At 59.0% G+C, this 57,671-nt stretch carries 45 protein-coding genes; 14 read left to right on the top strand and 31 right to left on the bottom strand.

The genetic code is table 11. The features are described from left to right. Positions 1-156 precede the first annotated feature (156 nt). The 11 genes from HMPREF2927_RS01855 to glf form a co-directional block, all read right to left on the bottom strand. Positions 157-717, bottom strand: a complete 561-nt coding sequence (locus HMPREF2927_RS01855) for a pilus assembly protein TadG-related protein (RefSeq protein WP_083311141.1) — start codon at positions 715-717, stop codon at positions 157-159. Next, entirely contained in the window at positions 680-1,186 is a 507-nt protein-coding gene (locus HMPREF2927_RS01850) for a pilus assembly protein TadE (protein WP_168165219.1), read from the bottom strand. Before HMPREF2927_RS01850 ends, HMPREF2927_RS01855 begins: the two co-directional genes overlap by 38 nt. Further along, on the bottom strand, positions 1,152-1,607 hold the full coding sequence (locus tag HMPREF2927_RS01845) for a TadE family protein (protein ID WP_070685015.1): 456 nt from the start codon (positions 1,605-1,607) through the stop codon (positions 1,152-1,154). Before HMPREF2927_RS01845 ends, HMPREF2927_RS01850 begins: the two co-directional genes overlap by 35 nt. Continuing rightward, complete coding sequence (locus HMPREF2927_RS01840; RefSeq protein WP_005505403.1) at positions 1,607-1,834, bottom strand: hypothetical protein; 228 nt, start codon at positions 1,832-1,834, stop codon at positions 1,607-1,609. The genes HMPREF2927_RS01845 and HMPREF2927_RS01840 overlap by 1 nt, the downstream gene beginning before the upstream one ends. 108 nt (positions 1,835-1,942) lie before the next feature. Beyond that, entirely contained in the window at positions 1,943-2,875 is a 933-nt protein-coding gene (locus HMPREF2927_RS01835; RefSeq protein ID WP_049345773.1) for a type II secretion system F family protein, read from the bottom strand. Further along, positions 2,872-3,726, bottom strand: a complete 855-nt coding sequence (locus tag HMPREF2927_RS01830) for a type II secretion system F family protein (RefSeq protein ID WP_005505400.1) — start codon at positions 3,724-3,726, stop codon at positions 2,872-2,874. The genes HMPREF2927_RS01835 and HMPREF2927_RS01830 overlap by 4 nt, the downstream gene beginning before the upstream one ends. Then, complete coding sequence (locus tag HMPREF2927_RS01825; protein ID WP_070685013.1) at positions 3,726-4,988, bottom strand: TadA family conjugal transfer-associated ATPase; 1,263 nt, start codon at positions 4,986-4,988, stop codon at positions 3,726-3,728. The genes HMPREF2927_RS01830 and HMPREF2927_RS01825 overlap by 1 nt, the downstream gene beginning before the upstream one ends. Before the next feature lie 455 nt (positions 4,989-5,443). Then, positions 5,444-6,217, bottom strand: a complete 774-nt coding sequence (locus HMPREF2927_RS01820; RefSeq protein ID WP_070685011.1) for an ABC transporter ATP-binding protein — start codon at positions 6,215-6,217, stop codon at positions 5,444-5,446. Positions 6,218-6,221: 4 nt separating this feature from the next. Then, positions 6,222-7,103: an ABC transporter permease gene (locus HMPREF2927_RS01815; protein ID WP_070685009.1), complete on the bottom strand. Its 882-nt coding sequence runs from the start codon at positions 7,101-7,103 to the stop codon at positions 6,222-6,224. Further along, positions 7,100-9,106: a glycosyltransferase gene (locus tag HMPREF2927_RS01810; RefSeq protein WP_070685007.1), complete on the bottom strand. Its 2,007-nt coding sequence runs from the start codon at positions 9,104-9,106 to the stop codon at positions 7,100-7,102. The genes HMPREF2927_RS01815 and HMPREF2927_RS01810 overlap by 4 nt, the downstream gene beginning before the upstream one ends. 2 nt (positions 9,107-9,108) lie before the next feature. Beyond that, positions 9,109-10,296 carry a UDP-galactopyranose mutase gene (gene glf, locus HMPREF2927_RS01805; RefSeq protein WP_005508581.1) on the bottom strand — a complete coding sequence of 396 codons (1,188 nt, stop codon included), beginning with the start codon at positions 10,294-10,296 and terminating at the stop codon, positions 9,109-9,111. Positions 10,297-10,941: 645 nt separating this feature from the next. Between glf and HMPREF2927_RS01800 the strand changes: the two genes are divergently transcribed. Next, complete coding sequence (locus HMPREF2927_RS01800) at positions 10,942-15,453, top strand: FtsK/SpoIIIE domain-containing protein (RefSeq protein WP_246827321.1); 4,512 nt, start codon at positions 10,942-10,944, stop codon at positions 15,451-15,453. An 82-nt stretch (positions 15,454-15,535) separates the two neighbouring features. On the opposite strand, the gene HMPREF2927_RS01795 is transcribed toward HMPREF2927_RS01800, so the two are convergent. Then, entirely contained in the window at positions 15,536-15,976 is a 441-nt protein-coding gene (locus HMPREF2927_RS01795) for an alpha-N-acetylglucosamine transferase (protein ID WP_070685004.1), read from the bottom strand. 481 nt (positions 15,977-16,457) lie between these two features. Here HMPREF2927_RS01795 and HMPREF2927_RS01790 point away from each other — a divergent pair, with 481 nt between their 5' ends. Further along, a complete protein-coding gene (locus tag HMPREF2927_RS01790) occupies positions 16,458-16,706 on the top strand; it encodes a WhiB family transcriptional regulator (protein WP_005505386.1) in 249 nt (82 codons plus the stop codon). A gap of 155 nt (positions 16,707-16,861) precedes the next feature. On the opposite strand, the gene HMPREF2927_RS01785 is transcribed toward HMPREF2927_RS01790, so the two are convergent. From HMPREF2927_RS01785 to HMPREF2927_RS01775, 3 genes are all read right to left on the bottom strand, one after another. Beyond that, positions 16,862-18,436 (bottom strand): sensor histidine kinase, encoded by a 1,575-nt coding sequence (locus HMPREF2927_RS01785; protein ID WP_070685002.1) that lies wholly within the window; start codon positions 18,434-18,436, stop codon positions 16,862-16,864. Between the two features lie 343 nt (positions 18,437-18,779). Continuing rightward, entirely contained in the window at positions 18,780-20,465 is a 1,686-nt protein-coding gene (locus HMPREF2927_RS01780; protein WP_070685000.1) for a CpaE/TadZ family protein, read from the bottom strand. Further along, complete coding sequence (locus HMPREF2927_RS01775; protein ID WP_070684998.1) at positions 20,462-21,154, bottom strand: SAF domain-containing protein; 693 nt, start codon at positions 21,152-21,154, stop codon at positions 20,462-20,464. The genes HMPREF2927_RS01780 and HMPREF2927_RS01775 overlap by 4 nt, the downstream gene beginning before the upstream one ends. A gap of 361 nt (positions 21,155-21,515) precedes the next feature. On the opposite strand from HMPREF2927_RS01775, the gene HMPREF2927_RS01770 reads away from it, so the two are divergent. Continuing rightward, entirely contained in the window at positions 21,516-21,749 is a 234-nt protein-coding gene (locus HMPREF2927_RS01770; protein WP_005505378.1) for a helix-turn-helix domain-containing protein, read from the top strand. A gap of 192 nt (positions 21,750-21,941) precedes the next feature. Here HMPREF2927_RS01770 and HMPREF2927_RS01765 read toward each other — a convergent pair whose 3' ends face one another. After that, positions 21,942-22,625, bottom strand: coding sequence for a histidine kinase (locus tag HMPREF2927_RS01765; RefSeq protein ID WP_070684996.1), 684 nt, complete (start codon positions 22,623-22,625; stop codon positions 21,942-21,944). Between the two features lie 209 nt (positions 22,626-22,834). On the opposite strand from HMPREF2927_RS01765, the gene HMPREF2927_RS01760 reads away from it, so the two are divergent. Beyond that, positions 22,835-23,878 carry a LysM peptidoglycan-binding domain-containing protein gene (locus HMPREF2927_RS01760; RefSeq protein ID WP_083311143.1) on the top strand — a complete coding sequence of 348 codons (1,044 nt, stop codon included), beginning with the start codon at positions 22,835-22,837 and terminating at the stop codon, positions 23,876-23,878. A 102-nt stretch (positions 23,879-23,980) separates the two neighbouring features. Further along, positions 23,981-24,694, top strand: a complete 714-nt coding sequence (locus HMPREF2927_RS01755; RefSeq protein WP_070684992.1) for an Rv3235 family protein — start codon at positions 23,981-23,983, stop codon at positions 24,692-24,694. Positions 24,695-24,800: 106 nt separating this feature from the next. Here the strand turns inward: HMPREF2927_RS01755 and secA are convergent, their stop codons facing one another. The 10 genes from secA to HMPREF2927_RS01705 all read right to left on the bottom strand — a co-directional run bounded on the left by secA (position 24,801) and on the right by HMPREF2927_RS01705 (position 38,668). After that, positions 24,801-27,416, bottom strand: a complete 2,616-nt coding sequence (gene secA / locus HMPREF2927_RS01750) for a preprotein translocase subunit SecA (RefSeq protein WP_070684990.1) — start codon at positions 27,414-27,416, stop codon at positions 24,801-24,803. Positions 27,417-27,805: 389 nt separating this feature from the next. After that, positions 27,806-28,447 (bottom strand): ribosome hibernation-promoting factor, HPF/YfiA family, encoded by a 642-nt coding sequence (hpf, locus tag HMPREF2927_RS01745; RefSeq protein WP_230457231.1) that lies wholly within the window; start codon positions 28,445-28,447, stop codon positions 27,806-27,808. Between the two features lie 209 nt (positions 28,448-28,656). Further along, the gene (locus HMPREF2927_RS01740) at positions 28,657-29,625 is read right to left on the bottom strand and encodes a ComF family protein (protein ID WP_233992314.1); all 969 of its coding nucleotides are present in this window, start codon (positions 29,623-29,625) and stop codon (positions 28,657-28,659) included. 36 nt (positions 29,626-29,661) lie between these two features. Next, positions 29,662-31,368: an LpqB family beta-propeller domain-containing protein gene (locus HMPREF2927_RS01735; RefSeq protein ID WP_070684988.1), complete on the bottom strand. Its 1,707-nt coding sequence runs from the start codon at positions 31,366-31,368 to the stop codon at positions 29,662-29,664. Between the two features lie 234 nt (positions 31,369-31,602). Then, positions 31,603-33,354 (bottom strand): MtrAB system histidine kinase MtrB, encoded by a 1,752-nt coding sequence (mtrB, locus tag HMPREF2927_RS01730; RefSeq protein WP_070684986.1) that lies wholly within the window; start codon positions 33,352-33,354, stop codon positions 31,603-31,605. Positions 33,355-33,388: 34 nt separating this feature from the next. Beyond that, positions 33,389-34,090: an MtrAB system response regulator MtrA gene (mtrA, locus tag HMPREF2927_RS01725; RefSeq protein WP_080974466.1), complete on the bottom strand. Its 702-nt coding sequence runs from the start codon at positions 34,088-34,090 to the stop codon at positions 33,389-33,391. A gap of 54 nt (positions 34,091-34,144) precedes the next feature. Further along, positions 34,145-35,452 (bottom strand): uroporphyrinogen decarboxylase/cobalamine-independent methonine synthase family protein, encoded by a 1,308-nt coding sequence (locus HMPREF2927_RS01720; RefSeq protein WP_070684984.1) that lies wholly within the window; start codon positions 35,450-35,452, stop codon positions 34,145-34,147. 67 nt (positions 35,453-35,519) lie between these two features. Continuing rightward, positions 35,520-35,918, bottom strand: a complete 399-nt coding sequence (locus HMPREF2927_RS01715; RefSeq protein ID WP_005505356.1) for a chorismate mutase — start codon at positions 35,916-35,918, stop codon at positions 35,520-35,522. Between the two features lie 88 nt (positions 35,919-36,006). Continuing rightward, positions 36,007-37,230, bottom strand: a complete 1,224-nt coding sequence (gene mnmA, locus HMPREF2927_RS01710; RefSeq protein WP_070684982.1) for a tRNA 2-thiouridine(34) synthase MnmA — start codon at positions 37,228-37,230, stop codon at positions 36,007-36,009. A 190-nt stretch (positions 37,231-37,420) separates the two neighbouring features. Beyond that, complete coding sequence (locus HMPREF2927_RS01705; protein ID WP_070684980.1) at positions 37,421-38,668, bottom strand: cysteine desulfurase family protein; 1,248 nt, start codon at positions 38,666-38,668, stop codon at positions 37,421-37,423. 180 nt (positions 38,669-38,848) lie between these two features. On the opposite strand from HMPREF2927_RS01705, the gene HMPREF2927_RS01700 reads away from it, so the two are divergent. Both HMPREF2927_RS01700 and HMPREF2927_RS01695 read left to right on the top strand, forming a co-directional pair. Further along, positions 38,849-39,316, top strand: a complete 468-nt coding sequence (locus HMPREF2927_RS01700) for a tRNA (cytidine(34)-2'-O)-methyltransferase (protein WP_044145784.1) — start codon at positions 38,849-38,851, stop codon at positions 39,314-39,316. A 1-nt stretch (position 39,317) separates the two neighbouring features. Next, positions 39,318-39,965, top strand: a complete 648-nt coding sequence (locus HMPREF2927_RS01695; protein WP_070684978.1) for a uracil-DNA glycosylase family protein — start codon at positions 39,318-39,320, stop codon at positions 39,963-39,965. Between the two features lie 207 nt (positions 39,966-40,172). On the opposite strand, the gene HMPREF2927_RS01690 is transcribed toward HMPREF2927_RS01695, so the two are convergent. Next, entirely contained in the window at positions 40,173-41,501 is a 1,329-nt protein-coding gene (locus HMPREF2927_RS01690) for a S1C family serine protease (protein WP_070684977.1), read from the bottom strand. Positions 41,502-41,862: 361 nt separating this feature from the next. On the opposite strand from HMPREF2927_RS01690, the gene HMPREF2927_RS09090 reads away from it, so the two are divergent. From HMPREF2927_RS09090 to HMPREF2927_RS01675, 4 genes are all read left to right on the top strand, one after another. After that, positions 41,863-42,030 carry a hypothetical protein gene (locus HMPREF2927_RS09090; protein WP_168160863.1) on the top strand — a complete coding sequence of 56 codons (168 nt, stop codon included), beginning with the start codon at positions 41,863-41,865 and terminating at the stop codon, positions 42,028-42,030. 304 nt (positions 42,031-42,334) lie between these two features. Then, positions 42,335-44,734, top strand: coding sequence for a non-ribosomal peptide synthetase subunit (locus HMPREF2927_RS01685; protein ID WP_070684975.1), 2,400 nt, complete (start codon positions 42,335-42,337; stop codon positions 44,732-44,734). Between the two features lie 253 nt (positions 44,735-44,987). Then, positions 44,988-47,054 (top strand): TPM domain-containing protein, encoded by a 2,067-nt coding sequence (locus tag HMPREF2927_RS01680; RefSeq protein ID WP_070684973.1) that lies wholly within the window; start codon positions 44,988-44,990, stop codon positions 47,052-47,054. A 262-nt stretch (positions 47,055-47,316) separates the two neighbouring features. Then, entirely contained in the window at positions 47,317-48,081 is a 765-nt protein-coding gene (locus HMPREF2927_RS01675; protein WP_070684971.1) for a PspA/IM30 family protein, read from the top strand. Positions 48,082-48,201: 120 nt separating this feature from the next. Here HMPREF2927_RS01675 and HMPREF2927_RS01670 read toward each other — a convergent pair whose 3' ends face one another. Together HMPREF2927_RS01670 and HMPREF2927_RS01665 are read right to left on the bottom strand one after the other, a co-directional pair. Next, on the bottom strand, positions 48,202-50,658 hold the full coding sequence (locus HMPREF2927_RS01670) for an S-layer homology domain-containing protein (RefSeq protein WP_070684970.1): 2,457 nt from the start codon (positions 50,656-50,658) through the stop codon (positions 48,202-48,204). 1,472 nt (positions 50,659-52,130) lie between these two features. After that, positions 52,131-52,643 (bottom strand): site-specific integrase, encoded by a 513-nt coding sequence (locus HMPREF2927_RS01665; RefSeq protein ID WP_369825424.1) that lies wholly within the window; start codon positions 52,641-52,643, stop codon positions 52,131-52,133. Between the two features lie 9 nt (positions 52,644-52,652). Between HMPREF2927_RS01665 and HMPREF2927_RS01660 the strand changes: the two genes are divergently transcribed. From HMPREF2927_RS01660 to HMPREF2927_RS01635, 3 genes are all read left to right on the top strand, one after another. Beyond that, positions 52,653-53,096 carry a hypothetical protein gene (locus tag HMPREF2927_RS01660; protein ID WP_070684968.1) on the top strand — a complete coding sequence of 148 codons (444 nt, stop codon included), beginning with the start codon at positions 52,653-52,655 and terminating at the stop codon, positions 53,094-53,096. 629 nt (positions 53,097-53,725) lie between these two features. Beyond that, positions 53,726-54,328: an ABC transporter ATP-binding protein gene (locus HMPREF2927_RS01645; protein ID WP_239663304.1), complete on the top strand. Its 603-nt coding sequence runs from the start codon at positions 53,726-53,728 to the stop codon at positions 54,326-54,328. 726 nt (positions 54,329-55,054) lie between these two features. Continuing rightward, a complete protein-coding gene (locus tag HMPREF2927_RS01635; RefSeq protein ID WP_005505326.1) occupies positions 55,055-55,678 on the top strand; it encodes a hypothetical protein in 624 nt (207 codons plus the stop codon). 575 nt (positions 55,679-56,253) lie between these two features. On the opposite strand, the gene HMPREF2927_RS01630 is transcribed toward HMPREF2927_RS01635, so the two are convergent. Next, on the bottom strand, positions 56,254-56,847 hold the full coding sequence (locus tag HMPREF2927_RS01630; protein WP_005505324.1) for a protoglobin domain-containing protein: 594 nt from the start codon (positions 56,845-56,847) through the stop codon (positions 56,254-56,256). A 98-nt stretch (positions 56,848-56,945) separates the two neighbouring features. Continuing rightward, positions 56,946-57,671: IS256 family transposase (locus HMPREF2927_RS01625; RefSeq protein ID WP_141754864.1), on the bottom strand; the 726-nt coding region annotated here is incomplete at its 5' end.

Raw genomic sequence — 57,671 nt, 5'->3', positions numbered from 1 at the left:
AAGACCTAAAAAGGGCATAAAACGAGGGCGCATCCGCTAGCCGTTACACTACCTTGCGGATGCACCCTCGCAGTCTAGGGGGCTCATAACACGCCAATAAGCGAGTGAGCCGATAAGCCCGTGCGCCGATACGTCCGTGCGCCGTTGATGGACGCACTAATCGGTGGACGGGCCCTGGCTCGTCTTCAAACGCGACGAACCGTGAGCGGTCACCTCAATACCATCAGGCACCAGAATCGACAGCAGCGGCGGACGAATACGAGCCGACAGATACACGTGCACACTGTGATCAGAATCCACGGACACGTTCTCCAGGCGCACCGCATGAAAATCCTGCCCCGGCTGAACCTCAGCCAGGTACGCACTCGCATACTCCCATGCCGCCGATCCACTCGCCTCATCCGGAGTGCGCATCGTGCGGGTAATCGAGTTCGCCTGAGCGTCCGCCACATCCTGCAGATGCTGTGTCTGCAGATACGCACCGGTAATCGCCACCGTCACCGAACCGATGAGCAGAAGCAACGCCAGCATGCCCACAATCAGCAGGGCATTGCTGCCCTCTTCCGGGTCTGAGGCAATCGGGTCAGCGGCGAGGCGGCCTGAGGCAATCGGGTCAGCGGCGAGCGCCCGGCTCTGCACACGGGCTCGAATCTTCATGTTGGCACGAGCCAGCAAACCATTAGGAATCAGCATGACCAGACCCCCAACTCGTCGCATGAGAACTCACCGGAATCACGCCGCCACCCATAAACGAAGGCAGAAGCGGCAGACGCGCCTGAACCGTCACCGTGGCGTAGGCCTTCGTACCCGAGACGCACTCCCCCGACGCACAACTCAACGACACGCTCACATCGGAGGGCTCAACCCCATAGTCAGCGGCAGCATGCACCGCCAGACGCTGAGCTAAATCCGGGCCAACCGACGAATCCTGCGGTTGCTCCTGCACGTACAGCACCACCTGGGCGCTCGCCGCATGAGCTGCCATCACCGAAGACTGCAAGCTAAAAATCGTCAGAATGCAGTAGAGCACCGGGATGAGCAGAGTAATACCTAAGCCCAGGAACTCCACAATGGCGCTACCTTCTTCAGGATTATGCCGATTAGAGCGGCTCTTCAGGCGTTCCTTCACCCGTTGCCGAAGCGAAAAGTCGCTAATCACCGGAACGATGCTCCGCATAAATCGCATGCCCCTTCACCTCAATAGAATCCGGAAAACCCCACGGGCCCAGCACCGGTAACGGAGACTTCACCGTCACCTCCAAAGTGCGCACACCCGTAGAATCACTACTCTGACGGTACGAAATATTCTCAGCATACGAAGACGGAAGAACCCCCGCAATCATCTGACGGGTACGCTCCATGCCCTCCTGCGGAGTGCGGTCACGCATCGTACCGTAACGTGCCCCAGCCGCCGCAGCATCCACCAACATGGTTCGTGCATACAGGGCGAAAGAAACCTGCAGAATCGCCATGGTCAGCAACACCAACAGCGCACCGACCATGACGAATTCCGTGCTGGCGTCACCGCGCTCGCTCTCCTCCACGGAATATTCCGCAGAGGATAGCTCAGCGGCAGTCAGCTCAGAAGCGATGCGGGGCTTACGCATTACTGGTGAACCAGAGCAATCGCGTCGTTGAACATCTTGGTCAGAGCGGGCTGAGCAATCGCCAAGATAGCGGCAACCAGCACGGCGCTCATCATGGTGATCATGACCCAGCCGGGCACGTCGCCGCGCTCGGGGTCATCCTGCTTGTTCTTCAGGCGCAGAGCCAGCACGGATGCGATAGCCAGGGCAATCAGCACGGTGAGGGTGGTGCGGAAACGACGGAACATGATTTTCTCCTTCTATCAAAGGGTGTAGTGTGTGGTTGGTGCGGCGCACCGGGCAATCAGCCCAGCCCACCGCGGTGCGACCGGTACGGTGTGTACCCGCCGCAAAATCTAAAAGTTCAAACGCATGAGCGATAAGCCCGGGAAGACCGCAAAAATCACCGTCAGCGGCAGGATGAAGAACACCACCGGGGCGAGCATCGCAATCTCCTTCTTACCGGCTGTTTCCATCAGCTCACGCTTAGCGTTATCGCGCACATCCTGAGCCTGCGCACGCAACACATCAGCCAGAGGGGTACCGCGCTCAATCGCAACAGCAATACCCTCAACGAAGCGGCTCAACGCCGGAACGCGAGTACGCTCCGCGAACTCCTGCAGCGCGCTCAGCAGCGAAACACCGGTGCGGGTCTGCGCCAAAATCTCAGAAAACTCACGAGCCAACTCACCGCGAGAGGTCAAACAGATACGCTCCAAAGCCGCCAGCGCCGACTCGCCCGCCGTCACCGACAGAGCCATCATCTCCGCCAGCGCCGGGAACTCAGCAACCAGCTGCTTCTCACGCTTAGTCACCGCCTCGCCCAGCCACCAGTCACGCGCCAGGAAGCCGCTCAAACCGCTCACCAGCACCAGCACAAGAGCCACCAGGATGGAGAAACGCTCCTGCACCACGCCAATGACGGTCAAGGCGCTCATGACGGTCACACCGGCAAGAGCCCACAGCAGCTGCTCAGCACGAAACGCGCTCACACTCTGCGAAGAGCCGGCACGACGCAGACGCTCCTGCACCGAACTATCGCTCAGCGACGAGCCGCTCAATGACGAGGACAGCGAACGCAGAAGCGGCGCGCAGAACGCCGAAATCGCCTCCAGCAGGCTCGGCTCACGGCGCTCCTGCTCCTTCAACAGTGACTCACGCAGAGTCTCACCGCGCAGCTGCGACGCCACACGATCAGAAAACGAAATACTGCGAGTATTCAGTACCGACGAAAGAATCAGACCCACGCCGGTCGCCAACAGCAGACCAAAAATCAGAGGCAGGTTCACCCGAAAACCCTCCGTTCACGCGGCAACTCACCAATACGCAGCATCAGGCGGTACGCCGCCAAAGAGATAGCGGCACCGGCAATCATCAGCATCGCACCGGCAAAGGAGTTATAAACCATGCGCGCGGCAGGCTGAGTCGCCATCAAGCACAACACAAACCAGGGCGCCACACAGGAGAGACGAGCCGCATTCACAGTCCACGACTGGCGAGCCAGAAGCTCCGAACGGGTACGCGCATTCTCACGCAGAAAATCACTCAGCGTGCCCAGCAGCTTACCCAGGTCCGAACCACCCACCTCGCGGGCAATCTTCAACGCCTCAATAATGGTGTCCGCCACCGGGTCAGAGAGGTACTCCTTCAAACGGTTCAGCGACGGCACAAACTCACCCGACGCGCGGTAATCACGCGAGAAATGGGCGAAGGCATCACGCAGCTCTTCCGGGCCGCGGTACGAGAGCTGAATCAGCGCCTCCGGCAGGGACAGACCCGCTCGAATCGCCGAACGCAGGTGGTCCACCGCATCCGGCCACAACTGCCAAATACGGGCATCTGCCGCACGGGCACGATGATTCACAATCACGCGAGGCGCCGCAAAACCACCAATCAGGCCCAGCAGACCCAGCGGCAAAAGCTGAGTAAGCATCAGCAGCAGAACCGACGCGCTCACACCGCTGGCGACGCTCACCCACATGAACGTGCGAGGAGTCAGCGAATGCATACCCGCCTTACGCAACGCCACAACCAGCGCCGGATCGTTACTCGGCTTCGGCGGCTTGCCGTTATCAGGAAAGCAGGAAAGGTAAATCAGGCAGACGCCCAACCCCAAAATCAGGCTCAGAAACAGAGGCATTACTGCCCCGCCTTCGCCGCAGCCAGCACCTGCTCAGGGCGGTGACCGGCACGAACCCAACGGTCCGGGTTCGGCAGCTCCAACGCCACACACATCATCTGACCGTCACGGCGCACAAACAGCGGGGACATCTCAATCACGCCGTCCTCAACGCGGCCGCCCAGCATGCTGATCTCTTCGACCTGGCGCTGACCGCGCGAATCGCGGCCGCAATGCACCACAATGTCAAAGCAGGACGCCACGGTCGGCACCACGAACGCCGAGGAAATATTCTCGCCCGCCAGCAGCGGCAGGGTACAAATCTTGGTCACCGCGTCACGCGCCGAGTTCGCGTGAATCGTGCACATACCCGGCAGACCCGCGTTGAGCGCAATGAGCATATCCAGGGACTCCGCCTCACGCACCTCACCAATGAGGATGCGGTCCGGACGCATACGCAGAGCCTCCTTGACCAGGCGGCGTAGCTCAATCGCACCGGTGCCCTCAAGGTTCGGCTGGCGGCACTGCAGACCCACCACATCGCGTAGCGGAACCGCGAGCTCAAAGATTTCTTCGCACGTAATCACGCGCTCACGCGGCGGAATGGATGCCGACAGGCAGTTCAGCATCGTGGTCTTACCCGCCTGGGTTGCGCCCGAAACGAGGATGTTCATGCCGCTCTCCACCGCCGCGTGTAGCAGGGACGCCGCGCCGGCACTCAGCGAGTTCATGCGCACCAGGTCGGGCAGGCGGCGGGCACGCACCACGAACTTACGAATATTGATGCTCGTGTGCCTGCGAGTAATATCGGGAATTACCGCGTGCAAGCGGGAGCCATCCGGCAGGGATGCATCAACAAACGGGGAGGAAAGGTCCACACGACGGCCCGAAGGCTTGAGCATGCGCTCCAGCAAGCTATTGATCGCCTCGGCGCTCAGGTGCAGACCGGTCAATTCACTTTCGCCGTTACGGGCGATAAAGATTTCGTCAGGAGAGTTGATCCAGATTTCTTCAACGCTCTCATCATCGAGGAACGGCTGAATCACGCCAAAGCCGCAGATTTCATCGTGCAGGCGCTGAATCACGGATTCGCGGTCGCCCAAATCCGGCAGGGAAATGCGGGTGCGTCGCTGTTCGTAATCGGTCAGGTGCTCGTCAATGAGCCCACGCACCGTATGCTGGTCCTCGTGCGGGTCCAGGCTGCGGTGGCGCATTGCCTCACGGATATTCTCCTCGAGCAGAGTTAGATGCTCCGCCCGGGTATCCAGTACGGTGTTCTCCATTGAAATGATCCGATGCTGTGTGTGGTGTGGTTGTGTGGAATACGGTGAAGCATTGATACATCAATGCCACCATCACCCTACCCTCAGCGCATCAAATTTATCAAAATGTAATAAAACGCCCCTTAATATTTACGAGTATAGTATTTGAGCATTTTTGATGCATAGAATTGCACATATTGTTACCCAACGTGCACTAAAATTTCAAAACACCTAGTCAGCTGTGACTTGCAGAATAGTTGCAGGTACACCCCTCGAACCGCTCACCGTCAATCACTGCCATATTGCACTCGGTGCACACGTAACATTTCGTCTTAAAAGCCGTTGCCTCCCCTGCTAAAACGCAAGAACCCTACCCAGCAGCAGCACCTTCCCGGGCACAACTTTCGGGCACAGTAAAGGGGCGTGAACTCCCCCATCGGGAATACACGCCCCCATCACCAGCAATTATCTAGCGGTTAGCCGCCGCCACGAATCACCTTCACGGCTTCCTTAATCGGACCGTCAAAACGCAGGTTACCGTGCTCCAGCACCACGCCGCGGTCACAAATCTTAGACACCAAATCCAGGTCATGGCTCACCACGGCAAGAGTCTTACCAGCAGAGCACAGCTCCTGAATCTTCGCAATACACTTCTTCTGGAACGGCTCATCGCCCACCGCAAGAATCTCATCCACCAGGAAGATATCCGGGTTCGTATGAACCGCAACCGAGAACGCCAGACGCAGGTACATACCCGAAGAGTAGAACTTCACCTCGGTATCGATAAAGTCGTGAATCTCAGCGAAATCCACAATCGAATCGAAGGAAGCCTCAATCTCATCCTTGGTCATACCCAAGATTGCGCCGTTGAGGTACACGTTATCGCGGCCGGTCAGATCCGGGTGGAAACCAGCGCCCACCTCAATCAGACCCGCAATGTTGCCGCGGATGAGAACCTCACCCTCATCGGCGCGCATCACGCCAGAAATCATCTTCAGCAGCGTAGACTTACCCGAGCCGTTCAGACCCAGAAGAGCCACACGCTCACCCTGACGAATGTCCAGGCTCACGCCGTTGAGCGCATTGAACTTCTCCGAAAGATCACCCTTGCGGCCCTTAATCAGCCACACAAAAGCTTCCTTCATCGAACGGGTGTGGCGCAGAACGAAGCGCTTCACCAAATTCTCCACGTGAATCACCACGGGAGCGTCCGGGCTCACCGGCGGGAACTCAAGCTTCTTAATATCCACAGAATCAGAGCTCCTGGGCGAAGTTGCCCTCAAACTTACGGAAGAGCAAATCACCAATCAAAACGGTCAGCAGAGAAATACCAAGGGCAATCGGAGTCCAGAAGCTGAAGAGATGCGGAACCACCTGCGAAGCAGGAAGCGCCAAATCCTCAGGACGGAGCGTCGGATGCCAGAAACCGTAGTGGAACAGTTCCACGGCAACCGTCAACGGGTTAAGCATGAACACGTTGAACACCCAGGGGTACAGGGTGTCACGCACCATGGTCCAGGAGTACAGCACCGGCGAGAACCAGGTAGCCACCATCAGCAGCATGTCCACAATGTTCTCCGAATCGCGGAAGAACACGTTCGCCACACCGAAAATCAGACCCAGACCATAGGACAGCAGCATCACGATGAGCATGCCCGCCAGAATCGATCCAAACGCCAGGAAAGTCGGGGACCAACCCACCAAGAAGCAGGCCAGCAGCATCACAGCAATCTGAGGCACAAAATGCACCAGAGCCACCCACACCGTCGACAGCGAGAATAGCTCACGCGGCAGGTAAATCTTACGAATCAGCGCGCTGTTAACCACCATGGCGCGAGCACCATTACCAAAACCCTCCGAGAAGAAGTTAATGGCAATCATGCCCGAGAACAGGTACACCGCATAGTTGTGCATACCGCGTTCCAAGCCAAGGAACATACCCATGGCAATGTAGAACACCAGGAACTGCACACCCGGCTTAATGTACGACCACAAAATGCCCAGCACCGAGCCGCGGTAGCGGACCTGGATTTCCTTATCGACCAGCAGTCGAAGCAGGTAGCGGTTCTTCACCGCATCCAGGATGCCGCGCCCACGGCCGGGCGCCTTCAGGGGAACAGACTTCAGATCGTTCATCGGGTCAGCTCAGAATCCGTATGCTCGGCGAAGGTCTTAGCCCACACATCGTAGGAGGCAACCTCAGCAGCCTTCGAACGGTACTGCTCACGCAGCTTATCCCAGCCGGTCACCAGCTGAACGTGCAGCTTAGCAGCCTGAGCCAGCTTCGACTTGAGCTGCTCGGGGTCGCGGCGGTACCAGAACAGGCCGGTACCCTCAGCATTAGTCGCCAGAGCCGAATCGAACTTCGACAGGGTCCACCAGTTAGTCTCGCCGTAGTTCAGCTGAATCTGCGGGTGAGCCTTCGCCTCTTCGCTCACCGGCTTGAACAGCTGACGAGCAACAGTCTTCGCGGTCCAGGAAGCAAGCTTCTTGTAACCGGGGGACGCGAAGGAACGGCGACCACGGAACGGAGGCTTCTTCGTCTGGATAGCCGGGAAATCATCCACGTTCGGCTTCACCTGAGACTCCGGGTACTCCTTAGCCATCGCACGAATCACCGGCAGACGCTGCGAGAGCGAGGGGTGCAGGTGATCGGGGCCGGAGAGCAGGTCCTCCAGCGCCATCAGGCGGCCAGCCTCGGTGTAGTACTGCATGGACAGGGTGTGCTTGACGTCCAAGAACAGGGACTCCAGCAGCACGCGGCCACCCTTATCGAAGGGCGAGTGTAGCAGCGCCGTAATGAGGCGGTTGCGCTCGTGGTAGTACGCCTGCCAGCCGACGGAGTCATCCTTATCGGTCCAGGACACGTGCCACACGCCCGCACCGGGGAAGGACACAGTAGAGAAGCCCGCAGCCTTAGCGCGCAGACCGTACTCAGCGTCATCCCACTTCAGGAACAGGGGCAGAGACAGACCGATTTCCTTGATGACGGTGGTCGGGATAAGGCACATCCACCAGCCGTTATAGTCCACGTCCACGCGGCGGTGCAGCCACGGGGTGTTACGCAGGTTGTAGTGGCCCAGGTTGTGGCCCATCGCCATGTCATTGTGCGGCTTAGCGTAGAAGTTACGCCACGGGTCAACAACCTCACCGAACGCGTGCAGGACCGAACGGTCGAACATGTCGAACATGTGCGCACCCACGATGGTGGGTTCCTTGCAGTAGTTCGCGAAGATCACCATACGCAGGATCGACTCAGGCTCAACGATAACGTCGTCATCAAGCAACAGCACGTAATCGGAACCGTTGTTAACAGCCTCAAACATGCCGCGCGAGAAGCCACCGGAACCACCCAGGTTGCCCTGGTTGATAATGCGGAACTTACCGGAGAGGGGCTTGACGACCTCTTCGAAGTCCTCGTGGTCCTGCACCTTCTGGGTGCCCTGATCCACAATCAGGAACTCGTGCACAGCATCGAAAATCTCGGGGCTCTCACCCAGAGCACGAATGTTGTTGATGCAGTACTCTACCTTGTTCATGGTGGTAATCTGCACAGTCGCCTGACCAACCTTCACGTCTGCGCGGGGCTCAATGTCGCCCAGCCAGTTCGCCTCAACCAGCTCAAGGTCGGTGGTGCCAGCCAGGTCGAACCAGTACCAGCCGCCGTCACCGAACGGTGCCAGAGGCAGCGTGAATGTGTTGGTTTCCTCGCCGGAGAGCAGCTTCGCATCCACGCGCTGAATCACGCCACGGCCGTTGGACTTGTACACAATGACCATGCCCTCGCCGCGAGTCTGAACGCTCAGCACGACCTTCTGCAGGTCAGTCCAGCGGCGCCAGTACGAAGCGGGGAACGCATTGAAGTACGTGCCGAAAGACAGGCTCTGACCCGCGTTCACGGTGATGGAGCGACGGCTGTTCAGGCTGTTCGCGGCATCACGGTTCGCGCTGGAGCTCGACACAGACAGACCGGAGGTGTTCATCGCCTCCGCAATAGAGGTGGAAGCGTCACCGTCAATACGGGTGGGCAGCTGAACGCCGGTTGCGACACTCGCGTCCACGTACAGGGGCACGACGTCAGTCTCAACCGCGCTCGGGAAAATAACCCGCTGCAGGTTCTTCAAAGTCTTATCAGCCATGGTTATGCGTCAACACCACCGGACTCGATCTTCGCACCGTTAGCGAAGTGCGGGCGGATCTTGTTGTCAAACATGGACAGTGCAGCGCCGATAGCCATGTGCATATCCAGGTACTTGTAGGTACCCAGGCGGCCGCCGAACAGCACATTGTTCTCGCCCTTAGCCAGGTCGCGGTACGCCAGCAGCTTCTCACGGTCCACGGAGGTGTTGACCGGGTAGTACGGCTCGTCACCCTTGTTCGCGAAGCGAGAGTACTCGCGCATGATGACGGTTGCATCCTTAGTGTAGTCACGCTCGGGGTGGAAGTGACGGAACTCGTGGATGCGGGTGAAGGGAACATCAGCATCGGGGTAGTTCATCACGGAGCAACCCTGGAAGTCCTCAATCGGCAGGACTTCTTCTTCCAGGTCGATGGTACGCCAGGACAGGTCGCCCTCAGCGTAGTCGAAGTAGCGGTCAACCGGGCCGGTGTAGACCACGGGAATCTGACCCAGGACGTTCTCGCGAGAGTACTGGTGACCGGGCTCGAAGAAGTCAGTGTTCAGGTGCACCTCAATGTTCGGGTGCGCCGCCATACGCTCCAGCCACGCTGCGTAGCCGTCAACGGGCAGACCCTCGTACTTGTCGTTGAAGTAGCGGTTGTCGTAGTTGTAGCGAACCGGCAGGCGGGAAATGATGGATGCGGGCAGCTCTTCCGGCGGGGTCTGCCACTGCTTAGCGGTGTAGTGCTTGATGAACGCCTCGTATAGGGGGCGACCAATCAGGGAGATACCCTTATCGTTCAGGTTCTGCGGGTCGGTACCAGCCAGCTCGCCAGCCTGCTCAGCGATGAGCGCCTTTGCCTCTGCGGGAGAGTAAGCTGCGTTGAAGAACTGGTTGATGGTGCCCAGGTTAATCGGCATGGGGTAGACGATGCCGTTGTGGCGGGTGTACACGCGGTGTACGTAGTTGGTGAACTCGGTGAAACGGTTCACGTACTCCCAGACACGCTCGTTGGAGGTGTGGAACAGGTGCGCACCGTAGCGGTGCACCTCAATACCGGTCTGCTTCTCCTTCTCGCTGTATGCGTTACCACCGATGTGGGAACGGCGGTCCAGCAGGGCAACCTTCAGGCCCAGCTCAGTGGCAGCCTGTTCTGCGATGGTCAGACCAAAGAGGCCCGAACCGACTACTACGAGGTCAGCGGTCAATGTTTTCTCCTGTATTATCACGGCGCACCGCCGCTTCTGCGAGGGCGGTATTCACCTACCAGATTGGACACATCCGAGTGTTCTCAGTCGCGCCGCAATCCGCACGGGTAGGGACAAAAAGCCCCACCCGTGATGGATATAGTCATAATCTAAGATACCCGTTTATCATGCCTCACGCATACTTATGACGTGTTTTTAGTGGCTTTTGGGCTATTGTTCGCACACTCTTTCCCCGAGTGAATATTCTTCACGAACCCCGAGGTCAAGCGGGTCTGAGCGAGTTTCTTTTTCTGCAGACTTTGACGTTCCACCAACGGCAAGGAAAGTTGGTTTACGGGTAAATATTCATTGTGAATAGCTATCGCGATTTTGTTGAACCACCAAACGATCGACGGGACAAAGCCGTGAACCAATTCGGATACCAGAGTCTTCTAGGGGCGTCAATGAGGATGCGCAAGCAGGGTCAAACATGGATGTTTCAGCGGGTGCACTGCCGGGCTTTTCGAACGGCAATCTGGGCAGTATATCGGTGAGTTATCCATAGTTTTTTGAAAAACGAGGCGAAAAATTCAAAAAATACGAACATGTTAATTTATATACAGATAATTTATTGAGCTTTAATGCCTTTTAATGTTTTCTGAGGGTATGACTCTCTTCTTTCTTGACCACCACAACACCACTCTCCCCTACCCCCGCGTACTCCGACTCGACGGCGAGGCGGCACCCAACGGGATACAGTTGCGCCCTGGTAGCGCAGGTAGCGCAAACCAGCAGGCTCTAGAGCAGGCGCTCAACCACGCTCTGCAACACCCTGCCGCCGGCACGCACGCTCAGACACAGGAGACTACGTTCCAGCTACGCCCCGTGCACAATAATGACCCCCTCGACGCCACGGGTGCGCCAAACAGCCACATTCCGAACGAATCTCAAACTCCGGGCGCACCCGCCGTCAGCCTCCTGCACATTCTGCGCGGACCCGACGCGGGCGCAACCTTCCCCATCAGCCGCGGCCGAACCAGCCTCGGCAGGGCGGCGCTAACTACCCGCGGAGAAGAACAGCCGCACCACATTCACCTGCAAGACCCCTTCCTCAAGCCGGTGCACGGCAACTTCTACGCCGACAGCTCCGGCATCCGCTGGATCGAGAAACGCCCCGCTGCAAGCGAGGGCAGCGAGAACGCACAGGGCAGTATGAAAGCACAGGGCGGCAAGAAGTCACAGGACGGTAAAAAGGCCCAGAACGCCGAGCCGCGCATCCTGCGCTGGGGCGAGCCTTTCCGCCTCGGCTCCTCACTCTGCATGCTCACTTCCCCCAGCACCGACGGCGAACGCACCGCCACGAAGGCGAGCGCCACCGCTTCCCCCGACTCTTCCAGTGGCGAGCCCGCGCAGATGCTCGCTCCCCTGGGCGATGCCGGAAACCCCTTTGAGCCGGTGGTGGTGAACCCTCCCGCGCCGCGTAAGCTCAAGCAGATTCTGCTGAGCGTGTGCCTGCCGATTGTGGTGGGCCTGATTATTGCGCTGGTGACCGGCATGTGGTTCCTTCTGCTGATGTCTGCGGCGTCTTCGCTGCTGATGCTCCTGCATTTCTTTGGCGGTCGGGCGGAGAACCGTGCCGCATCGCAGCAAACTCATCAGGCGGCACTGCAAGAGAAGAAACGTGCCCTCGCCCTGCCGACCGCGGGCGGCCTGGCAATTTCGGGTCCCTCAGCCCTGCATGATGTCGCCTACCCGGCTATTGTGCTCGGATGCGGTCCCCGCCAGCCCTACCTGCGCGGCCGCAACCTCCCGCTGGGCACTCTGGAGAAACAGGAGGCGCCCCACTATCTTCCGCTACCCACCCCGGCTCTCGGTCACTACCTGAAGCTGGAGGAGGCGCATCTGCGTGCCTACCTGGTGCAACTGGTGGCGGGTTATCCGGGTGCGGTGCATGTTCTGTTGGCGGGTGCTGAAAGCGCTGATCAGCTGCGGACCAATAGTCTCTTGCAGACTCTGGCTGTGGTGCCGGGTGTGAGCGTGCATTGTCTGCCGGGCGTGCAGCAGGAGAAGTATCTGCAGGCCCGGCAGAGCAGCTTGCAGTCGGAGCTTTCCGCTTCTGTTCCGCCGCTGATTCTCATGCCCCAGCAGGCGAGCGCTGTCTACGCTCCCCTGCTGACCGCGCTGAACTCTGGGGCGGTCGCGGAGTCTTCGCAGTCCCGTGCGTTCGCTTCCCCGCGTGAGCAGAAGATGAACGCCCCGGCACTCTGCGTGCTGGGCAGCGCTGAGGGTGATAGCTCCGCCCATGCACCCGGTGCGCTTTTTGGTGCCGCCTGGGTTGAGTGCGCGAGTGAGGGTAGCCACCGTCAGAGCATCCGATACCGTACGCAGGGCTATGCGGCGCCGCCGGTGCAGCCCACCGAGGGTGTCTACCAGGTGCATCCGCTGGCGTGTGAGGGTCTGTGCCAGCACGCCGACGGGCTCAGCGTTGAGGCGTTCTGTGCCGCTCTTGAGAACCTGTACCGCACCGGATGCGAGCAGGAGCAGGGTCCGCTCAGTGAGGCGCAGGTGCACCAGTCGACGCATCTATTCTCTTCCCTGCAGGCGCAGAGCGCGCGGCAGAAGAACCGCACCGATGACATGGCGGTGGAGTCCGTTCTGCAGCGCTGGTCCGCTCAGCGTTACGCCTCCGATATTCGCTGCTACCTGGGTGTTTCTTCGGGTGGCTCACTGAATATTGGTCTGTCTGAACACGGCCCGCACTGGCTGCTCGGTGGCACGACCGGTGCCGGCAAATCGCAGCTGCTGCGTTCGCTGGTGCTCAGCACTGCCCTACGTTACCCGCCCGAGCGCCTCGGCCTGATTCTGGTGGATTTCAAAGGCTCGGCTGGTTTGGGTCCTCTGGCTCAGCTACCGCATGCGCTCAGCGTGTTGAGCAATTTTGATGTGTCCGCGGTGGAGCGTGCGCTCGAATTTTTGCGCGCCGATATTCACCGACGCGAGGTGGATCTGCAGGCGCTCGGCGTGAACTCCTACCGTGACTACCTGGCGTCCTGCCAGGCGGCGGGTACGACTCCGCGCTATCCCGAGCTGCTGATTGTGGTGGATGAGTTCCGCATGCTCATCGATTCCATGCCGGACGCTATGGCTGAGCTGATGCGCATTGCCACGATTGGCCGCTCGCTGGGTCTGCACCTGGTGTTGGCGACTCAGCGTCCGCAGGGTGCTATTTCGCAGGATATTCGCGCCAATATTGCCACGAGCATTTGTCTGCGTGTGGCGAGCGCGCAGGATTCCTATAACCTGCTGGAGCATGAGTCTGCGGCATATATTTCGGCGGCGCATCCGGGTGCCGGGTATGTGCGCCTGCCGGATGGTCGTTCTCTACCGTTCCGCGCCCCGCTGGTGGATGCGGTCCCCTCGAGCAGCGATGCCCGTCCGGTGCAGGTACTGGGTCTTGAGGAGGGCGGCTGGCGTGAGCTGACTGCCACTTCTGCCGTTCAGACGTTGGGCGGTCATGAGGATGAGCTGCTGATTCGTTCGGCACAGCAGATTCGTGCACTTTATGAACGCGAGTACGCACCGAAGAGTCTTCAGAAGAATGCGGCAGTTGAAGATGAGTACTGCCCGATTCCGCCGGAGCTTCCCGAGAGCACCCCGCTACCCGTGGTGGAGGCGCCGGTGAGCGAACCGGTAGCGTACGGCATCGACCCGGCGGCTACCTCTCAGGTTGTAGATTCTCAGGAACCCGCCGGCTCTGGCGCGGCTTCCGAGGGGTATCTGCTGGGCGAGCTGGAGATTGCCCGCTACGGTGTGCGCCGCCCGATCAGCTGGTCGGGTCAGCAGGCTCTGGCGCTGCTGGCTCAGAGTGCCGAACGTGCCCCGATGCTCTACGGTCTTTTAACTCAGGCGTTTGCCACCCGCACGCCAGTTGTTCTGCTGACCTCTGACGGTGCGCTCTACCGCGACCTGGAACCCTACGCCGGTGCCTTTGAAGCGCTCGTGGGTGCCCAGGAACTTTCGCATCTGCGTTTCTGCTTGGAGGAGCTGCGCACCCCGAACCTGTGGGGTACCGAGGGCTCCGCCCGCCCGCTCATTGTCGTGGATGGCCTGGACAGTTGGCTGGAGGCGCTGGTTCGCCAACCCGATACGGAGAACCTACTCTACGACTTGCTCTCGCAGGGGTGCCGTCGCGGCTATTCGGTGATGTTCGCCTCCGCGTTGAACCCGCGCGGTCGTTTCGCCGCTGCGGCGCATTCCACGCTGTTGAGCCGCCGCTTCCTGGACGCCGACCTGATGCGTTCAACGAGCAAGGACTACCCCACCCCGGCGCAGAGCCACTACTGCGTGGAGGGTGCCATTAATGAGGAGCTGATTGGGGATCAGCCGCTGAGCGCGTCGATTCTTTCGCCCTGCGTTGCGGGTTTCCGGGAGCTGGTTCAGGTTCTGCGGGGTAACGCCGCGAGTGCTTCTAACGGGTCGAATACTCGCCCCGGCACTCTTCTGCGGCAGTTCCCCGAGTACTATCGCATGCCCTCGACCGAGTACGTGACCGCCGCCCACGCCGCGTGCAATCCTCAGGGCGCTAAGCTGTTGGTCGCGTTTGACCGCCGGCAGATGCCGGTGTGGTTGAGCGCCCCGGCTGGCGCGGTAGTTCCGGTGCAGGGTTCCCGGTCGGCGGGTAAAACCACCCTGCTGGAGAGCATTGCTCAGCTCAACCCGCAACTCGAAACCCTCGTCCTTGAGGGTTCTGGCGGCACCTCGGGTGATGGCGGTGCTACGGGTGAGCCGCCGAGCGTGGAGCGTACCCGCGCGCTCCTGGATTCGGTGAATGACCCCGCACACACGCTCGTGTTTGTCGATGACCTGCAGTATCTCTCCCCCGCCGTTCAGCAGCTACTTCTGGAGCGTCGAGGTGAGTTCCGCGCCATACTGGTCGCCTACACGCCCTGGCCGAGGCGCGCCTCCTCACCCCTGCTGGCTGCGCTCATGGGATGCTCGCGTGCGCTTCTGCTCGCGCCCGCATCCCTGGCGGATGCCGACATGTGCACGGTGACCGTGCTACCTCTGGATCGGTTCACGCAGGGTGAGCAGCCCGCCGGCCGTCTCGTGGTGGTGGATGGTGCCTCCGTGTGCGCGGCGCAGGTTCCCTGGCACTGGCCACGGCAGCGCAGGCTGTAACAGCTGTGCAGAAGGTGCCGGTAGCGGTCTAGAGCCGACCCTTCTAGAGCCGAGCCGTCTAGGGTTTAGCGGCGCCAGGGGTTTAGCGGCGTCGGCGGCTGTACTTCTCTGATTCTTCGCCCGATGCTTCGGTGACCGCCTCAATATAGCGGCGGCTGCTGGGCATGAGCACGAAGATGAAGGCAACCGCCGCACCAATAACGCCCGCAATCGTGATGACCTGGCCAATGTTCAGGCCGTAAGCACTCACGTTCATAACGAGGGTACTTGCGGTGACCCACAGTGCACAGAGGGTAATCAGAATCATGGGCAGGCGCGAACCGAAGCGGCCGCGGTAAAAACGCAGGCCGAAGTAGGTCATGCCCGCGGCAATGAGCACCTGGAGTACGCCGCCCACAATCGCCTGGGCGGTAGACATTCCGCTGATGATAAAGGGGTAGAGGATACCGCGAATCAGAATGTATGCCGCGAAGACTTCGGTCAGAACGAATGCGTAAATGACGTTGAACGGGCGTGACGTCACGGTGGGCTCCTCATGGGTAGTGTCGGCGGCAGACCGGGGTTTATTTGGTCCGATGTGCTGGTATGTTTCCGATGCGCTGGTGCGTTAGCGGGTGGGCGCTCCCCCGTCTCGGGTTCACCGCCTCGTCGTCGGTACGGTATTTCAGGGGTAGGTACCGCTTTATATTATGCCTGAGGCGCCGCTCACCCAGCCGCCCGCGTCTCGCCTATGAGACACAACTCAGAATATGTGTGTCAGCATGCGATTCCCCACCCTCTCAATTAGACAAAGGTTTGCCTAAGTGATAGATGCCTCAGTGTAATACTGAGATTTTTTAGAGAAAAGTACTTGTCACATCCGCTCCAACATGCGAAAGTTGATAAGTCAATTTTCACCCTAACGCTGGGTGAGCATCCCATCATCGGATGTATTTGACACGCACACAGGAAAATAGATGTGTCTTGCCACCGCGTGAGACCGTAAATCATGAAGGAGGTCCACCGTGGATTGGCGTAGTCGTGCAGCTTGTTTGGACAAGGATCCGGAGCTGTTCTTCCCCGTAGGAAACACCGGACCTGCCCTGTTGCAAATTGAAGAGGCTAAGACTGTCTGCCGCTCTTGCGAGGTTGTAGACGTCTGCCTGAAGTGGGCCATCGAGACCGGCCAGGACTCCGGCGTATGGGGTGGCACCAGTGAAGACGAGCGTCGTGCGATGAAGCGTCGCGCAGCTCGTGCCCGCCGTGCATCCTAACTTCCGGAGTATTCAATAGGGCATCAAAAGCGTGGTGCAGTGATATAAAGTCACTGCACCACGCTTTTGCCATATACAGAACCTATCTAGACAGCAAACTGCCGCCACCCCGTACTCGGGGCGGCGGCAGTTCAATATGTCGTGCGAGAAGGTGGCTAGATGAGCACCGCGGTGATGACCACGCGGGTACCGGTCGGTTCGTTAGCCTCCCAGCGGATCGAGCCGTTCAGCTCGCTCGCCACCAGGGTACGCACAATCTGCATGCCCAGGCCTTCCTTACCGGTCACCGGGCGGTAGGCGTTCGGACCGGACTCTTCAATCTTCTTATCGCCCATGCCCTTACCGTCATCAGTAATCACGACGGTGAGGATGTTCTCACCCTCATCGTTGGTGCCGCGAATACCCTCGAGGGTTACGGTACCGGTCTCACCGTCCAGGCCGTGCTCCACAGCGTTCGCGACAACCTCGTTGATAACCAGCGCCAGAGGGGTAGCGAACTGGCTCGGCAAAGATCCAAAGGAGCCAATCAGTTTGGTAGACACGTGCTGACCGGGGGAAGCAAGCTCAGCGGCAAGGTGGAACTGACGCTCAATCAGCTCGTCAAAGTTGACGTTCTGAGTCAGGCCCTGCGAGAGCGCCTCGTGCACGGTAGCAATCGTTGCCACGCGGCGCATCGCCTGCTCCAGGCCCTGACGTGCCTCATCAGTGGTCATACGGCGCGACTGCAGACGCAGCAGAGCGGACACGGTCTGCAGGTTGTTCTTCACGCGGTGGTGGATTTCGCGGATGGTCGCGTCCTTGGTCATGAGTTCCAGTTCACGGCGGCGCAACTCGGTCACGTCGCGGCAAAGAATCACGGCACCTTCACGCTCGATGCGAGCACGCCTCTGCGCAAGCAGCGGGATGGATCGCATGGTCACGCGGGCACGAGCAATAACCAATTCGGTGCGCAGGTCACTACGACCTGCAAGGACCAACTGCAGAGTTTCATCCGCCTGCTCACCGGCAGGAAGCATCGCACGTGTGACGTCGGCGAGGTTTTGCTTTTCGAGGTAGCCGGTCATGCCCATGCGGTTGTACATGGAGTTCGCGTTCGGGGAAGCGACGACCACACGACCGGAGGGGTCAAGCACAATAATGCCGTCGATCACGCGGGGGTTGCCCTGGGTGTTATTTCCCTGGGCAAGGGGGTCGGGCCACAGGCCGGAGTGCACCATGGAGAGCATGGTGTCAGCAGTATATTCGTAGACCTCGTCACTGATGGAGGGGTAGCCACTGGGTGTGGCAATCTTGTGGCTGGTCAGCAACGCGATGGTGCGGTTGTTGCGCACGATGGGCACAAAGGTTACGTGCACGCGCGGGCGGGAACCAACGCCTTCACCGCTTCCTTCGTCGGTGTAGGTGCTGATGTTCTGGTCAATCCAGACGCGGTAGGCTTCGTCGCGGATTCCGTCTTCCATGTCGTGGTCGATGATGTCGTGGTGGAAGAGGGTTCGGACGTTGGAGGGGCGCACGTGCGCGAAGGCACGGAAAGTACTGGTTTCGCTGGGGCCGGATACGGCGTCCGGGGAGCTACCGTCGGCAACAACGTAGTCGGTGGGGAACCATAGAACCAGGTCACTCTGGGCGATGTCAGAGATGACCTGCCATTCACCCATGATGAGGTGAACGCGTTCAGTGTCGCCGGGACCGAAGTCGCAGGCGCTCATAATTCCTTCTGCAAAAGACATATGTTTGTGTGCTTCCCATGAGTTCGGGTGTGTTCAACCATTTTACGGTGTGTTCGCCGCAAATCCCATTCGAACGGCAATACGTGGAATAGTTTACAGAGCATTTCTTGGAGTGCGCTTTTAATCGCAAATATGACGCAGCGCAATGAGAAGCACCCCTCAGTTGTACAGTGAGGCATTCGCACCACTCCCCCGCCCTCAATATGCGTAAGACGCAGAAACCCGACCTGCCGGCGCCCCCAATTTCGGGACCTTACACCGGTAGGTCGGGTCTTCTTGTGCCCGCTTCTAGCAGACGATAATTTTTACTGCTCTGGCATCACGCTACGCACCGGGTTTGACACTACGAGCCGGGGCGTACCGCGTACATGCCCGCAAGCATCGCTTCGAAGGACTGTACGACCGCATGGCGGGGCGCCACCTCCAGCAGTGCCTCACCGTTGCGGCGCAAACGGTCCATGACCTTCCGCTCGTACGGAATCACTCCGGTGAGCGGAACCGACAGGTAGCGCGCCCAGTTATCGCGCATCTTCGCCTCCGTGTTGAATCCGGCGGCTTCGCGGCGGCTGCGGTTGAGCCAGTACTGCACATCCGTTTCGGGGGCGAAAAGATCCGGGCGCGACTGCACCTCGCGGGCGAGGTTAATCAGACGCGGCAGGCCGATGACGTCCGCTTCGCCGAGCGCAATCACGCGGTCGGAGCAGGCGAGCGCGGTGAGGGTCGCGGCGTTACGGCGCGGTGCCGGGCCGTCAAAGGTCAGTTCCTCGTCGACCTCAATGGGGGCGGCAACATCGCAGATGACCAGGTCATAGCGGTGCTTGAGCCATTCGAGTACCTCGGCGAAGGCCCGGGCGCGAACCTCGGGCCAGCGCGAGGAGGAGGTGATGCCACTCAAGAAGTCGAAGGTGCCGTTTTTGAGGGGCACGCGCTCCATAATGGCGCCGGCTTTCTTCTCGTCGAGCTGGGCACGGTCGGCGTCCGAGCAGAGAATTGCCAGGCCGGAGCCGGTATCTTCGAGCGCCATGAGCGCATCCAGGCTGGGCGCGTAGGTGTCTGCGTCGATGAGACAGACCTGCTGGCCCTGCTGCGCCGCGAGGGCGGCGAGGTTGAAGGCGATGGTGCTTCGACCGGGGGCACCGTGAGTGCCCCAGACGGTCACGATCTTGCCGAGGCGGTGGCCGGGCTGGTAGCGGGAGGGCGCGGCGGGGTCCTGGTTAATGTCCGGGTGCTGAGGCAGGGTGCCGTCGTTGTTCTCGTTCTGCACGTGCAGGGCGTAGTCGCTACCGGGTGCGAAAGAGTCGACGATGGCGGCGGCCTGGCTGAGCACGGATTCCTCGTTGCTGGGCGCAACGTTACTGGGCATAACGGAGGAGGCTTCCGCCGGGTCATGCGCGCCGGGCGCGTTTCCGGCGGGGGCTGCGGGGTCGATTCCGTAGCTTCCGTAGTCGGCGCCGTAGGGCGCGCCGGCGTTTATGGCAGTACCCGCGGCGGGGTCGTAACCGTAGCCGCCCGCCCTATGGCCAGCAGCTCCGTTATCGTAACCGTAGCCGCCGTATCCACTGTCGTAGCCGTAGCCTGCATCGTAACCGTACCCGGCATCCTGACCGTAGGCGGCCTCCGGGCGGTGGGCGACAGGCTGAACGGGCGGCTGAGCCGGAATCTGCGCGGGCACGCCGTAGCCTGCGGCGGGCCGGGCGAGCGCCGCATCCACCGCCTGTTCGAGCGAGCCCAGGATCTCTTCGAGGGCAGCTTCGGGGCGGATGCGGTGCGCCTGCGTGGGCAGCGGCAGGTTGTCCGGGGCGATAACCGCCAGGAGCACTTCGGAGGCGGCGAGCGCATCCACGGTGGAGGCGCTCATTTCGGCGGGCATGTGGGCGCAGAGCAGCACGCGGGCAATGCCTGTGTGCGCCATGCCGACGGCTTCGCTGAAGTCCTGCACAGTACGCGCCACGGAAACGCGGCCGCGCTGGGATTCGATGCGGGTCAAGAGCGAACCGTCATCGCCGTAGAGGATGACGGGGATGTTCACTGGCCCTCCCCGTAGGTGCCGGGGATGAGGCTGATCTTGGAGTCGCTATTGCTTTCCTTGACGAGGGCGGCGAGGGCTTCTTCCTTGACCCACAACTGCACGGTTGCCTTGCCGTTGGCACCAAGCACACCTTCATCGACCGTTACGGCAACGATTTCGGCATTGGTGACGATGGCGCGGGCACCGTTTTCGGTGCGGTTATCACTCTTGGTGTCGGGGTTGCGCGGGCCGGAAGTCCACACGTCCACGCGCTCGCCTGCCTTCAGCGCGGAGGCGGCGGTGCGGTCAATGCTGACAGTGGCGAGGCGGCGCCCCGGGGAGGTTTCGGTACCTACGGATTCTTTGCTGATGAAGTTGCCGGCGGGGATGCGCTGGGTGGCGATTTTGCCGTTCATCTGTGCGGCTTCGGCGCGGGTGAAGTACTTGTCTTTGGCGGAGTCTATGTTCGCTTCGACTCGGGCGAGTTTGTCTTCGGTAATCTTCTCGCCGAGGCGGATTTCGCTTTTGGCGGTGTAGTACTCGGTTTTACTGTTGTTGGCTTGCACGTAGAGCTGCACGCCTGTGATGGAAACGAGCACGAGAAGTACACCGAGGATGAATCGCCAGTCTTTGATGGTGGGCCTTTTGAGACGTTTGGCGTGGGTTTCGGTGAGGGTGGAACGCTTCGTCGCGTTCTGTCGTATGCGCATGATATGGTTGTGCCTTTCGGTGCGGAAGCCGGCGGTGATTCCGGTGTTGTTCAACTGACCGATGAGCGAGTGGTGTGTTTTCGATAGTGCTTTATTTGGTTCTGACACTAGCCCTAACAGCATATTTCATTTAGTACTCTCTCTCAACAAGAGTCGTGTTTATGAAATATTTTTGAGTCTTGCCCCTTTTGAAAGGGTAATTAGATAACTTTTCGGCTCATATAAGGCTTTTTGTGAGCAAATTTCATGGTGATGACATATACTGAAAGTACTCAATAGATGTTCTGTATGGACTCTATACAAAAGGCCGCTAACGGTGGCTAAGGGACCCAGGATTTCACTCACGGAAAGGAATAATTCGATGACTGCACCTCGTTTCCTCACTCTGAGCGACGTTGCTGAGGAGCTGCAGGTTTCGCTTTCGCAGGTGCGTGCTCTGGTGCGCAGCGGCGAACTTCCCGCCATTCAGATTGGTGGACGTAACCAGTGGCGTATTGAACGCTCTCGCTTTGAAGAGTACATTACCGAGCGCCACGAGCAGACTCTGGAGGCGATTGCTTCCGGCAAGCTCACGGCAAAGGCTAAGGTCGATTAGTATTTCGACATGCACCTCGCGGGCGTAATGCTCGAGTGTTTTAGAAAGGTCCGCTCCTCTCGTTGAGATTTCAATGGAGAGGGGCGGACCTTTTTGTGTTTTCTGTTGCTTTTATAAGGGTATTTATAGTTGTCGAGGCGCTTTTGCGGGCGTGCCCGCGAATGGCGTCGTCCGCTATATACTCTTGTACTTTTAGCGTGAAATGCGGGCAATCACCGCGCTGACGCGAGCCAGCGGGATGGTACGCACGCCGGCGCCGCGAGGTGCACGGGAGTAGCCGGAGGCACCCTGCCCATAACCACTCTGACCGTAACTGCCCTGACTATAACCAACTTGCCCGTAGGTTCCCTGCGCGCCGTAGGCTGCACGCGCGTACTGGTCGCGTTCATAGATGCGTGGGTACTGGCCACCGTTGAGCAGACGCAATTCAAGGAAGTCAGCGCCAACTCGCTCGATCACGCCGTCGTAGCTGACGGTTCCGCCTTCGAGGGAGAGGCGGACGGGTTCGCGTGCCATGGCGAGGGAGCGGAGGGCGAGCTGAATTTTCATTCGGTAGCGTTCGGGGCGAATATCAGCGCGCCCGGGAGCGATGCCGCCTTCCCACCAGAGCATTCCGTGCAGGGGGATGATGATGTTCTCGCCGCGCGCTTCGATGCTGACCCATTCTTCGCCGACCATTTCGAGTTTGCCTTCGTAGGTTTGCATGTCGGTGGCACAGATGCGGATCGGGCCGCCAACCTGCGCGAGGAGGCGGTCGTCGAGGGTAATGGTGGAGTACTGGACGCGGGCGACTTGGCGGGCGTCCTGTTCCATATCCCAGGCACGTTCGGAGGCGAGGCGCGCCTCAATGTCTCGTAGGAACTTTTCCATGCTCATACTACGACCCTACCCGAATAGCGGGTGCGGATACGAACCGGGGCATTTTTCTGGTCGAGTGATGGTTCTTGAGCCTGATTTTTGAAGCAAATTCCACCAAATTACATGTTTTTCATACATTTTAATCCGTTTTGCTTCATTTTTAGCGTGACTTCCTGTATAAATGAAGCAACACCAAAAGCTATCAAACACACCGTTTGGAGGTCATCGTGGACCAATTTTCCACCCCCGGATCACCCCCCGCAGCCTTCGCTTCACGCCCTGCCACCTTCGCCTCACACTCCGCAGTCTCACACTCCGTAGCCGTGCCTTGTACTGTCAGCGCAGAGGTAGCCGCCGGCACCGGCTCTGTAATCGGGCCCGGTGCTAAGGCTAACTACCAGGACGCGTTGTTCTTCATCGCCCCTCCCCTGCTTTCCGCGGCGGTCTTGGGCGCGTTGAGCGTGAACCTGCACCGCATCCCCTCGGCACACCCGCTGGCTGATGCTTCGTTGCTCTGCGCTGGTGCGGTAGCAGTCCTCATTACCGCCTGGTGGTTCATCAGTTTTATCTACGCTCTCTTCTACGCTTGGTCTTTGCGCGTTTCGAGCCACAACGCTGACCGCGCGGTGCTGAAGGTTCCGGCGTTTTTTCGTCCGCGTTTTATGCGCCGCATCGTTCTGACGCTTGGCGGCACGGCTCTTGGAGTGGGCGCGGTCTTGGCTCCCGCGCAAGCTACGGTGGCTACGCCCAGCAACGCCGGAGTAAACGGCACGGAGGGTATGCCGCAAACGACCATTTCGGCGGTCATGACCACAGACTCAATGGGCACTGCAGCTTCAACGAGTACCGTAGCTTCAACGGGTACCGCGGCGGCAGAAACTAGTCCAGGCACCGTCTCAGATGCGGAGCCCGCCGGTACCACCACGGGCAGCGTCGCCCCGGAAGCTGCCTCCGCTCCCCTGACCCTCTCTGCAGAGATTCCCGATATTCCGCTGGCTCCTCAACCTTCGGAGGCGGCAGGCTCGCTGCAGGACCGTAGCCCCTTCTTTTCTCCTCCCCGCGCAGAGGCGGGCACCTACTCTTACACGGTTCAGGCGGGCGATACGCTCTGGTCGATTGCCGCCGAGCAGTTGGGTGAAGGCACCGATGCCTCCACCATTTACGACTACACTCTCGATATTTACGAGGCGAATAAGGACGCTCTGGGTCAGAACGCCGAGCTGCTCTACGAGGGGCAGGTTCTGCAGATTCCCGAACAGCCCGTTCACTAACCCTCACCGTCTAGCCCTCGCCGCCACTACCTCAATTCTTCTACCCCACCCGATAGCTTTCGCTCAACTCACCTCACATACCTTGCACCGAAAGGAGTCGTCATGAGCTTCGCCCACCTTCTCCCCCGCGCCCCGTGGACGCCGCCGCTTTCTCAGCCTGCACAGCGTTCTCAGCCTGCCCAGTATTCGCAACCCGCACAGTCCGCCTCCCTCAACGATCAACCTGCCGGTCCGTATTCAAAGCGTCAGGCGGCACGCGCCTCCCAGCCGGTGGCTCAGCCTGTGACTGCCGAGCAGGTCGCTCCGCTACCGGAGCAGGGGCAGGGCACGATGGCTCTGGTGCAGAGACGGAACAGCACGTCGGTCTATTCGCTGTTGCCGATACCGCGTTATGAGCAGCATTCGGCGCAGCGCCCGAAGGTAGCGAAGAGGGGCCGCCCGCTGCGTCCTGCGGATGCGTTGGCTCGCCAGCTGGAGGGCCGTTGCGCGGGTGTGGCGATTGCTTACCTGGAGATCATGTCGGCTCGTCGTTCGCGCCAGCAGCTGGCGCAGTGGGTGTCAGCGGATTGTTTCCACCGTCTGCTACCCCTCTTCCCGAAGAACCCGCGCCAGGTGCGCAAGGAGATGCTGTTGACCCTTCCGCCGGTTCTGCTGCGGGTGCGAGCGCAGAAGGTACACGAGGAGCTCTACGAAGCGGTGGCGCTACTGCGTTGTGCGGATAAGGTTCGCGTGGTGACCATGCAGATGCGCCTGATTCACGGTATGTGGCTGATTACCGCGATTGAGCAGCCGCAGAGCCGCCCGGACGAAGACTAGAGCTCCCCCTACACAACACGCCCAGACACGCAGAGAGGGTGCGAATCCGGTATTGGATTCGCACCCTCTCTGTTGCGTCTATAGCGTTTTCGGGTTTACGCCGAGGCTACTTCTCCTTCGAGCGCTCCACGTGAACCTGCTCGTGGCCGTCCTCATCAGGGGCGGAGTACTGCAGGAACTTCGGGCGCGAAGGCTCAGCCAGGCGCACGGCAGAAGCCTGAGTACGCTGCTTGGACAGGTCCAGGTTGAACAGGTAGGTCACGGTCTCTTCACGGATCGCGCCGAGCATCGACTGGTACATGTCGTAGCCTTCACGCTGGTACTCGACCAGCGGGTCACGCTGAGCCATCGCACGCAGACCGATACCTTCCTTGAGGTATTCCATCTCGTACAGGTGCTCGGGCCAGCGCTCGCCGATGACGGACAGCATGACACGGCGTTCGATTTCGCGCATGCTCTCTTCGCCGACGCTCTTTTCACGCTCATCGTAGATGAGGTGTGCGTCCGCCAAAACTTCCTTCACGATCTGGTCGCGAGTAATCTTGGTGCGGTCGCCGGCGTCTTCAGCGAGGTCGTCCACGGTAATGGAGATGGGGTACACCTGCTTGAGGGCGCTCCAGAGTTCGTCGAAGTCCCAGTCCTCGGCGTGGCCTTCAGAGACGCGCGCGTCGATGATGGTGGTCAGCACCTCGTCCACAAAGCCGGAAATCTGTTCCTTCAGGTCGTCACCGTGCAGGATGCGGCCGCGGTCCTTGTAGATCGCTTCACGCTGGCGGTTGAGCACGTCGTCATACTTGAGCACGTTCTTACGCTGTTCAGCGTTACGGCCTTCAACGTTTGACTGGGCGGTAGCGATAGCGCGGCTGACGATCTTGGAGTCCAGTGCGGAGTCCTCGGGGGCTGCCGCCATGAGGCGGGTTGCCATGCCGGTGTTGAACAGGCGCATCAGTTCGTCGGTCAGCGACAGGTAGAAGCGGGACTCGCCCGGGTCACCCTGACGGCCGGAACGACCGCGCAGCTGGTTGTCGATACGGCGGGACTCGTGACGCTCAGTGCCGAGCACGTACAGGCCACCGAGCTTGGTGACTTCATCGTGCTCTTCTTTAGCGGCGTCTTCGCAGGCCTTCAGGACCTCGGGCCAGCGTGCCTCGTATTCTTCGGAGTTGGTGTTCGGGTCCAGGCCGAGCTCACGCATCTTCTCGACGGCCTCAAATTCGGGGTTGCCGCCGAGCATAATGTCGGTACCGCGACCAGCCATGTTGGTTGCCACGGTGACGGCGCCCTTACGGCCCGCCTGCGCAACAATAGCAGCCTCACGCTCGTTGTTCTTTGCGTTCAGCACCTCGTGACGCACGCCTGCCTTCGCCAGCTGGCGGGAAAGGTACTCGGAGTTCTCCACGCTTGCGGTACCCACCAGGATCGGCTGGCCCTTTTCGTGGCGTTCCTTAATGTCCTTGACGACCGCCTTGAACTTGGCGATTTCGTCGCGGTACACCTTATCGGGGTTGTCGATGCGCTGCACACCCTTGTTGGTGGGGATGGGCACCACGCCGAGCTCGTAGGTGTTCATGAACTCTGCCGCTTCGGTTTCCGCGGTACCGGTCATACCGGACAGCTTGTCGTACATGCGGAAGTAGTTCTGCAGGGTCACGGTCGCCATGGTCTGGTTCTCAGGCTTGATTTCGACGCCTTCCTTCGCCTCAATCGCCTGGTGGATGCCGTCGTTGTAGCGGCGGCCCGGCAGAATACGACCGGTGTGCTCGTCAACAATCAGGACTTCTCCGTCAATGACCACGTAGTCCTTGTTGTTGGTGAACAGCTCCTTCGCCTTGATGGAGTTGTTCAGGAAGCCAATGAGCGGGGTGTTCTTGGATTCGTAGAGGTTCTTCACACCCAGGTGGTCTTCCACCTTGTCAATGCCGGATTCGAGGATGCCGACGGTGCGCTTCTTCTCGTCTACTTCGTAGTCTTCGCCGCGCTTGAGCAGGGTTGCGGCAATGCGCGCGAACTCTGCGTACCAGCGGTTCGCCTCACCTGCTGCGGGGCCGGAAATAATCAGAGGGGTACGCGCCTCATCGATCAGGATGGAGTCCACCTCATCGATAATGGCGAAGTTGTGGCCGCGCTGAACCTGCTCCTCCACGGTCCACGCCATGTTGTCGCGCAGGTAGTCGAAGCCGAACTCGTTGTTCGTACCGTAGGTGATGTCTGCAGCGTACTGCTTACGACGCTCGTCAGGTTCCATGGAGGACAGAATCACGCCACACTCCATTCCGAGGAAACGGAACACACGACCCATGAGGTTCGCCTGGTACTCAGCCAGGTAGTCGTTCACGGTCACAATGTGCACGCCCTTGCCGCTCAACGCGTTCAGGTACGCGGGCAGGGTCGCAACGAGGGTCTTACCCTCACCGGTCTTCATTTCGGCAATGTTGCCCAAGTGTAGCGCTGCACCACCCATGAGCTGCACGTCGTAGTGGCGCTTGCCCAGGGTGCGCTTGGATGCTTCACGGACCACCGCAAAGGCCTCCGGCAGCATAATGTCGAGGGATTCGCCGTCCTTGACGCGCTCGCGGAACTTGTCGGTTTCCGCTCGCAGTTCCTCATCGGTCATAGATGCGAAGCTGTCCTCGAGCGAGTTCACCGCCTTGGTGTACGCTTCGAGCTGTCGCAGAACCCTCTTATCGCCGGTTCGGAGGATTTTCTCCAAGAAAGATGCCACTGAGCTTCTACTCCTTGCTTGTTTCGGTACCCTCACCAAGGGCGCGCGAGAGTGCGCGCGGTGAGGCCTTCCTACATATTGTATGGCAGAGCCGCCTAATTCGCCCGTCCGAGCTATTTTTTACGCTGTACGCCCACGAGGTGACATTTGGTGACGTTGCGCGTCGTTCATCCTCTGGCTGAGGTGGAGGGAGCACCGGATTCCGGGGTCGGGCGCATCCCCGCGCTGAGAATCTGAGCCGAGAACCTCAGCTGTAGAAGGCAGAGAAAAACCCGGGGGCCTGGAGATTCACAGTGCGTGTTTCCAGACCGCCCGGGTCCTTAGCCTGCTCGCTGGGCTTGTCACCTCAGAGGGTCCTGCGCCTCAGCTGCCAGCAGGTACGTTGGGTTTTACTCGTTATCCAGAGTAATGATGCCGTAGCTCCAGCCCTTACGACGGTATGCCGCAGCCGGTGCGCCGGTCTCGCTGTCAATGTACAGGTAGAAGTCGTGGCCGACCAGTTCCATACGGTCAACAGCTTCTGCGGGAGTCAGACGCTCACCCTTGAAGCTCTTGTGGCGAATCTCAATGGGAGATGCTGCCTCGTCGGCGAGGGTGACCTCGCTATTATCGAATGCGGCTTCTTCCACCGGAACATCCGGCAGCAGAATCTCGGTAATTGCTTCGGTAACCACAGGAATCGAGCCGGTAGCGTCCGCAACGGAGACGGGGTGCTTACCACCGCGCTTGTGCAGCTTGCGGCGGTCACGTGCACGGCGCAGACGCTCCAGGAGCTTGCCGTAGGTTTCATCGAAGACCGCGAACTTGTCGTGACCCTGGGCTTCGGAACGGAGGACAGGGCCAGTACCAACAACGGTAATCTCAACGCGGATGGACTCGCCACCCAGATGACCGTCCTTGCTGAACTTGACGTCGATGTCCTTCACGTTATCGCCGAGCTGAGCGAACTTCTGAACCTTGTCGCTCACGTATTCTTCCAGGCGTTCGGTGACCTTGATATTGCGGCCGTAGATGTTGACTTCCACGATCATTCCCTCCAGGTTGGGGGCTTATACCGCGTCCGGTTGGACCCGGTACGGGGGTTCGACTTCAATGCCGTTCCCTTGTATATATTTTAGTACGAAACATGTTTCATATCACTAGATATGACAAATATTTAGCCTAAATAATAGCTATTCGTCCGTCTGCGAACTTTAACAGCTAAAAATCGTGTATCTCTTGCAACTAACTACAAGAAACGCTACGTCTGAGCCTTTTTCGGTACCGCCGCCACAGCACACACGCCCAGCACCCGCGAACCGGATTCCTGCAGCACACGCACCATCTCAGAGGCGGTCGCACCGGTGGTCACCACATCATCACAAATAATGCTCACCCGATCCGTGCACAGGGCAGGCTCCATAACGCGCAAGGCACCGTGCATCCGCTCGGCACGGCCCACAGCGCCCAGGCTCTTCTGCTCGTTCTTTGCCTCAGAAACGCCGAGAAGAGAAGACCCCACACGAGAAGATAAGGAGGTGCCGCTCCCCCGCCGGCCGCGAGGCTCATACCCGATGACGTCCACAGCACGCACCCGCACCGAGGCGGGCAGACGCCGATTGAGCTGACGCGCCGCCTCCTGCACCAAAAGATTCGCCGGCGCATAGCCGCGGCGGCGCACGCTCTGCGCGGAGGACGGTGCCGGAACCAGCAGAACCTCAACCGGTGCCGCGGAGGTGCCCACAGAAGAGATAGAAGACCCCGGCACGCTCTGAAGCTCAACCCGATGCGCCCGAAGAAGCTCATACACGCTACGCGCCAAACCCTCACCCAGCATCGGCAGCAAGTCAGTGCGACCAGCGTTCTTCAACGCCAACAGGGCACGCGGCATAATCCCCACGTAACGGGATGCCGCACGCACCTCAGGAGCGGCCGCACCCTCAAGAGGTTGCATCACCTGCACTCGCTCCACACGCGCCAACGCTGAACGCAGCTGCGGCAGGCATTGTTCACACAGCGGCGAACCGGAACCGTAGGCGACCGGCACCGCGCAGCACGGGCAGGTACGCGGCATCAATACCTCGCCCAAAGCCCCGCTGGCGCTCTTGAAAGCACCGGCGAGGCGGGTCAAAGGCTCGTTCAAAGATTCGTTCAAGGGCACGTCGCTAGAGAGCGCATTGTTTGAGGGCGCACCCAAGGAATCGTTCAAACCGCGCTGTTCTGAACTCACCGAAAGCACCCTTTCCTCGCTCGCGCCTACCCGAGGCTAACCGGCGTAACTAATCTCGTGCAGAGTCGTATCCAGACGGATCCAGCCGCGCTCCTCCGTCAGGTAGCACGAACCGTCAGAACGGTGAGCAATAATGTTCGACGTATTATCCGCCGTCGAAATGGTCATCACACCATCCAAACGGTCCAGCTTCGTCTCTTCACCGCTGAGGGAAATCACCTCAGACTCACCGTTCTTCACGTTCACCACCACGACGCTCTGGTCGCCAGCCCAACGGGCATTACGCGGAGTCACAGAAGAGCTCAGACGCACCATCTCCGTCAAGCGCAGAGGCTTACCTGCCTCATCACGCACAATACCGGAAATAATCACCGCCGACGCGCCCTCAGTAGCCGCTACAATCGCCATGCGCGCACCATCGTGCGAAACGTTCACGCTCGTAAAAATCAAATTACGCTGCCAGGACAAACCAATATCCACGCCCCGCTCACGCTCGTTCGCGTCCTCAGAATCCGGCTTGAACGCACGTACAACGCCCTCACCGTCAGCAGCCCACACCCAGCCGTACGCATCAAAACTAGGGGCAGTCAGAGCGGTACTCTGCCACACACGGCGGGCAGTACCCTGGTACACCGTGTACAGGCTCGCAGCATCATTCGCCAAACAAGCGAACACATCCGCAGAATAGCCCATCGCCGGGGAACTCAACTGGGTCACGCCACGCAGAAGCAACTGCTCACCCGCATTGCTCATATAGTCATCACGCGCCACCATCTGGCCGTTCGAATTAATAGCAACCGTGCGGGCAGGAACACCCGGGTTCAGCTTCACCGCAGAAAAGCCGCTCGGCGCGTTCTCAGGAATCAGAGTGCCGTTATAGAAAACCTCAGTCTTGCCCAGACCCGAGAAGTTCTCCAAGCCATGCATAATCTGCTCACGCACACGCGCCAAACGGTTATCGTCCAGGTGCTCACCCGAGAGGCGAACCAGCACATCCTGGTTATCGCTCATGTTAGCGGTCTCAAGGCTCATCGACTCATTCAACGCCGAGAACGCGACATCCTTCAGGTAGGATGCAGGACCAACCATGAGGGTACGCACCAGCAGCTCAAAGTAGCGGTCCGTATGCGGGAACCAGCGGATATCAGGCACAGCATAACGGAACGCACGATCATAGAAATACAGGCGGCACGGGCTAAACACACGCTCAAACTCAGCGCCATCCAGCCACAAACCATCCGGGCACGAGTTAATGCGCCATTGGTTATCTTCCATGACCACCGTAAAATCCTGAGTCTCAGTCTGAGCCTCAGGGAAGGTGCTCGTAATACCCTGGTTGCTCACCGTAGCAGTCTGCTGGAAACGCACATGGTACATCCCCTCAGCGGTTCCGCTATCGTCGCTACGAGGCTGCACCGTATTACGGTACACACGAGTCGTACCCATAGGATTCCAACGGCCCGCAAAAGAAGAACTCAAATACTGGCGCGCCACCGCATAGTTCTCGATACTGTCCGCACCGGCACGCACGAAGCCCTCAATAATCGCCTCGGGAGTAGCACCCGCCAGCGGACCCGGCGCACGCGCCGGAGAAGTATTGATGCTCTTCACATCCAGACCGCTACTATGCTGAGTCACTTTGTCATTCGAAGGAAGACCCGCGCAAGAGCTCACAAGCGTCGCCAAAGACACCGCACCCCAAGACAGCACGGCGCGTCGAGAAACAATAGCCCTGTGAGACATGGAGGTCTTAACCTTCCTCTACGAACAAAGACAAACACTCACCTGCTAACGCTGCAGGCCATCGCAGCGCGGTGAAAAGATAACCACAGTGAAATAGCAACACCGTGAAAATATGCCTGCATTGATTGTACTGGGTAAACAGTGCAAATACGCAAGGATAAGCGTAAATACAGCCGAGCAACACCAACACACCGATATACGGCAGAAGCATAAGCCTCTCCCCGCCCGAACGCCTTAGAGCTCGTCCTCAATGTTCACACGAGGAGCAATATTGGGCAGCGTATCCTTCGCAGTCGCCGAACGATGCGAGATTGCCTCAGGCTCACCCGTCACAAGAACCGGCGACTCGCCCAAAGGCGCACCATGAATCAGCGGCAGGTTCATCGTGAAGCAGGCACCGCGGCCCTTCTCGCCCCACGCCTCAATCGTGCCACCGTGCAGACGCACATCCTCAGCAGCAATCGACAGGCCCAGACCTGTACCGCCCAGGGTACGCTTACGAGAAGTATCAGCACGCCAGAAACGGTTGAATACCTGAACGGCTTCGTCTTCTGACAAACCGATACCGTGGTCACGCACCGCAACACCCAGGTTCGTGGCGTTCGCACCCACGTACACGTCAATCGGTCGGGATTCGCCGTGCTCGATTGCGTTGTACAGCAGGTTACGGAGCACACGCTCAATACGCACGCGGTCCATATCCACCATGATGCTCTCATGGCTCGTATGCACATTCAGCTTCGTGTTCGTACGCTCCAGGTGAGGCAAAGCCTCCTGCAGAATATTCGACAGCACACGCATGAAGTCTTCAGTGTCGATGGTCAGCATTGCGCTACCGGCATCGAAACGAGAAATCTCCAGCAGGTCAGCAAGCATCGACTGGAAACGATCCACCTGATCGTGCAGAAGCTCCACGGTACGGCTCAGCGTCCGCTCCATATCTCCACGCGAATCGTACAGAAGCTCCGTACCCAAACGCACCGTCGCCAGCGGGGTACGCAACTCGTGCGAAACGTCAGAAACAAATCGCTGCTGCAGAGTCGACAGGCGCTCCAGCTGAACAATCTTCTCCTGCAGCGAATCAGCCATCAGGTTGAAGGAATAACCCAAACGAGCCGCCTGATGCTCACCATTCACCGACACACGCTGATCCAAATCACCAGCAGCCAGCTTCTCCGCAGTAATAGCGGTCTGCGTAATCGGGCGGACCACAAAACGAGTCACAATCCACACCACAGAAAGCACCACTCCAAGCAGCGCACAGAAACCGCCAAAAAGAACAAAGTTAATATGCGCAATCGTGGCGGAAGAATCCGTCATATCGTACACAAGGAACAAACCGTAATTAGGGTTCTGAGAAATAGAAATATGTGTACCAACAATAAGCACCGGATAGGTACGCTCACGATTATTTTCGACAGTAGTCACCGTAGACGTCTGCCAGAAAATACCGTCCTTATCACGAACAGTTTCTTTGAAGTCATTCGGAATACTCGAAGAATTCAAAGAATTATTACTACTCTGCTCAGGAATAAAACCCTGCTTACCTTGACCTTCCAAAGGCACAAGAATCCAATTGCGTTTACCCGAACTACCCGCATCCAAGACCGTCAGGGTACGGCTCACATTACGGCGAATTTCGCTATCACTACGAGCTTCAGAGGAGTCCAGCACACTCTGAACGTTACGGAAACCGCTCGTCGATTCTTCCAGCGCCTGAGCCTTCTGATTCTCAAAAAGACTCGACGCAATCTGGCTCGACAAGGACCAACCCACCATCAAGAAGCTCAGGAACATCATGATGCCCGCAGTACCCAGAGCACGGAACTGCAGAGATTCCTTCCACAGACGCTGAGCGCACTGAATCAGGTTCCTACGCTGCTTCTGCGCCTTACGCGGCTTGGAAGTGCGGGTACGCGAAGAGGCGGAGGCTACCGCCTCCGCCGTCAAAGCGCCGTGCTCATGGCTCGACTTCGCAACAGACAATCAGGGTATCCCTTCGCCTATGGATAGGTTCCGATTAGCTACCGGAAGATCCCACCAGCTCGGTCGGAATCTTATAGCCAACGCCACGAACCGTCTGAATAAAACGATCCGCACCCAGCTCATCAAACTTAGCGCGCAAACGCTGGACGTGCACGTTTACCAGCGAATCGCTCACATCAGTGTAACCCCAGACCATGTCCAGCAGTTCCTGACGACTCAACGCCTGACCCGGGTGACGAACCAGCGCAGCCAACAGGTCAAACTCCAGAGGAGTCATCGGAACCTCAGTGCTGTGGTACTTGACGGTACGACCGTCCATATCCATGACAATATCGCCAATAGACACCACCAGCTGACGGCTCTCGCGCGGACGCAAACGGGTACGAATACGCGCCAACAATTCAGCGTGCTTAAAAGGCTTAGCAATGTAATCATCAGCGCCAGCTTCAAGACCCTTAACAACGTCTTCAGTGTCGCTTTTAGCGGTCAACATAATAATCGGCACATTAGAAGAACGGCGAATTTGCTGGCACACTTCAATACCGTTCATGCCAGGAAGCATCAAATCCAAAAGCACCAAATCGGGAGTGGAGCGCATAAAAGTTTCAAAAGCGCGGCCGCCATTTTCGCAGAAAACAGCGTTAAAGCCCTCTTGTGCGAGCACGAGGCCAATCATTTCCGCCAGAGCATCATCGTCATCAACCACCAAAATGGTGTGTGCGTCGCTTGCGCTCACAGTACCTCCCTAAAGAAATGTCGTAAATACTTACATAAAAAGCTGATTCTCTAATCATACCGCGCACTCAGCCAATGCACGGGCATACTCTGTAACCCGCGCCAGCGAAGCCGTAGCATCCAGCATACTTACCGTAGCTGAAGTCATCCCAGCAGGCACGGAACCGCTCTGAATACGCTCATCAGGCATCAAACCCACCGCGCTCAACTGCGTCGGCTCAAGACCAACCTCACGCCACAGACTGTACAGACGACGCACTTGATCTGGAACCCGTGCAGAGGTCACCACCGGCAGCCACAACCGGACCTGCGCCTCTAAAAGCTGCGCCACGGGCTCCCAGGAACGAGGGTCGCTCAGCAGCGGAACCTGCAACATGCCCGGCCCCTTGAGGCGGGCGCGATCAGGATGCAACAGCAAAGCGCAGGGAGCGCCGTCCTCAACACGCATCGCCTTCACAAGAGCCAATGCGTCAAGGGCGGGGCGGGGCTGGCTCAGCAGCTTCAGCTCCTGCACAGGCTTAAGCGCGGTACCATCCACGTCCAGGATGAGCTGCAGATTCAGCTCGGCGAAACGCTCCGAGATACGGCGGTACACCTGCTGATAGTAGTGAGGTTGCAATGCCGACAGGGAGCGGAAGCCACTCACCGTAGGGATGGCACCCTCCATCAGACGCTGAAACTCCGACTCATCCAGCTGCACGGCAATCAGCGCCCGCGGAGCTTGCAGAGCCTCGCGCAGAGAATCCATCCAGCGTTCCAGGCCTTCCAGGAACGACTCCAGCAGGTCACGGCTCGCCCCTGCATCACTGATGGCACGCTCGCCGCCGGGTAGGTAGATGCTGGCTGCGAGGGTCAACGGACCGACCAGCTGAATCTTATACACCGCGGCGGAACCCTCAACACCGGAAGTGAATCTCTTCTTCTGCGCGCCCACACGGTCAGCGAGAAGATTGATATCCGAGAGCAGACGGTCCTGCGCCAAGGCAGACTCGCGTGCTCCCCTGCCGCCGCTATGCACCATGCGCCAGCCAAACGAGGCACCGTCAAAGGCAAGTCCCTCGCACACCGCCAGGGTGCGCGCCTGAGGAGTACTCCGCCAGCCTAGCGCCGGCAGATGCGGCAAGAACGGCAGATGCGGGGCCCCTAGCTCCCCTTCCACTCGAGACATTGCTTCGCCCAAGTCATCGCCGGGAAAATCGCCCAGACCGCTGGCACGCACCAGCGGACGCTCCGTAGCGAGCGCGGCAAGGTCCTGCTCGGTTAGTTCGTCCCCTTCGGGGGCGCGGTACTCACCGGGCAGCAACAGGCGCTCCGGCATCGGTTCAGTACGGACGTTCTGGCGGTTGGAAGATTGAGCGGGCATAGGAGTGTGTCCAGAGGGGTCAGATGGCGTACAGATTCAAACGCAATGATGCGAAAGTTGCGCGGTACTAGCCTTCGGACTTCTCGGCTTCAGTTGCCTCGCCGTCCTGCTCAGCCTGCTCGTTTGCGATGCGCACGTGGTGGCGAATCACCTCGGAAATAATAAAGTTCAGGAACTTCTCCGCGAATTCCGGGTCCAGGCTGGATTCCTTCGCCATGGCACGCAGGCGAGCAATCTGCGCCTCTTCACGGCCGGGGTCGCCGGCGGGCAGGTTGTGCTTAGCCTTCAGGATGCCCACGCGCTTGGTCGCCTGAAAACGCTCCGCGAGGATGTGCACCAACGCTGCATCGAAGTTGTCGATGGAGCGGCGCATGGCGAAGAGCTCCTCGTAGACTTCCGGTGCGACTTCATCGCCCATGGAGGTGGCGTGGGGGTCAAATTCGCAGGAAGTGTTTTCGGGGGTCATCGGTCTCTCCTCAGTTCGGTTGTGGTCTTCTGCGCGTTGCACCCAAGCAGGATGTTGCGGCAACGGTTGGCAATAGCGGGGTGCGCGGCTATTCGGCGCTGGTTGAGGCGCCGACGGACAGGGTTTCCTGAATGTCTTCGCGGTCCAGCGAGTAGGCGCGGGCGATGGTGGACTGGCCCAGCACGCGGGTGCCCTGGTAGAGCACCATGGTCTGTCCCGGTGCCACACCGGAGAGCGGATCCAGGAGGCGCACTACGGTTTCCAGGCGTAGCGCGCCTTCTTCTTCAGCTTCGGGATCGGGTGCCCAGGTCATGTACGCCTTGGCGCGGACCGGGTCGGCGTGCGCGCGCACCTGTGCGGTCACCTCAAACTCTTCGCTGCGGGCGCCCAGCTGTGCGGGCTCTTCCAGGAAGCGTGCCGCCTGTTCCACGGGGACGCCCGCCCAGGTGGCGCGGATGCCGCGGATTTCGTGCACGGCAAGCAGCTCGCGGGAGCCGACGATGACTTCGTTTTCCATGGGGCGTACCTCCAGCACGAAGCGGGGCTTGCCATCGGCGGCGGGGCGGCCCAGTGCCAGGCCCTTGCGTTGGCCTACGGTGTATGCCTGCGCGCCGGGGTGCTCGCCGAGCACCTCGCCGTGGGTGTCTTTGATGAGGCCGGGGCGCATTGTGATGTGGTCGCCCAGCCAGGCGCGGGTATCGCCTTCGGGGATGAAGCAGATGTCGTAGGAGTCCGGCTTCTTCGCCACGGAGAAGCCGCGCTCTGCCGCTTCCGCGCGTACCTGTGCCTTGGAGGGGGTATCCGCCAGGGGGAACCAGGCGTGCTTGAGCTGTTCGTGGGTGAGCACGCCGAGCACGTAGGACTGGTCCTTAGCCCAGTCGGCAGCGCGGTGCAGTTCGCGGTTGCCGTCTTCGGTGGTAATGACGCGGGCGTAGTGGCCGGTTACCACGGCGTCGAAGCCGAGGGCGAGGGCGCGTTCGAGTAGCGCGGCGAACTTGATCTTTTCGTTGCAGCGCATGCAGGGGTTGGGGGTTCGTCCGGCTTCGTATTCGGAGATGAAGTCGTCGACGACGTCTTCCTTGAAGCGTTCGGAGAAGTCCCAGACGAAGAAGGGGATACCCAGCTGGGAGCAGACGCGGCGGGCGTCCATGGAGTCTTCGAGGGTGCAGCAGCCGCGGGAGCCGGTGCGCAGGGTGCCGGGCATGCGGGATAGGGCTAGGTGAACGCCGACTACTTCGTGTCCTACTTCTACGGCGCGGGCTGCGGCGACTGCGGAGTCAACGCCGCCACTCATAGCTGCAAGAATTTTCACTGCCTATCCTTCTGTTCTGTTGAGCCTCTAGGAAGGTACGCCGTGTTTGTGTGGGCGGACTTTCCGTTACTGTAGCTACCCATTGTACGCAGGGGCTCGGCGGGATATTGGGCAGTGCACCCTCAGCCAGCCCTCAGCGAACGCTGAGATTGCAGGCTGAGGGCGGTTCGGTATCTTCTCTTCTGCTTTTCTAATGCCAGCGGGAGGCATCCGGCAGCTGCGAAGACAGTCCCGCCTTTGCTGCATGTTCGTAGGCAGCGGGTAGTGCCGCGATGAGGCGCGCAATATCGGCTCCGGTGGTGGAGTGGCCGAGGGTGAAGCGCTGGGCGCTGCGGGCGGTGTCTTCGTCCATTCCCATTGCCATGAGCACGTGGGAGGGGCGGGTCACCCCGGCGTTGCAGGCGGAGCCGGTGGAGCTGCTGATACCCTGCATGTCCAGCAGGAAGAGCAGGGTGTCACCTTCGGCGTTTTCGAAGGTGAAGTGGGCGTTGCCGGGCAGTCGCTTCTGGCCCGGGTATTCTTCGGTGAGCGGGTTTTCGCCGCTCAGGTGCGCCTGCGGGATGAGCGCGCTAATTGCCGCAACGAGTTCGTTGCGTAGCGCGGCGATGCGGGCGGATTCTTTGTCGAGGTGCTGAACCGAGTGCACGGCGGCCTCTGCGAAACCTGCGATGGCGGGTGCGTCGATGGTGCCGGAGCGTACGGAGCGTTCCTGGCCGCCTCCGTGAAGCACGGGGGTCATCTGCACGGCGCGGGTTGCAACCAGCGCGCCGATGCCCATAGGGCCGCCGATCTTGTGGCCGGAGATTGCGAGGGTCGCCACGCCGCTGGCGTGGAAGTCGATGGGTACCGCACCGAAAGCCTGCACCGCATCCGAGTGCACGGGAATGCCGTATTCGGCGGCGATAGCGGCAATTTCTGGAATGGGCTGTACGGTGCCGACCTCGTTGTTCGCCCACATGACGGTCACGAGCGCAACGTCTTCGGGGTTCTTTTCGATGAGTTCGCGGACGGTCTGCGGGTTGACGCTACCGTGCTCGTCTACGGGGATCCATTCGAGCTGCGCGCCTTCTGCCTTTTCGAGCCATTCACAGGTTTCTTCCACGGCGTGGTGCTCGATGGAGGAGACGAGGATTCGGGTGCGTTGCGGGTCTTCTTCGCGGCGCTTCCAGTAGATGCCCTTGACGGCGAGGTTGTCCGCTTCGGTGCCTCCGGAGGTGAAAATAACCTCAGCGGGGTCGGCTCCGATGGCGCGGGCGATGCGTTCGCGGGCGTATTCGACGGTGGCGCGCGCGTCGCGTCCTACGGCGTGCAGGGAGGAGGGGTTGCCGCCGTTGCGCATCTGTTCGACCATGGCGTCGATGGCGGCGGGCAGTACGTCTGTGGTGGCGGCGTGGTCGAGATAGACGCGGCCGTTCTGACGGTTGGTTTCTGCGCTCATGGTTCCTCCTGCTGGGTTGTTCGGCGGTTTTTCGCCTCGCTTATTTTATCGCGCTCTATCCGCGCTCTTCTAGGCGTGTTCATCTGCGGCTGGGTCGGCGAGCGCTACTGCCCCGGGACGCTCAATGCTGGTCGGGGGCTGTTCCGGGCTGGTCGGGGGCTGCGCGGTACACTTAGGAACGTGTTCAAGATTCTTTTCTATACCCCTGAGATTCCCGGCAATACCGGCAACGCTATCCGTTTGGCGGCAATTACTGGCGCTGAGCTGCACCTGGTGAAGCCACTGGGCTTTAACTTTGATGATGCGCATCTGCGCCGCGCGGGTCTGGACTATCACGACCTGGCGGTGGTGACGGTGCATGAGACCCTTGAGGATGCGTGGCAGGCTCTGGCTCCGGAGCGTGTTTTTGCGTTCACGACGACTGCTTCGACGTCGTATGCGGATATTGAGTACCGTCCCGGTGACGTGTTCATGTTTGGTCCGGAGTCGGTGGGTCTGCCCGCTGAGGTTCAGCAGGATCCGCATGTGACTGAGCGGGTGAAAATTCCGATGAAGCCGGGCCGTCGTTCGCTGAACCTGGCTAATTCTGCGTCCATTGCGATTTTTGAGGCGTGGCGTCAGAACGGTTTTGAGGGAGGCGCCATCTAGCATGGCTGCAGCACACCATAATCTGCCGGGGCCTCTGGTTCAGCAGATTCTGGAGACGCGCCCTCCCCTGGCTGAGCAGATTCGTTTGGATTCGCAGAATAGGGAGTTCACGGAGCAGGGTTGGGAGCCGGTTTATTCGGCGTCGCCTCATGCTCGTATTGTGGTGATTGGTCAGGCACCTGGGCGTGCCGCGCAGGAGAGCCGTATCCCGTGGAATGACCCGAGCGGCGTGAAGTTGCGCGAGTGGATGGGCGTGACGGCTGAGCAGTTCTATGACCCCGAGCTGATTTCGCTGTTGCCGATGGATTTCTATTACCCGGGTAAGGGCGCGCACGGTGATAACCCGCCGCGTAAGGATTTCGCGCCGAAGTGGCATCCGCAGCTTCTGGAGCTCATGCCGAACGTTCAGCTGATTCTGCTGGTGGGGGCTTACTCTCAGAAGCACTACCTGGATGGTGTGCACGCCCCAAAGGCGCAGAAGAACCTGACGGAGACGGTTCGTGCGTGGGAGTCTTATCTTCCTAAGTTTCTGCCGCTGGTGCATCCTTCACCGCTGAATTTTAGGTGGCAGGCGAAGAACCCGTGGTTCGAGCAGGAGGTTGTCCCGGCTTTGCAGAAGCGTGTGAGTGAGGTTCTCGAGGGCATCTAATTCTCCCCTAATCTGCAACGCCAATACAGTTTGCTGTACTAACGAAAGAAAGCTCTCACCCCGCGTATGGGGTGGGAGCTTTCTTTCGTTACACCATGTGGCACTCTTTTGAAGTTAAAGTTACTAAACGGTAGAGCCGGCTGAACGGGTGTTTCCCAACTGCGTTTCTACCTGTTCAGAGGCAGAGTGCGTTTTACTTCTGGCTGTTTACTTCTGGCTGTCGGCGTTGCCCAGGGTCACGGTGATGTCCGGGGTGGAGGAGCCTCGTTTAATCTTCAGCTTCAGATCGGAGCCTGCTGCTGCCGCACGCACGGTACCGTTGAGCTCGTCGCTCCTAGTCACAGCGTGGCCGTCAGCTTCAATCACGACGTCGCCGGATCGCAGGCCTGCCTTGGCGGCGGGGCTGTTGGATTCCACCGAGGTGATTTCAACGCCACCGGGGATGAGCTTGGAGGATCCCGAACCGGTGTCCGCGGGGCTGTTCTTCACACTCGCGCCCAGGTAGCCGTGGGTTGCCTTACCCTTGGCAATGATCTCGGAGGAGATGCGCTTGGCGTAGTTGGAGGTAATGGAGAACGCCATACCGTCGGCGGTGCCGCCATCCTGGCTTGCCTGGCCCTGCGCGTTAATGCCGACCAGTTCGCCCTTGAGGTTCACCAGCGGACCGCCGGAGTTACCGTGGTTGATGGGCACATCAACCTGAATCATGGGGATGTAGTTCTGACCCTTCGCGTCAGCGGGCTGCACGCGGTTTGCGTTCGAGACTACTCCGGCAGTCACCGATTCGCTACGACGATAGGGTGCGCCGAGGGCAACCACGGCTTCGCCGGGGACCAGCTTGGAGGAGTCGCCCCAGGTGATGGGTTGCAGGTCCAGACCGGAGGGGTTGATCTTCAGAACCGCCAGGTCAGCAGCAGCGTCCAGGCCCACCACGGTTGCGGTGCGCACGGTGCCGTCGCTCAGGCGCACCTCAATGGTGGATGCTTCTCTGGAAGATTCGAGGGTGACCACGTGGTGGTTGGTGAGGATGTGGCCGTCCTTATCGAGGACAACGCCGCTACCGCCGCCGGAGGTGGAGCCGCTTGAGGCCATGATGGTCACGGTGGAGGGCAGGACCTTCTTCGCGGTTTCTGCTACGCCTGCCACGGTGGAGGAGTTGCTGATATTGGAGCTGACGGAACCGCGCGAGGAGGAGCTGGAGGAGCTGTTATTCGATGCTGCGATGCCGCCTCCGACGCCCGCGCCAACGCCGCCGCCAACGAGGGCTGCGAGCAGAGCTGCGGTGAGCACAACGCCGGCACCGTAACGCTTGTTATTGTCGGTGTTCTGGGGTGCAGACTGCGCCGACGCAACCTGCGCGGCAGCAGCCTGGGGGTAGGTGTATCCGGGAGAGGCGTATGCCTGCGGGTATGCGTTCTGACCCTGCTGCTGGTTTGCGGGCTGGTAGCCTGCCTGTCCGTTCACGTTCTGCAGGGGACGGGTTGCATCCGTGACGCCGTCATTGCCGCCGTAGGACCATCCATTGTTTTGAGTCATGAGTTCTCCTAGAGTCGTGCGTATGCGTCACCCTGGGCACACGCTATCTTTCTACTGTAGATGGTGTTGCATTGCGTTCTATATCTTTTTGCTGTTGGTTATCGGGGAGTTCCCTGGGAATTTTCCTCGCACCCTTTCATCGGCAGCTGATTCGCTGGTCTGAGATACCCGGCGATTTGCCCGGCGGCTAGTTTATTTTGGGGCTTTGTTCGCTACTCGCTCTCAGGTTTCTCTTTTAAAGCGCCCAGTTTTTCTCCACGGTTTACACAGCATGACGCGTCCGCATACACAGCTTGAACACAGGGTTGCTCCGTAATGTTGAAGGCGCATAGAGCCGAGAACAAAGGCAAAGGAGAAACCCATGATGATCGGAACCCTGATTTTCTGTGCGATCTTGGCAAGCTCCATCGGTATTGGTGCGGGTATTGTGGCGTGTTGCTCGGGAATGGTGTACCGCCGTCATCGTGCGGAAAAGGCCTCCGAGTTGGCTCAGCAGATGGCTACCCACGCACTGACTGCCGGTAGGTAGCGTATAGAGTTTGATAGTTTTCCGGGGCGGGAGATGAGAGCCCTGCACCGGGAGGGGCGAGAATCCCCAGTATGTCCCGAAGGGGCGGTGTGAGGACCGGCCCGGGTGTGATAATGAGTTGAGTGATGATTGATGCGGCGTGAGCCCCTACATGAGGGCGCACGCCGCATCGTCTTTTTAACTGTGAGGCGGATGCGGGAATCACTGGCGGAGAGCACCCGGGACCCAGGCTACTTCCCTTTTAGTATGCGGTAAGGCAACGGCGTTGCGAGCACCCGGGATTTAGCTGGGTTATGGTGAAGTCATGAGGATTATTTCTGCTGTTTTCGCTCTTGTTGGCGCGCTGCCGGTCATGCCTGCGGCGGTGGCGTCTTCTTTGGATGGCACTACCCGCCTGTATGCATTGCTTATATTTGTTTTGATCTGCGCGGCGGTAGCATTTTTCGCGTCGTTGAGCCCTTCGCGCCGTCGTGCGCGTGAGATTAGGCGGCAGGTATTGCAACAGCAGCAGAACCAGGCGATGAATCAGCAGGTACCGCCCACGCAGGCGCCCAATCAGCAGGTACCCCCTCAGCAGGGGCCTTCACAGCAAGTATCCCCTCAGCAGGTACAGGGCGCGGTGAGCTACCCGATGCACTACCAGCCGAAGCCAGCGCAGCCGGGTCATAGTACTCAGCAGGCTCAGGCGCCCTCACCTCACCCTGCCTCACCTCAGCAACCTGTGGCTGCACCTTCGCCGTTGGAGCCAATGCAGGCCGGCGGTGTCTCCGGTTCTTCGACGCAGAATCACTCGGCACAGAACCACTCGGCGCAAAACCGTTCAGCAGAAAGCCATTCAGCAGAAAGCCAGGTGCAGCAGAGCATGACCCAGAACACCCCGGCGCAGCATGAAGAGCACCCGCAGCAGGAGGCACCCCAGCAGGCTCCTGAGAGCAAGCCCTCCGATTATTTCTCTCTGAGCACCAACTTCAAGCTCATTCCTCCTCTAGAGAATGCACAGCGCAGCCGCTACCCCATGGTGCTTTCTATCAGTAAATCCGAGGATGAGGTCTTTGCGTTACCGTCGATTAGCGGTGTGCCGCAGCATCTGCTGGTAGGCACGCAGGAGAATCATGTTCCGCTGAATCAGCGTCCGCGCCTGCAGCAGGTCGATATTCTGGAGAACTACCTCATGCGTGCGGTCATGAACCTGCAGACGCTGAAGCGTGCGCAGGTTTCCCCGCTGCACAGTTTCAAAGAAACCCCGCAGGCTGACCGCGCGGTGCTTGCCGCCGAGCTGGAAGAAACCATCCGGGTATCTCGGCTGAAGCTGAGCGGGGCGTTGGAGTTCTATTCGTCCCTGCCCCGTTTGGCGGATACCCCGGGCTCTTTCGCTTTTGCCCGTGATCATGCGCTCTCTTTGAGCGCCGCCGTCATTAGCCTGACCGAGGAGTGCTTTGAGCGTACCTTCCGTTGGCGTCTGCTGGAGGATACCCTCCCGGATTCTTTGAGCGACCGCCTCTACGCGGTGCGTTATCTGCGTGAGAGCGCGCAGAAGCTGGCGGCTTTTGTGGAGCTGAGCGAATTTGATCGCGCCATGCAGCTTGCCGAGACCTGGAAGAAGACTGTTCGTAAGGACTCAAATCTCGATGAGGTCAAGGTCTGGAATGAGATGACAGAAGTTGCCTTTGACGTTCTACCTGAGTTGCGAAAGCGGGCGTTGAAGGGCGTTCAGTCTACGTTGGAGTTTAGCGAGCTTTTCTACCGTCCCGGCGAGGATGGTACGCACCGTATGCTCCGCCCGGAACAGCTGAGCGAGTTTGAGCTCAGGGGCGTGCAGTCCACGCTGGAAGAGCGTCTGGAGAAGGTGCGTCTTGAGCTTCAGGATGCGGAGTTCTGCGCTACGGTCTTGAGCTTGCAGGCGCAGGCCGTCATTGAGCTTCTGGAGGAGCTTCTGCAGGTTGAGCAGGACGGCGTTCTGGCGGAGGTCGTGACCGATTTGCGGGCGCTTGCTCATTACTCGCCGCACCTTGCTGAGCTACCTATCCAGACGTTGATGTACACGCGCGAACAGTACGCCCCCGATGGGGAGGATTTGCCGACCATTGGCGAGCGCATCCGTTCCCTCTCGAGCGTTCCCGAGGTTCTGGCGTTCGTTCACTACGAGGGCACCAAGCTTCTGCTGGGTAGCTTGGATCAGAGCGAGGCATCTTCTGAGGAGGCTCTCTCCGAGGGGCTGCTTTCGGAAGCGATGGCGTTCTCTTCTATGCCGCTATCGGTGTTGCGCACTCATTCGCGGCTTCTGCAGCAGGTGCTTCGCCTGCAGAATCTACGGTTGAAGCTGGCGTGGGTGAGTAGCTGTAGCGGCTACATGCCTTTGAGCCTGGTTGAGAGGTATTACGTCGGTCCCTCTGCCGGGGATGAGGATTTGAAGGAGCTGACCGAAAATATTGAGGCGCTCGCGGAGCTTCTGGAGGCTCGCGCTAGCTCCCGGGAGTATAGGGGCCGTGACGTGCCGGTCCCGCGAATCCTGTGGTCACAGATGCGGAAGCAGGCAGAACGCAGTTCTAGGTTGCTGAATACGGTGCAGTTCTTGGGCTGGATGTTCGCCTCGTCGTCGCGGGTGCAGGTGGTGAACGGCATAGCACAGAGTATCCACGATGTTGATGCCGCGGAGGTAGTGGAGCATCTGATGAGCAATCTGAAGATTGCGCGCCGGCGCTAACTAACTGAATAGCCGGTGAGCCGGGGTCTAGCATGAGCCTAGACCCTGGCTTTCTTATATACCGGCTTTCCTGTATAAAGCCTGGGAAGACGGTAAACGGTCGGCAAACAGCGGCGCAATATTCTCGTATCTGTGCGTCTGTGTGTCTGTGCCACAGCTACACTAATAATGTGACCAGCACTAAGGTGTGCGATGACCAAGCACGCCGTGAAGTGCAGGTCCGTTCATACTTCACGACAACGGAGGAAAGACCATGATCGAGCACGCCTTTGCGCGTCAGATTCGTCCCGCACGCTCTCGCCTGCGCACTATCTTGGGTGCCACAGTGCTGGCGGCAGGTCTTTCTTGTGCCCCGGTGGTTCTGCCGGCTGGTTCTGCATTTTTGAGCACGTCTGCTCAGGCTGCTGACCCGATGCAGATTACGGGCACCACCGTGTACGATTCCACGAACTCTTTGGGTGATGCCGCTACCCTGAAGTCTAAGATTTCTGCTCTGTCGAAGAAGCACAACGTGGATTTGCACGTGGTGGTTATCGATAAGTTTGAGAACCCGTCTACTTCTTCGAGCTGGACGAAGGCGCTGGCTACCAAGAACAACTGGGGTTCTGCCGATGTGGTGCTGGTGATTGCTACTGAGACTCGCCAGGCGTATTTCTTGGCGGGTAGCACGAAGACCCTGTCGAGCGATCAGCAGACGAAGGTGTACCAGAACTACATCAAGCCGAAGCTGCAGAATAGCGATTATTCGGGTGCGGCTCTTGCCGCGGTTGAGGGTATCGAGGCTCAGAAGGGCGGTAGCTCTTCTGGCGTGGTGACCGGTGTGCTCGGTGTGGGTGCGGCAGCGACTGTTGGTGCCGGCGGTTACGCAATGTACCGCCGCCGCAAGAAGAAGAACGCTCAGCAGCAGCCGCAGCGTTCCTACGGCGCGCCTCGTAACTACTCCCCCATTCCCGAGGTTCCGCTGGAGGAGCTGCGTACCCGCGCCGGTAGCGCCCTGCTGCAGGCTGATACCACGATGAGCCATGCGAAGCAGGAGCTGGAGTTTGCGCGTGCCCAGTACACTGACCAGCAGGTCGCCGAGTTCGCTCAGGAGATTGCGCGCGCTGAGGATCTGATGCGTAAGTCCTTCCAGCGTCAGCAGCTTCTGACCGATAGCATCCCGGATACTGAGGCTGAGCAGCGTGCCTGGTTGACTGAGATTATTGATAACTCTCAGGAAGTCACCCGCATTGCTCAGGAGCAGGACGCTAAGCTGGCTCAGTTGCGCAACCTGGAGCAGGAGGCACCGCAGGCTATTGAGGCTCTGGCTCAGCGTCTGCCGCAGTTGCGTGCCTCGGTGGAGGAGATTGCCGCCCAGTACCGCGCATTGAAGGAACGTTACCTGCCCAGCGCCTTGGAGCCCATTTCGAAGACTCCCACCCTGTTGGACTCGAACATGGTGCTGTGCACTGCTGAGGTTGAGAAGGCTCAGGCTACCGTTGCTACTGCCCGTTCGGAGGCGGTTGCTCACCTGCGCACCGCTGAGGAAGCCGCCTCGCAGATTCAGGCGCTGGGTGCGGCAGTGAATACCCGCGCGCAGGAGCTGGAGCAGGCTCAGCTGGGTCTGAGCACCGACCTGCTGAGCATTCAGCGTGACGTGGCTGAGGCGAAGAGCCTCGCGGCGTCTCAGCGTCGCGATGATTTGGGTGCGGTCGCCGCCGGTATGGAGGCGGTGCTCAACCAGGTCAACCAGAGCGCTTCGGCTCGCCCGAATGATCCGCTGACTCTGGCGAACCAGTTGCGTCAGCTCTCCGCTGAGCTGGATAAGGCAATGACGAATATGCGTGCTACCCGCGAGCGTTCTCGCGCGGCTTCGCAGAACCTGGATCGTACGATGCGTTCCGCATACGCTGCGGTGAACGGCGCGCGTAGCTACATCAATAACCGCCGCGCCGCGGTGGGTCCGATGACTTTGACCGCTGTCTCTGAGGCGGAGCGTCACCTGGGTCAGGCTCAGCGCCTGGCTTCTTCGGATCCGCTGAACGCCATGAAGGAAGCCAATATGGCGATTCAGAAGGCGACCGACGCGCAGAACCGCGCTCAGAGCGAGGTCGGCAACTACTACAACAACCAGAACGACCGCGGCGGCGGTAGCTTCGGCGGTGACCTGGCGAAGGGCCTGCTGCTGGGCGCTCTGATGACCGCTATTAACTCCGGCACGAGTAGCTGGGGTAGCAGCGGTGGCCACAGCAGTGGCGGTAGTAGCGGCGGCAGCTGGGGCGGCGGCTTCAGCGGAGGCGGCGATTGGGGTAGCGGCGGCGGTGACGGCGGCAGCTTCTAACCCCCTCCACTAACGTTCCTGCCGGTCGGTTTCTGTAGGTTTTTCTACAATCTGACCGGCGGGGTGGATAGCTTAACTCACCGCTTTCTTCCCCAGTCGGAAAACATCTGAGGTAATTTACCCAAAGTTTAGGTTGCAGAAATCAGGCGTGCATCGTTTTCACAGCGTGCGCTCAGAAATCTACCACATAATTAGTTGTACGGGCACGGCTCACGAGGAGCGTAGTGCTCCCCCGCAGCCCGTGAACAGAAAGTAGGAGATTATGGCTAAGCAGACCATCTTCGGCCGTATTGCACAGCTCGCTAAGGCAAACATCAACGCTCTGATTGATGCAGCTGAGGACCCGGAGAAGATGCTGGACCAGATGGTTCGTGACTACACCAACAACATCCGCGAGGCGGAGGCTGCAGTAGCACAGACCATCGGCAACCTGCGACTGCTCGAAAAGGACCACGCTGAGGACGTCAAGGCCGCTCAGGAGTGGGGCACCAAGGCTCTGGCAGCTTCTAACAAGGCTGATGAATTCCGCGCAGCTGGCGACGTTGCCAACGCTGACAAGTTCGACAACCTCGCCAAGATCGCTCTGAACAAGCAGCTGCTGGCTGAGAAAGCTGCGCAGGCTGTTGAGCCTCAGCTGGCTTCTCAGACTCAGGTTGTCAACCAGCTCAAGGACGGCCTGGAGAAGATGCGCTCCAAGCTTGAAGAGGTCAAGTACAAGCGCGATGAGCTGACCGCACGTCAGAAGACTGCAGCAGCTCAGACCCAGGTGAACGACGCTCTGAAGGCGTTCGACGTTCTGGACCCGACCAGCGAGATGAGCCGCTTCGAAGAGAAGGTTCGCCGCGAAGAGGCACGCGTCATCGGTCAGCAGGAGCTGGCTGCTTCCTCCCTGGACGCACAGTTCAACACCCTGGACCAGATGGAGCGCGACACTGAGCTGGACGCTCGCCTGGCGGCTCTGAAGGCAAAGAACGCTCCGGCTGCTCCGGCTCCCGTGGCTGTGGAAACCCCCACCCAGACTCTCTAAGCCTGAGATTCTCCAGCCAGGTCTAGCGCATAGCTTCTTGAGCTAAACCTATAAAAGATCCGCCCCGTTCCTAAATTTCAGGAGCGGGGCGGATCTTTTATAGGTTAGGGGCCGTGCGCCTTAGTTAGCGTAGATGTACAGGTAACCTGCCATAGCGTCGCGAGTGATGGCCGCAGAGGAGGTCGAGCCGGTACCGATACCGTTGGAGGCAGCCCACGCCAGAGCCTGGGACGCGTAGCCGCCCTGAGCCTGTGCCGGGGAGCCAGCTGCACGGTACATGAACTCAGCCATGGTGGACTCGGTGACGGTCTCCAAGGGGCTGAAGTCGCTACCGTTGATGCCCTGCTGGCTCAGCCAGAAGATCTCCTTGTACGCGGGGTGGTTCGCCGGAACGTCGCTGAACGGCGAAACAGCCGGTGCGTTGACTGCGGGGCGACCAGCCACGCGGTACAGGTAGGTTGCCAGCTGCGCACGGTTGACCGATGCGTTCGGGCGGAAGGTGCCGTCCGCGAAGCCGAGCATGATGCGGCGATCAGAGTTCCAGCTGATCTCGTTGTAGTTCGGGTTCGAGGAGGAAACGTCGGTGTAGCCCAGCGCGGGGGTCTTACCGGCGAAGTCCAGGGAGGACGCCAGGATGTGCGGCAGGTCGTAGTCGTGGTGGCTGAAGCCGTCAATCAGCTTCACTCGGGCGTCGGAGAAGCCAGCGCCCAGGTATGCGTTGTAGCCGGACTCGACTGCGCCACGTGCGCTCCAGGTGACAGGGTTAGTGTTACCGGAGGTGTCCTTCGCGCCAACCCACCAGTACATGGGCAGACCCTTGGTGGTCGCATCAGCGTCCACGGAGCCGTCCGAGTCGCCGCCTGCAACCATGATGGAGCCGCCGCCATGACGCCAGGAGGTGTTGTGATCGGTCAGCTCGTAGGTGATGAACTCAGCGCCGCCGGAGTAGCCCATGGTCCACATCTGGGATGCGTCCAGGTTGTTCTCGCTCACGAAGGACTTCGCGAAGGAGCGGAAGAACTCACCGTTGGTGTTCATGTCTTCCCACCAGGTGATGCCGTCACCGGATGCGTTAGTGTCCGGGGAGATGATCGGCACGAAGACCATGTTGCGGGCGTTAGCAATCTTGCCCATTGCCGCGAGCATACCCTCGTCGGGGGTGTAGACCTTGGACTCATTACGCTGCCAGTAGTCACCGTCGAAGTAGAAGACCACGCCAACGGGCTTAGAGTAGTCCAGGTTGTTCGCGTACACGTGGTACTGGGAGGTGGTACCCGCCGGGGAGGTGTAGCTCTGGTAGGTTGCGGAGCTCATGGTGCGGGCGCGCTGAGTGTTCTGCTTCTGCTCAGACTTCTGTTCGCTCTTCTGCTCAGCCTTCTGCTCGGCCTTGGGGGCGGCGGTTGCCTTACCCTTAGTGAGCGAGTTGCTCAGAATCTGCGAGAAGTTGTAGTCGAAGTGGCCCGAGCCGTTCAGAACGGTCGCGGAAGCGTTGGTGTAGCCGGCGTTGCGGTAGGCGTTGTAGCCGCCCTCAACGGCGCCTCGTGCGCTCCAGGTCTGCGGGTAGGTCTCGCCGGAGCCATCGTTCGAGTTTGCGTACCAGAACATGGGCAGGTACTTCAGTGCAGCCGAGGGGGTCCCCTCGTCCAGGCCGCCGCCAGCAATCATGATGGAGCCGCCGCCGTTACGCCAGGTCTGGGGCTTGGTGTTCAGCTCGTAGGTGATGAATTCAGCGCCGCCGGAGTAGCCCATGGTCCACACGTTGGAGGAGTCCACGCCGTTAGCCGCGATGAAGGAGGAAGCGAAGGAGCGGAAGAACTCGCCGTTACGCTCCATGTCTTCCCACCAGGTCACGCCAGCGTCGTAACGGTTGGCGTCCGGGGAGATGACGGGCACGAACAGCATGTTCTGTGCCGCTGCGGATGCAGCCATCTGAGCCAGCTCACCGGAGGGGTCGTAGACCTTGGACTGGTCGTTGCGCCAGTAGTCGCCGTCGAAGTAGAAGACAACACCAACGGGCTTGGAGAAGTCCACCCCCTCAGCGTAGACGTGGTACTGCGAAGTGGTACCAGCCGGGGAGGTGTAGGGCAGGAAAGTCTGGTTGGTGCGGGTTGCCGCCACACCGGATGCCGCCTGCGCAGCCTGTGCGGTCTGCGCGGGCTGAGCGGCGGGGGTTGCAGCGCTCTGGGTAGCTGCGGGGGTCTGTGCAACCTGTGCCAGGGTGGGCTGAGCGGAAGGCTGAGCCGCCTGTGCGGACTGGAAGGTAGCCGAGGGGGTTGTCTGCTGAGTTGCCTGGGCAGTGTAGGTCTTCTGGATGGGCTGAACCGCGGTCGTTGCGGGAGCCTGCTGAGTCTGCTTTGCCTGTTCTGCCTGCTGGCGGATCTGTACAGCAACCTGCGAGAGGGTGGGCTGCACGGTGGAGGTGAACAGGGACTTCGGAGCCTGGGTAGCTGCGCCGGGGATGTCCTGAACGACGGGTGCGAATGCGGAAGCGGGTGCTACCAGGGTGCTACCGAGCACGGAGGGTACGGCGATGGCTGCGAGAGAGCCAGCCTTAACGGTGCGGGGGCGAAGTGCCATGGGTTGTCCTCGTTGTTGGTGTTTCGTGGGGCGCGGACGCCCGAGAGTGGTTGAGTGATAGGTGGTCTATAGGTGAGAAGCCTATAGGCGGTCGGCCTGCGAATGTGATGCCGCATGGAGCAAGTCCAGTAACCGTCCCGTGTGTGTTGCGGGGGTTTCCTCGTGTGATGGAGGGGTGCAGTATTCATTTCGGAGAGCTACGCGGCGGACCGCGGTGACCACGTACTCAAAGCTACCAGGTCAAAAAGCCTTTTCCAGCGGTTTTTTGGGGCTATTTTTGGGTATCGAACAAGATTCAATCTTAACAAGAGCTTTTTCTAAGCTTCTAGTTTAACTTGAATCACCCTCAAGTAGAGGTTGAATGGGCTATTTTTCCTTGATTTTCCGGGGTTTTTGAGCGTTTTTTGAAAGAGTTTCAAAAAACTCTACAATTAACTTGAATGTTTCGTATGTGATTACAATCACTTTCAGAGTGAATTGTTGCACTCGAAGCCCAATTTTTGCCAAAAACCGCGGAATTCCGGGGCAAAACGGGTGATTTCCAAGCCCGGAATATAGGCACCTTTCGCATATTCCACTTTGAGAATGCACTTTGAGGCAAAAACAGCCCCCTCGCCACTCCCCCACCCAGGCATCCTATCGGACCCCTTATCACGCTCTTGAGACCCGCCCCAGAGCCCCCTTCAGGACCCCTTTCAGATCCCCTTTCAAGGAGCTCAAAAGCAGCGTCTCAAGAAGGCGTAACCACCCTCCAGCAACCGCTCGGAAGTGACTCCACCACCCCCATGGGCACACCCGCTTGAAGCCCCGATAGACGGACTGAGGAATACCTCGAAAGACGCATCGGGAGACGTTCCGAAACCAGTCCAGGGTACTTTCACGACGGTTCTATGAAATTCCGTGAGGAGGTTTCAAGAGGGGTTTCGAGAGGCCGAAAGATCCACCTCAAGCACCCCGGAAGGGGCAGCAGGCTGCCCCCCCCATCAGTCTCCCCGAAGCACCGCCCCGACAAGGTTCAGAAGACCCCCTCCGCAGATTACAGAAGGCAGGAGATACGGAGAGGCAGGAGATATAAAGAAAGCCGCCCAGCAGGCGGCAGAAAGGTAGCACAAGAAGAAGAAAAGTAGGCGGCAAATGAAGACAGGTCGCCGACAGGAAAGGTGCAGGAAGGTGGCGAAAGAAGGCAGACCGGCGGTCGGAAGGTGACGGGAGGACAGCAGAAGGAGACAGGTCGGCGGGAGTACGGGTTTTAGGGAATAAAAAAACTCCCGATAGCTAAGCTATCGGGAGTTATCCGTTGCGGGGACAGGATTTGAACCTGCGACCTCCGGGGTCTGCATCTCTTTTTAATGAAACAGTGAGATACAGCCAAGTAATCGTTGATATTGTGCGGTAACCGTCCCCTTATCCTTCCCTAAAGATACTTGAAGTTACCGGCATATCCTCACGAAAGATAGGGAATAAGGTAGGGACTACCTTTCCTCCCTACGCCGTGCTCGGGCTGCCTCGTACAGCGTTGTGAGGTCTGACAGGTCTGAGTATGCCTGTGCGTTCACATCGACCGAGTGGCCGAGCGTTCGAGCACGCAGTAGCGCGTCTACGTCCGTGCGGTACATGGTGTTGAGGGTGGTTCTCCAGACGTGGGTGCGGTGGGTCTCCAGCAGAGGCACTCCGCAGTCGCGAGCCAGATCCTTATAGAACGCCTTGAGAGCCTTCTGAGCGTTGTATCTGTCCCACTCGGTGTCTGGGTTGAGCGGTGCGCCCACAACGTAGGCTCCACCGACTTCATCTCGTCTACGGGTAAGGTGCTCATAGACCGCAGGCTCGACGAGAGCCGCGACGCGGGTGGTGCCTGTCTTGGCGTTTTCAGCCCGAATAATGCACGCTGGGCGGTTTTGGTCGTCGGTGATGATGTCGTCCCACATGAGAGTTCTTGCTTCGCTTACGCGCAGCCCTGTGGCCATTTGGAGCAGGGTTAGGTCGATGCAGCAGCGGTGGAGGAGCGCGTTCAGCGCATTGAGAGCACTCTCGATGGGTATGAGCAGCGCGTTGCTGATATTGGCGCTCAGAAGGTCGCTGAAACCGCTCAGAAGGTCGCTGAGGTCTCAGACAAGGCTAACAAGGTGTTTGCGTCCCTAGAGCGCAACGAGCGCCATCTGGAGTCCCTGGAGGGGCGCATACCTTGGACGACGGTCGGAAAAGTTGCCATTGCTGTGCTACCGCTGTTCGCCTCGCTCTTGCTCGTGGGTGGCCTCGTGTGGGGCGTTATGAGCATGTTCGGCATTGGTCCTCTCTTTGGCTGGGCATGGGCCTCGTTCACAGCGGCCTCGCTGTGGTGGCAGAAGATGTTGATCGCTGCTGCGACGCTCGGTGGGGCATCGTTGTTCATCTGGGCAGTCTTGCGGGTGAGCCGATGGATCTACGAGGAACTCAGGTGAGGAAGGAGGTGAGAAGGATGGTGAAACCTATGATTGGAACGGGCATCAAACTGGGCAAGCCTCGCGTCGAGGTCGATCACTCTCGGCCTATCAACAAGAACGCTGAGCGGCTCGATGGAACGGTGCGCAAAGGCGAGAGCGTTGTTGAGAGTATCAGCGCCGTGTTCTCGGTCTGATCAACAGTCTAAAGTAATTAGGCTAAATCATAGTCAGATCTGAACATTCTGAAAGTTGCCCCTACTAATCTTGCATCGTTGTATCATAGCAGTGCGGGTAACTTTCTGTTACCTGAATATGTTCAGATTCTGAGAGCTTGGAGAAGTCGTGGTCACCGTTGACCTTGACACCCGTGTTGAAGAGGTTGAGGAAGCTGTTTGTCCTCACATCACCTCGAAGTTCCTGTGCGCCCACTGGGTGCCCGACGGGTGGCATTGCATGCTTCACTGCCCAGTGTGCTAACGGCTGCGGCATCTCTGTTGGCTGCAAGTGGTTAGTAGCTTTGTCGCAGCAGTCGGCCCTGGAGGGAAGGCATCCTAGGCCTTACCTCCAGGGCCGTTTTCTTTGAAAGGTAGGCCATGCCAGCTATATCGGTAACTGATTTGTCGGTTGGGTACAAGAATTCCCCAGTAGTGAGCGGCATTAACTTGCAGCTAAATACTGGCAGGATAATCTGCCTCCTTGGACCAAATGGGGCAGGTAAAACCACCTTAATGAAAACGCTCCTTGGTCGGATAAAACCAGTAAGTGGCCACATTAGATACGATCAGACAGACATTAGCGAAATGTCAGCTGCAATCGACCATCCAAGCTACTTTCCGTATCTGAGCGGTAAACAAAATGTACAGGTCGTCGCGGCATTCTGGGGTCTGGATGTTGATCCTGAGTCGGCCTTGGATAGTGTGGGCATCGTCCGCGCTGCCCACGGGCGGAAAGCCAAGGACTACTCGACCGGCATGAAGGAACGGCTGGAGCTTTGTCTTGCTTTATTATCTAGACCAAGATTTTTGTTCCTTGATGAGCCACAGAATGGTTTGGATCCAGATGGCATGATCTCCTTGTCTGCGACGCTTCGTCGTTATCGGGACGAAGGGAACTGCGTTGTAATATCAACGCACCTCCTCCATGAGATTCAAGGCGTCCCGGATGAGTGTGTCGTAGTTCGTAACGGCAAAGCTTTGCATATCCCCGACCTCAACGGCGTGAATCTCGCGGACCTATATCACCGGGGGTAGGACCATGCGAATTACTTCAGCTATCCGTGCTTTGCTTACTTACTATTGGAACATCTGGTATTTTCTCGCGGCTATCTTGGGCTCAATGGCGTCACTATTCCTCGGTGCATGGATTTCAAGTGAGGCAAGCGGAACTCCAATAACAGGGGGATACAGCTTCTTCTTTACTGGAACGCAGCCACTAATTTCCCTCGCATTACTCTTTATACTTGATGCTAGGGTTTCCAAGGTCCACTACGGGGGTTTGCCTCAGCAGGTATACATTGCCTGGTTGCCTAGCGTCCTACGCACCATCTGTCGAACACTTTCAATAGTTCTTGTAAACCTACTTAGTGTGCTGCTATTCGATCTAACAATGGTTTTGTCTGGTTCGAAAATGCACTCTGGGCTAGCAACCCTGCTTTGCTTTCTTACCTTCCAAAGTATACTAATTGCTCTGATCTACTCGACATTAGAAAGTCTCTCAAAACCTCCGACTGCCGCGGTAATTTCAGGTGTTCTTCTGTACTTCTGGATAGTGCTACCCGGTAACCTAGCTGACAATGCTACCCCATACATATCAAACGCCCTCCACTCCGTAGGGCTGAATCTCAATGGTACCGCAATCTCGTTCGTAGATATCCAGGAGCAATCAAATTTCGGTTTCTCTGCGCTTATCCCGGTACCAATCCTAATTATTACCTATGTTCTTGTGGCTAGGTTTCGAAGTAAAGGAGCAGTAAGAAAATGAAGTCTTTGTGTTCTATCGAGCGAATTGCAATCATTCGTTGGGTCACGATCGCTTATCTCGGTGCACTAGTTCTTCCGCTGCTGTTTCTCCGTTATGGAAATACCATTGCCGTAGCGCAATCCGCGTTACTCATCATGCTCCCAATTGCCACGGCAGGTCTAGCTTTGTCGCATGCTAAGGTCCCTGCCTCGTACGTCTCGTTTAGTATTCACGATAAAGTTCTGCTCCGGTTCATTGCTAAATCGCTGCTTCTCGCACAAGTAGTTAACCTTTGTTTGAGTCTGCTTTATGTCTCTATCATTGGCGAGCTTGTTAATGAGCGACTGTCGAGTCATACTGCTTTAGTACTTGTTTTCTCTTCGGTTGTGCTAACTCTGGCCTGTTTTGCGCTTCGGCTTTGGACTACTTCATTAGTTTCATGGATTGTTATCATCTTTTTTGTGGTGGCAGGTCTTCCGATTAGCACAGGTGATTTTGCGAACTCACCGATCTTGTTTGCTGTCGTTCCCACGACTTGGATTTTAAAAGGCGCCACCTTTGGCTCCTATATATTTTCTACCGGGTTTCTGTTGGCTGCGATAAGTTCGGGGTTTTTACTAACGTCGGTGAAACGTGCATAGCTATACTTCACTTGGAAAAGCGTATGTGAGGATAGCTGCACTTCCAACGGATAGGTTTCCAAGTGACGGCAAAGCGAAGTCAGCGTTTGCTAAACTGTTCTATCGAATCCCAGTTTGAGATCGGTCCTTGCAAGTTCCACACCTTCGTTTTATTCCGCTATCACGAAGGCTATTTCCGGCTCTTCCGAGTTGAGTGTGGGTGACCAGGTATTGGTCGGGGGTTGTGGGTAGAGGTCGAGGTCCTTGATGATGAGCGGACTTCTACCACCGCGATCTTCAAAGGACCTCCTGTTGACTTCTTACCGTGACGGATCATGGGGCAGCCACACACAGAGCACGATGCAGTATTCACAGGAACGAGGCAAACACGACCAACTGAAAGAGTGACTTTCCCGCACCAGAAAGCCGAAAAGTCACCCAACCAGCAACACGTAGTGTCCTATAACCCAGAAAGAAAGCTCTCCCTGGAAGCCACTGAGGCTTCCAGGGAGAGCAGTCAGAGAGTGCGAAAGACGAATACACCGCTATCAAGCGTGAGGCGGCCGATGGGGGAGTCGTAGGTGGCGAGCGCCGGATCAGAATTGCTCGGGGTGATCGCGGTAGGCATACGCCCACACTGTCACGGCGACAGTCACAGCGCGAGTCCACGCGTCACGGACAGCGTCCAGTTCTGCGCCCTCGAAGCCCTCCGCCAGGAGACGGTGCCCGACCTCCACAGTCGGCGCGATGAAGGCGAGCACGTAGCGCAGAGGCACGAATGGCGTCGAGTCCGCCCCATCCGCCGCGTTCTTCGCCGCGGTCATGTGTCGAGCTCCGATCAGGTACTGGTAGTCCAACCACGCCTGATCCCGCTCGCGCGTGCACATGTCGATGATCCACTGGGCGAATCGGGGCTTTGACGCCTGCGCGTACTCGGGGTTCGGCTGTCCATCCGGATGCGCGGAATGTGCTGCCAGGTAGGTCTTTTGAGCCAAAATCCCGCGCCACGTGTCGACCATTTCCATGGCATGCGGCGCCAGGATGGGTTCTGCTCGCGCGAGCAGCTCTGCGTCACCGGGCTGGACGTGCGCGGCGGCCTCAATCTGGCGTAGATCCTCGAGTGTGAGCGGAGACGTGGGGACGGCATCGGTGCCGTAGGTGTACCCCGACGAGTGGTCGTAAGCGGTCATGCGAACCTCCTTGAACTCATGCGTCAATTGTAGAACGTGCTCTTGCTCAGGTCAAGTACTGTGGAGTGGTGTAATCGTTTTGTGTCCTTCGGGTTGGGTTATGCGCTGAGTTGGAGTGGGGTGTCCTCCTGCCCGGTGGGTTGTGGTGTGAGTCGTGATTTGGTGAGGATGTCGAGGCTGAGGTAGCGTCGGCCTTCGGCCCATTCGTCGTTTTGTTCGGCGAGGACGGCTCCGACTAGGCGGATGATTGCTTGTCGGTTGGGGAAGATTCCCACGGTGTCGGTGCGTCGGCGGATTTCGCGGTTGAGGCGTTCATTGGGGTTATTGGACCAGATCTGGGTCCACACCCCGGTTGGGAAGGAGGCGAACGCGAGGACGTCTGCCCTGGCTTGATCGAGGTGATCACACACGGCGGGGAGCTTGTCGTTCACGTAGTCCAAGAGCCGGTCGTATTGTGCGTTGACCGATGCTGCGTCGGGTTGGTCGTACACCGAGTGCAGCATCGCTTTGACGGCGGGCCATAGTGCTTTGGGGGTCACCGACATGAGATTAGCGGCGTAGTGGGTGCGGCATCGTTGCCAAGTGGCTCCGGGTAGGTTGGCGGCGATGGCCTCAACCAGGCCCAGATGGGCATCACTGGTGACCAGGCGCACGCCGGTCAGGCCTCGGGCGACCAGGTCGGCGAAGAACTCCTTCCAGGCTGGAGCGGTTTCGCTGGTGGACACGCGCACCCCCAGCACTTCGCGGTGTCCGTCATTGTTGACTCCGGTGGCAACCAGAACCGCGCACGAGACGACGCGTCCTCCTTCGCGTACTTTCATGGT

The organism is Rothia sp. HMSC061E04 (assembly GCF_001813685.1).
GTDB lineage: Bacteria > Actinomycetota > Actinomycetes > Actinomycetales > Micrococcaceae > Rothia > Rothia mucilaginosa.
This window is presented reverse-complemented; position numbering and strand designations above follow the sequence as displayed.

What these genes read in the sequence shown, in the direction of transcription:
- HMPREF2927_RS01840 (WP_005505403.1), bottom strand. Translation starts at nt 1,834, where the DNA reads ATGTTCCGTCGTTTCCGCACCACCCTCACCGTGCTGATTGCCCTGGCT.
- HMPREF2927_RS01755 (WP_070684992.1), top strand. Translation starts at nt 23,981, where the DNA reads ATGAGCTTCGCCCACCTTCTCCCCCGCGCCCCGTGGACGCCGCCGCTT.
- HMPREF2927_RS01810 (WP_070685007.1), bottom strand. Translation starts at nt 9,106, where the DNA reads ATGGCTGATAAGACTTTGAAGAACCTGCAGCGGGTTATTTTCCCGAGC.
- HMPREF2927_RS01635 (WP_005505326.1), top strand. Translation starts at nt 55,055, where the DNA reads ATGAAGTCTTTGTGTTCTATCGAGCGAATTGCAATCATTCGTTGGGTC.
- hpf (WP_230457231.1), bottom strand. Translation starts at nt 28,447, where the DNA reads ATGATCGTGGAAGTCAACATCTACGGCCGCAATATCAAGGTCACCGAA.
- HMPREF2927_RS09090 (WP_168160863.1), top strand. Translation starts at nt 41,863, where the DNA reads ATGATGATCGGAACCCTGATTTTCTGTGCGATCTTGGCAAGCTCCATC.
- HMPREF2927_RS01815 (WP_070685009.1), bottom strand. Translation starts at nt 7,103, where the DNA reads ATGAACGATCTGAAGTCTGTTCCCCTGAAGGCGCCCGGCCGTGGGCGC.
- HMPREF2927_RS01765 (WP_070684996.1), bottom strand. Translation starts at nt 22,625, where the DNA reads ATGAGCATGGAAAAGTTCCTACGAGACATTGAGGCGCGCCTCGCCTCC.
- HMPREF2927_RS01770 (WP_005505378.1), top strand. Translation starts at nt 21,516, where the DNA reads ATGACTGCACCTCGTTTCCTCACTCTGAGCGACGTTGCTGAGGAGCTG.
- HMPREF2927_RS01630 (WP_005505324.1), bottom strand. Translation starts at nt 56,847, where the DNA reads ATGACCGCTTACGACCACTCGTCGGGGTACACCTACGGCACCGATGCC.
- HMPREF2927_RS01670 (WP_070684970.1), bottom strand. Translation starts at nt 50,658, where the DNA reads ATGGCACTTCGCCCCCGCACCGTTAAGGCTGGCTCTCTCGCAGCCATC.
- HMPREF2927_RS01715 (WP_005505356.1), bottom strand. Translation starts at nt 35,918, where the DNA reads ATGACCCCCGAAAACACTTCCTGCGAATTTGACCCCCACGCCACCTCC.
- HMPREF2927_RS01830 (WP_005505400.1), bottom strand. Translation starts at nt 3,726, where the DNA reads ATGCCTCTGTTTCTGAGCCTGATTTTGGGGTTGGGCGTCTGCCTGATT.
- HMPREF2927_RS01675 (WP_070684971.1), top strand. Translation starts at nt 47,317, where the DNA reads ATGGCTAAGCAGACCATCTTCGGCCGTATTGCACAGCTCGCTAAGGCA.
- HMPREF2927_RS01690 (WP_070684977.1), bottom strand. Translation starts at nt 41,501, where the DNA reads ATGACTCAAAACAATGGATGGTCCTACGGCGGCAATGACGGCGTCACG.
- HMPREF2927_RS01785 (WP_070685002.1), bottom strand. Translation starts at nt 18,436, where the DNA reads ATGTCTTTTGCAGAAGGAATTATGAGCGCCTGCGACTTCGGTCCCGGC.
- HMPREF2927_RS01845 (WP_070685015.1), bottom strand. Translation starts at nt 1,607, where the DNA reads ATGCGTAAGCCCCGCATCGCTTCTGAGCTGACTGCCGCTGAGCTATCC.
- HMPREF2927_RS01720 (WP_070684984.1), bottom strand. Translation starts at nt 35,452, where the DNA reads ATGCCCGCTCAATCTTCCAACCGCCAGAACGTCCGTACTGAACCGATG.
- HMPREF2927_RS01685 (WP_070684975.1), top strand. Translation starts at nt 42,335, where the DNA reads ATGAGGATTATTTCTGCTGTTTTCGCTCTTGTTGGCGCGCTGCCGGTC.
- HMPREF2927_RS01850 (WP_168165219.1), bottom strand. Translation starts at nt 1,186, where the DNA reads ATGCGATTTATGCGGAGCATCGTTCCGGTGATTAGCGACTTTTCGCTT.
- HMPREF2927_RS01855 (WP_083311141.1), bottom strand. Translation starts at nt 717, where the DNA reads ATGCGACGAGTTGGGGGTCTGGTCATGCTGATTCCTAATGGTTTGCTG.
- HMPREF2927_RS01735 (WP_070684988.1), bottom strand. Translation starts at nt 31,368, where the DNA reads ATGTCTCACAGGGCTATTGTTTCTCGACGCGCCGTGCTGTCTTGGGGT.
- HMPREF2927_RS01800 (WP_246827321.1), top strand. Translation starts at nt 10,942, where the DNA reads ATGACTCTCTTCTTTCTTGACCACCACAACACCACTCTCCCCTACCCC.
- HMPREF2927_RS01705 (WP_070684980.1), bottom strand. Translation starts at nt 38,668, where the DNA reads ATGAGCGCAGAAACCAACCGTCAGAACGGCCGCGTCTATCTCGACCAC.
- HMPREF2927_RS01775 (WP_070684998.1), bottom strand. Translation starts at nt 21,154, where the DNA reads ATGCGCATACGACAGAACGCGACGAAGCGTTCCACCCTCACCGAAACC.
- HMPREF2927_RS01825 (WP_070685013.1), bottom strand. Translation starts at nt 4,988, where the DNA reads ATGGAGAACACCGTACTGGATACCCGGGCGGAGCATCTAACTCTGCTC.
- HMPREF2927_RS01695 (WP_070684978.1), top strand. Translation starts at nt 39,318, where the DNA reads ATGGCTGCAGCACACCATAATCTGCCGGGGCCTCTGGTTCAGCAGATT.
- HMPREF2927_RS01680 (WP_070684973.1), top strand. Translation starts at nt 44,988, where the DNA reads ATGATCGAGCACGCCTTTGCGCGTCAGATTCGTCCCGCACGCTCTCGC.